Genomic DNA, 57,367 nt, shown 5'->3' with positions numbered 1-57,367 from the left:
CAGCTCGGGTGGCCGTTCAGCGAGATCGGCCGGAGACCCCGTGAGCACGAGCAACTGGGGTGCGTCATCGCGGGCCAGTGACAGAGCCTGATCGCGCGTGGCCGCGCCGCGGACAACGTGCCCGGCGTCGGTCAGGGACCGCACGAGGGCGTCCCGCACGGACGTCTCGCTTTCGAGGACCAGGATTGAGAGCGGCTGTGCGGTCATGCGTGGCACCCGTAGTTGACCCATGCGGGATGGGGTGAAACGACGCGGGGTGAAACGCCGAGCACCCGAGCGCCGCCCTGGGATTGGGCAGCGTCGGGTGCTCGGTAGCGGTCAAAAACCGCGAGCAGCTCAGCGCCGCTTCGCGCCCTTTTTGGCCGGTGCCTTCGCCGCCTTCTTGGCGGGCTTGGCGGCCTTCTTGGGTGCGGCCTTCTTCACCGCCTTCTTTGGAGCCGGCTTGGCGGCCTTCGAGGCCTTCTTCGCCGGAGCCTTGGCCGGCGCCTTGGCGCCCTTTTTGGCCGGGGCCTTAGTTGCCTTGGCGGGTGCTGCCTTCTTCACTGTCTTCTTGGACGCGGGCTTCGCCGGCGCCTTGGCCACCTTCTTGGCCGGGGCCTTGGCGGCCTTCTTGGCGGGCGCCTTCGCCGGAGCCTTGGCGGGAGCCTTCGCCACCTTCTTCGCGGCTTTGGCGGGAGCCTTGGCCGGAGCCTTCGCAGGCGCCTTGGCCGGGGCTTTCTCCGCCTTCTTGGCCGGAGCCGCCGGCGCTTCGGCCTTGGGGGCCGGTGCAGCCTTCGGCGCCTTGGGAGCCTTCGGCGTCTTGGCCGGCTTTTCGGCCTTCACCGGTTCCGCAGCGGGTGCTTCATCGTCGACGTCCTCGACCTCAGCGACTTCCGTTGCCGGGGCCGGTGTTTCGACGACCGGTGCCGGCTTCGGAGCCTTGGGCTTCGGAGCGGGCTTGGGCGCGCCGGGATTCTTGGGCGGGCGGCCAGGTCCGCGACGGACGATGGGGGCGCCGAACAGGTCGTCCTCCTCGTCGTCATCATCCATGGTGCCGTCGTCGTCGAAGCCATCGCTGTCCTCGTCGTCGTCGTCATCCTCGTCGTCATCGGCATCGTCCCACAGGGAATCGCCGCGGTCGGAGGGGAGGCCGTATCCGTCCTCCTCGTCGTCCTCATCGTACGACGAGCGACCATAGCCCCCCAGATCATCCATATCGTCGTCGATCAGCTGGAGCTTCTCCAACTCGTCGCCCTGCGACATGACCGCCTCCTCTCCATCGGAAAAGTTCTGACTGCGCGCGTACCGACAGTGCGCCGGCACACGATGCCAGGATCTCCGCCTGGCATGGGAACGTGCGCGAGCTCTCGCATGCGCACGCGCCATAGCTCCTAGTACATAGAGATTCAGCGGGAGTCAAGACGGAGCGCGATTTGAACCGCGTTCCGGCACCGATTCGTTATCGATGTCAGTCGACGCGGGGGATGGTGGGCACTTCACCGCGCTCGACGACGGCGCAGAGGGCTTCGCACACCCGCGGCTCGAGCAGGCTGCCAACCTGGGAGTTCAGATAGGCCAGCGTGTCCCGCGCCGACATGGGATCGCGATAGGCACGCTTGGACGTCAGGGCGTCGAAGGCGTCGGCCGCCGTCAGGATGCGGCCTCCCACGGTGATGTCGGTGCCCGATCGGCCGTGCGGGTAGCCGCCACCGCTCCAGCGCTCGTGATGGTCACGGATGTAGTGCAGGGCGTCGCCGAGGTGGTGGAGAGGACTCAGAATCTCGAGCCCGATCTGCACATGGTCCTTCACATGCGAGAACTCGTCGTCGGTCAGGCGTCCCGGCTTGTTGAGGACCTCCTCGCGAATGCCGATCTTGCCCACGTCGTGCAGACGGCCGGCGAGGTGGATCTGCTCCACGATGCCCGAGGCCAGTCCCAGTTCGTTGGCAATGGCGGCGCCCAGATCGGCCACCCGCTGCGAATGGCCACGGAGATAGAGGTCCTTGGCCTCCATCGCGTTGATCAGCGTTTCGGCGATGCTCACCGTGAGCGCCCGGAGCGCCTCCTTTTCCTGCTCCAGCTGGAAGGTGCGCAGGGCGACTTCCTCGCGGATCAGGCGGTCGATCGCGTGCCGCTCCATGGCCCGCATGCGGCGCATGGAGGCCCGTTCGACCGCAGCCTGCAGGTCGGGGAGCTCGACTGGCTTGGTGAGGTAGTCGAAGGCGCCGTTGGAGAGCGCGTCGGTGGCGCTCTGCGCATCGTTGACGGCCGTGAGCATGATGATCCCGAGGTCGGGATCGTGCGCGAGGGCCTGTGGCACGACCTCGAGGCCGCTCACGCCGGGCATGCGCAGGTCACACAGCATCAGCGAGAAGCGCTGCTCCGAGAGGATGGACAGTGCCGCCGTGCCCGAATCGGCCATCTCCACGTCGTAGCCGCGCGTGCGAAGGAAACGGCTCAGCGCGAGTCGAATGGTGGACTCGTCGTCGACGACGAGGATGCGCCGTAACGAGTCGTCCACCTGAGCCGCTCCGGCGGCTTCAATGGCACGTACGGGATCGACGGAAGGAGAGATGTCCATGACGACCAAGACCAGTATTCAAGCCGATAGCGCTGGCAATACGATGGTAACCGTTGTCCCGACGTCGGGCTCCGACTCCACGGTGATTGTGCCTCCATGCGCACGAACAATGCCGTAGCTGACACTGAGGCCGAGGCCGGTGCCGACACCATTGGGCTTGGTCGTGAAGAACGGTTCGAAGATGCGTCGCCGCACCTCCTCCGGCATCCCCTTCCCCGAATCGGTCGCCGAGATGGAGACCGTCTCGCCATGCCCCTTGGTGGCCAACGTCAACACGCGACGCGGACGATCCCGCATGGCGTACTCGGCATTGCCGATGATGTTGAGCAGCACCTGCTGCAGCTTCTGTGCATCTCCACTGACGCGCGGGGCTGACGGATCGAACTCGAGTTGCACGTCGATGCCACCGCTGCGCAGCGGGTATGCACGCAATCGTACGACCTGACCGAGTGCATCGTTGATGTCGACCGGCCCCGCTTCACGTTCGGTGTTGCGTGCGAAGAGCAGCAGGTCGTGAATGACGCCCTTGGCGCGGTCGGTTTCCTTCTTGATGAGCGACACCGATTCGTGCTGATCGTCGGTGAGCTGTTCTTCGAGCAACAGTTGCGCAAACGCCGAGATACCGGTGAGCGGGTTGTTGATCTCGTGGGCCACACCGGCCACGAGTTCACCCACGGCCACCATTTTTTCGGTGTGCCGCATCTGCTCCTCGAGTTGGCGCTCCTGACTCACATTGCGCACGCTCAGCACGCGACCCAGCAGCTCGCCATCCTGCGAGGTGAGTGGGCTGATCGCCACGACGGCCGGGAACTCGCTGCCATCGCGACGCCGGTGGACGTCGTGGGGCGCGCGGTGGCGTTGTTCGATGACTCCGGCGCCGCCATTCGTCGTGGCGTCTTCCTCTGGCGCGCGCCGGGCGCCCTCCGACACCACAAGCTCCTCGAACCGCATGTCCATCAACTCGTTCTGCGACCACCCGTATTCGCGGGCCGCTGCAGGATTGGCGTAGCGCACACCGACCCGATCGAGAATGAAGATCGGGTGGTTGATGGTCGTGAGCGCCGTGGCCAGCAGCTGTTCGCGGTCACGGGCGAGGCGTTCTTCCTCGTCGAGCAGCAGCGCGTCGAGCGCCAGGGCGAGCGACGCGGACAGACGTTCGAGGGTAATGCGATGGTGCCGGGAAAGCGGCGCGCTGCGGTGTGCGCTGGCGATGAGCACACCCAGTGTGCGGTTGCGCGCGATGAGTGGCAGTACGAACGCCCATTCATCGGCGAGCCCGGCCTGCAGACTTGCCGGCGCGAGCGGCGTGAGGTCGGTGCACTCGACCGCATTGCCATTCGGCGAGAGCTCCAGCAGCCCCATCAGGCTGGCCGGTCGATGACCGCGCAGTGCGTCGAGGGTGCCACTGGCCGCCACGTACTCGATCAGGCCATCGCGTCCGCGTGCGACGCCGATCGCCTTACCGATGGATGGAACGAAGCGGTCGAGTACGTGCAGCAGTTCGGACGCGCCTTCGTCGAGCTGCCGTGCGTGCAGGGCCACGCGGGCCACTTCGGCGGCGCCTTCGGCACGCTGGCGCTGCAGGTCCTGCAGCGTGAACAGGCGCGCGGTTTCCACGGCGGTGCCCGCGTGGCGGGCGAGGATGGCGATCAGCTCGAAGTCGTGGCTGTCGAAGGCTTGATGGGGTGGCGAGAGCAGGCGGATGACGCCAGCGGTGCGGTTGCCGTCGCGCACCGGGGCGCACAGCTCGGTGGTGCCGACCACCACTTCCACACCGTCCTGCAGGTGCGAGGCCAGTCGGGCGACGCCCGCCCGTGCCGTGGCTTCGACGAGAGCGACATCGGCGAGCGGCGCGAAGTCGGCGCTGGTCATCTGCCCATGTTCGAGGCTGACCACGCGCTCGAGTGAATCGAGGCGGCGGATGAACACCTCGCAGCGGGCGGCCGGCACCACCATCTCCACCGCTTCGGCGATGCCGCCCGGCAGTGTGTCCTCGCGCGAGAGCTGGGTCAGGCGCTGCTGGGCGCGGGCGAGTGCGGTGAGGCGTTGGGCACGCTGCTCGAGTTCGTCCCGGGTATCCGCATTGCGGAGCGCGAGGGCGCACTGCATGGCGATGCCGGTGAGCAGCGACCGGGTGGGTTCATCGAAGGTGCGCTGCTCGAGATAGCGCAGAGACAACAGCCCCTTCACCCGTCCTTCGAGCACGAGAGGCAGCAACGCAGTGGCGTGGACGTCGCTTTCCAGCATGCGCTGGGCGAGCACTCGCCCCCCACGCGCGTGCGCCTCGAGATCCTCGATGAAGTGCGGCTCGAGTTGCTGTACCGCCTCGCCGAGGAAGCTGTCCCAGAAGTTGCTGCCCATGCGTCCAGGGGACGTGACGACGACGCCCCACTGATGCTCGAGGCGGCCGCGCCGCATGTCGACATCGACGCCGTACAGCGCGAAGCCGTCGGCGTGCAGATGTGTGGCGGCAATGCTCTCCAGCGCGACGTACAGCGACGGGCGGGTCGTGGCGCTGGCAAATGCCTCGGCGACACGGGCGAGCACACTGCTGCCATTGCCGCCGCCATGCGCCGCGGGTGCAGTCTCGTCGGGGCGCATCACGGCGTCAGGCTCGAGCAGAGCGTGCTACTTGCGACGGGCCTCTTCGACCGCGCGGTCAATCTCGCCGCGATGCATCTGGTAGTCCGGCCGCTCGCTGGCGAGCTGGACCTGCAGGGCGTCGAGCAGGCGCTTGTCGAAACCGGCAGCTGCCTTGGTGTCATTGTCCATGCGCGCGCCGCGCGCGGCGAGCAGAAGCCCGAGGAGATCGTCCGGACTCGCCTTCAGGATGGTGTCGGCCTGCGCACGGGTCACGGCGGCGTTGCCAGTGACTTCCGCGATACGACCGTGGTGATAGCGCTCGTCTGCGGTGGGGGATTCGAGCATTTCGTGCGACGCCATGGCCATCGGGGCGAAGAACGCCACCGAGTCGACCTTGCCGTCCTGCACGTACGTCATCATGCGCTGGTACAGCCGGTTGGCCCGTTCACTCGGCGAGAGATCGCCGATGTTGGGGGCCGGACCGGCGCCCGCACCACCCATGGCCGGTCCGTCGACGGCCTGCGTGGGGAGGGAATTGGACGAACCGTCGATTCCCGACCCCTTCGCCGCACCGAAGTTCCGGCCGGCGAACATGGCGACGAGGGCGAGCAGGGCCACGAAGGCCACGCCCCATGGCAGGACGGACGCGGCCGAACCGGGGGCTGCACCACCCGATGCGGCGTTGCCCGGCCGGGTGGGGCCTGCGCCCTCACCGGCAGGAGTGCCACAGCGGTGGCAGAACTTGGCGCCGGCGGAAAGTGCGGCACCACAAGCGGCACAGAAGCCGCCCGAATTGGCTGGAGTCTTGGAAGCAGTCATGCGGCCTCTAAGGTACTACAATACGTCATGGCCACGCCAAGTCGCTCACTGCTTCCTGCCAATCTCGACGGCGCCACCGCGATCGATATTCTCGAGCTCGCGGAAGCGCACCAGGTGCGTTTCCTCCGCCTGCAGTTCACGGACATCCTCGGCGTCATCAAGAATGTCGAGATCCCGAGCTCGCAATTCAGGAAAGCGATGAAGGGTGACATCATGTTCGACGGCTCGAGCATCGCCGGCTTCGTGCGGGTGGAAGAGTCGGACATGCTGCTCGCCCCCGACCTGAGCACTTTCCAGATCTTCCCGTGGGGCGATCCCGCGTCGCGAGTGGGGCGCCTGATTTGCGACATCACGATGCCCGATGGCACGCCGTTCGTGGGCGACCCGCGCGGTGCGCTCAAGCGACAGCTGGCCGCGGCGGCCGAGCAGGGCTTTGTGATGAATGCCGGCATGGAGGCGGAGTTTTTCCTCTTCAAGTCGGCCGACGACGGACGCCCGGGCACGACAACCCACGATGTGGGTGGCTATTTCGATCTGGCGCCGATGGATCTGGGCGAGGATGCGCGGCGGGCGATCGTGGATGCGCTGGAGTTGATGGGCTTCGAGGTGGAAGCCGCTCATCATGAGGTGGCGCATGGTCAGCATGAAATCGATTTCCGGTATGCCGACGCCCTGCGCACGGCGGACAACATCGCAACGTTCCGCTTTGTCGTGAAGCAGGTGGCGCGGCAGTTCGGGTTGTTCGCGTCGTTCATGCCCAAGCCGGTGTTTGGACAGAATGGGAGCGGCATGCACGCGCACCAAAGCCTGTTCAAGGGCGGACAGAATGCGTTCTGGGACCCATCGCGCGAATGGTCGCTGAGCCTGACGGCGCTGCACTACATCGGTGGGCTGTTGCGCCATGCGCGCGCCATGTGTGCGGTGACCAACCCCATCGTCAACAGTTACAAGCGGTTGGTTCCCGGGTTTGAAGCGCCCGTGAACGTGGCCTGGAGCATGCGCAATCGCTCGCCGATGATCCGTGTGCCGGAGCGTCGTGGTTCTGGCACCCGCATCGAACTGCGCACTCCGGACCCGAGCGCCAATCCCTATCTCGCCCTGACCGTGATGCTGGCGGCGGGTCTCGATGGACTGCGCACCGAAGCCGATTGGCGTGAGCCGGTGAACACGAACATCTGGGAGATGTCGCACCGCGAACGTCGTCGCCTGCGGGTGGACGACTTGCCGCAGTCGCTCAACGAAGCCTGCGACGAGCTCGAGAAGGATGAGGTGATCTGCAACGCATTGGGCGATCACATCACCCAGCAGTTCCTCGCCGCCAAGCGAGCAGAATGGAACGAGTACAACCAGCAAGTCACGGCCTGGGAACAGGCGCGCTACCTGGCGCGGTACTAGGACGCACGTCGTCAGCGACTCACCGGCGCTTCACTTTCGGGCACACACCGCGGCACGCGGCTTGCTCGTACATTTCTTCCATGATCGATCGACTGCAGGCGGGGCCGTTCGCCGACGGCACGCACAACGTACGGGTGGCGCCGGATGCGGTGCTGTCGCAGAAGTATCCCTTCGTGCTTCCGCCGCTCGGCTTCGCCAACAATGCCGTGGAGCCCGCGGTGGATGCCCAGACCATGGGCATTCATCACGATCGGCATCATGCGACCTATGTCACCAATCTCAACACGGCGCTGCAGTCGCAGACGGCATTGCACAGCCTGACGTTGGGCGAGTTGCTGATGGGACTACGTCGCTGGCCGGCGGCAGTACAGGTGGCCATTCGCAACAATGGTGGTGGTCACGCCAACCACGCGCTGTTCTGGAAGTTGCTCTCGCCGGGCGATGCGGCATCACAGGTGCCGTCGGGCCGGCTGGCCGAGATGATCACGCGCGACTTCGAAACCGTGGAAGCCTGCAAGGCGGCGCTCAAGGCCGCGGCGGTGAGTCAGTTCGGGAGTGGCTGGGCGTGGCTCGTGAAGACGGCCACGAGCCGACTCGCCGTGCGCGCGCTGCCCAATCAGGATTCGCCGCTGCTCGAAGGCGAACTGCCCATCATTGGCATCGATGTGTGGGAGCACGCCTACTACCTCAAGTACCAGAACCGCCGGCCCGACTATGTGGATGCGGTGCTGGCGCGCATCAACTGGGAAGTTGCCGGCAATCAGGTGGTCTGACACGATCGCCGAACGGCGCGCCATCACCGCCCTGAACGGGCTGGTGTGACGCGCCGCAGCGTGCGGACCTACGGCTGCGTGTGCGTCGTCTACTGCCGCGTCAGTCCCAATTGCAGTGTCGACGCCGAGCCACTGAGGCGGTAGGCGACCTGCTGGCCGTGTGTGCCTTTGGGCGCGAAGGTGTGCCGCAGACTACCGGTGCGCGTGGACTCCAGCACCGCCGTCGCATCGAGAAAATTCCAGGTGGCCTGACCGCGATCGTATTCCACGGTGCGTCCCACTTCACGATACTCGGCACGTCCATTGATGTACTCGCGTTCGATGCCGACGAACTGCAGCACGACCTCATAGCCGTCTTCGAGGTGCACGAAGCCGGATTCGAGGCGCGTGAGCAGTTCCACCACGCGTCCGTTGCCGAGCTCGATGCGATCCACTTCGACGACGGTCGGCAATGCGCGTCCATCCACGGTCGTCACGGCATAGCGGGTTCCGCCCACGACGCTGCTGACATTCACCCGCATCGTGGCCACCAATGCCCCCAGTCGCGCCGAAACGGCTACGTTCCCCGGTGCAATCGCGGTGAGCTGTCCGGCAGGCGACACACGCAGTACCGCGGCATCCGCCGATGTCCATTCGAGTGGCCGATCCGCCAGCACGCGCCCGTCTGCATCGCGCAGCGTGGCTACAATGCGTCGCGTGCTGCCGAGGGAGAGTTCCATGCTTGTGGCGGAGAACGTGATGGACGCCACCGGTGACTCGATGGGCGCCGGATGTTCTGGTGCGGAGGGTGCATCGCTGCTGCATGCGCCGAGCAGCAGGGCGCCGGCGGCCATGCCGGCGTTGATCAGGCGGGACAGTGGGAATGACATTGTCGGATCTCTCTATGTGAAAGTCGCGGCGGCGATCGCGCGCTGAAACAAGCGCGCCGTGTTGTGCGTGGTGTGTCTGGCCGCGTGAGCACACTACCTGCACGCGCGGCCGGCTGTCACTTCACGCATCGCCATTGTTGAAGATCGCGATGAAGTGGCGGCTTTGATGATTGCGGGTCTGTGCGTCTTGGCATGTCCAAGTGCTGCTTGTCCCAACTGACATCTCATGTGCTGCGTCGTGTGACGCGCGCAAACCACGGCGGGTACGGCCGTCCGCATTCATCAATGTTGATGATATCGGATCGTGTGCCTGATGAACGAGACGCGTCATGAAGCGTCTCGCAGTCCCGGCGGTGCGCGCAGTCGCGCACGGCGATTATCCCTGACCTCCACGGAGTGATTTTTCATGCGTGCTTCGGCTCGTCCCCGGCCCGCGCTGCTGCGCTCGGCCTTGGCTATGGCAATGGTTGCCATGGCAGCCTGCGGTGGTGATGACAACCCCACCGGCAATCCCACGGAAGTAGTGGCAAGCGTTGCCATTACACCCACCACCGCCTCGGTGGTGGTGGGCGCCACCACCACGCTGACCGCCGTGGCGCGGGACGCGCAGAACAACACGCTGACCGGTCGTACCATCACCTACGCGTCGTCGGCGGCCACCATCGCCACCGTGAGTGCCACTGGTGTCGTGACCGGTGTGGCGGCTGGCAGTGCCACCATCACCGCCACCAGCGAAGGCAAGAACGCCACCGCCGAGATCACGGTCACGCCGGTGCCGGTGGCCAGCATCAGCATCACGCCCACGTCCGACACGCTGGTGGCCGGAGATACGGCCACATTCGTAGCCGCGGTACGCGACGCACAGAACAACGTGCTCACGGGCCGCCTGATCAACTTCACGTCGTCAGCCACGAACATCGCCACGGTGAGCGCCAATGGTCTCGTCACCGCGGTGGCGGCGGGCACGGCGCGTATCATGGCGGCCAGCGAAGGCCGTACGGTGGAAGCGACGATTCTCGTCACCCCGCGCGTCATTCCAGTGGCCACCGTGACGGTGGCGCGGCTGGTGGACACGCTGCTGGTGGGCGATTCGGTCACGTTCACCGCCACGGCGCGCGATGCGCAGAACAACGTGCTCACGGGCCGTACGTTCACCTGGACGTCGGCCACGGGCACGGTTGCCACGATCAGCAACAGTGGCCTCGTGCGCGGCATCGCGGCCGGCACGTCTGTCATTTCGGCGACGAGCGAAGGCAAGACCGGCACGGCCACCGTGGTGGTGCGTCCGCGCGTGCAGCCCGTTGCGGTGACCATCGATGTACCGCTGGATACGATCGAAGCCTATGAAGTGCGCCAGCTGCAGGGGGCGGTGCGCGATTCGGCCGGTCGTGTACTGTCAGGCTTTCCGATCACGTGGACCAGTTCCAATGCGGCGGTGGCCACGATCGACAGCACGGGTCGTATCACGGGTGTGGACCGCGGCACGGTGACGATCACGGCGCGTCATGCGGCGTTGTCGGCGACCGTCACGCGTGTGGTGGTCATCAAGTACCGCTCGCTCGCGCTGGGCACAGCGCATGCCTGCGACCTGGCCAGTGGTGGTATCGCGTGGTGCTGGGGCATGAATGGCAATGATGCGCGTCTTGGTGACACGCAGACGGGCGATGAAGCCCATCGCACCTCGCCGGTGCGCGTGCCGGGCAACCATCGCTACACGCAGCTCGTGTCGTTCTCGCGCTTCACCTGCGGCCTGCGCACCGATGGCGTGGCACTGTGCTGGGGCAACAACGGCTGGGGCACGCTTGGTGGTGGCACGACCGCGGCCTTCTCGGCCAATCCGGTGGAAATCGGCGGCGGTATCAAGTTCACGCAGCTGTCGGCAGGCATCGACCACGCCTGCGGTACCGCCAACACGTCGGTGAGCCCGACCGTGTGCTGGGGTCACAATGACTGGGGCCAGTTCGGCATCGGCAACACGTCGAGCCCGAACGGACCGGTGGCCGCCGGTACGGCCGGCACGAACCCGCAGTTCACCAGCATCTACGCCGGTGGTTCGTTCAGCTGCGCGATTGCGGTGAGCAACGCCGCCTATTGCTGGGGTGCGAACGGCCTTGGACAGAATGGTGATGGCAATGCGCTGACGTACGGCAACACGTACCGCACGTCGCCGATCATCGTGACGGGCGGACACAGCTTCCGTTCGCTGTCGCTCGGCAACCAGTACGCCTGCGGTCTCACGGTGAACAGCGAGGCCTACTGCTGGGGCAGCAACAACGGCAAGCTGGGCGATGGTGGATTCACCGATACGTCTGTGCCTCGCGCGGTTGCCGGAGGTCATCGTTTCTCGCAGATCTCCGCCGGCTACAACCACTCCTGCGGTCTGACGACCCTCGAGCAGATCTATTGCTGGGGTGGCAACGGCAACGGTCAGCTGGGCAACGCCGCTACGAGCGCCACGTCACCGGTGCTTGCAATCAATGGTGTGAAGGCGGCCGAAGTGCAGGTGTCCGGCATCGGCACGGGTTCGTCCAACTTCACCTGCGCCGTGTCGAAGGATCGCCTGACGACGTGGTGCTGGGGCCGCAATGACCTCGGTCAGCTGGGCAACGGTCAGCGCAACACGGCCGCCACGGTGAACACGGCGGCAACGATGGTGGTGGGCCAGCGTCCGGCTGACGTGTCGACGCAGCGCGCCATCCGCGCCAAGTGATGCAGGGCCTGGTGCAGTCGCGGCGGGGCGCGGCTGCACCAGGGTTGTTCAGCCGCCTCAGGAGATGGACGTGCCGCCCGGTGGTGTGGTGCGGCGCGCGCTGTAGACGGCGCTGAGGAGTTCCTGCGCCGAGAATGGTTTGTCCATGACGACGGTGGCCGCAGAGGACAACAACTCTGACGGCCATCCGTCGCGTGTGAACCCCGAAATCAGCACAATGGGCAGATCGGGATTGATCGCGCGGAGCGCCAGCGCGACAGCATCCCCTCGCACATGCGGCATGTCGTAATCGGTGATGAGTACATCGATGGGATGTGTCAGCGCGGCATTCGTTTCTATGGCTTCCTGTCCATTCTCCACCGCGGTGACGTGAAATCCGGCACGCGTGAGGACACGCTCGAGCAGGTTGCGCACCTCCGGCTGGTCTTCCGCCACCAGCACGTGTGCCGGTTCTTCTGGCGACACGGTGGCAATGACGGGTGGCGCAGTTTCGTCCGATGGTCCGCTGGCTTCGGGGAACCAGATCGTGATGGTTGTGCCATCGCCCGGCGCCGAACGCACGTGCAGATGACCACCGTGGTATTGCACCGTGCCGTACACCATGGCGAGACCAAGTCCCGTGCCCTGGCCGACGCCCTTGGTGGTGAAGAACGGCTCGAAGATGCGTCGACGCACATCGGGCGTCATGCCATGCCCGGTATCACTGACCGTGAGCCGCACCCACGAACCAGACGGTGGATGGTCGGGAGATTCCTGCCGCAGCGTATCGGCGTCGTCGAGGGAGATGGTGAGCAGGCCACCATCGGGCATCGCGTCGCGCGAGTTGACCGCGAGATTCATGATGGCCTGCTCGATACGACCAGCGTCGACGCGCACCTGCTTGTGACTTGATGTACGCACGTCGAGCGTGACCGAGGCCGGCATCACACGCACCAGCAGCGCGGCAGCGCCTTGCACGATGGTATCCAGTCGCTGCGGCGCGTTGCTGAGCGGCGCGCGACGTGAGAAGTCGAGCAGTTGCCGTGTGAGCGAACCCGAACGACTGGCGGACGACTTGATGGTGGCCAGTTCGGCCCGTGCGGGATGCCCTTCCGGCAGTTCATCGAGCGCAAGATCCGCGCTGCCGACGATGGCGGTGAGCAGGTTGTTGAAGTCGTGCGCCACGCCGCCTGCCAATCGCCCAAGCGACTCCATGCGCTCGGCATGCCGCATGCGATCCTGACGGACCTCCAGTTGCGATGACATGGTGTCGAACGATTCAGCGAGCTGACCGATCTCGCCGGTGGTGCTGGCGACGCCCGTGCGCGCCGACAGATCACCTGCACCAAGGCGACGCGTTGCCGCGAGGATGGCGTTCACGTCGCGCAGCACCAACGCCTCGGCGCCGAACCAGGCAATGACCAGTGCCACAGCACCGGCCACGAACAGAAAGATGAGACGCACCCGCGCGCGCTGAGTGGGCGCTGCAAACGCGACATCAGGCGACATCGCCAGCGCAAGTCGCATGTATGTGCCTTGCACGCTGGTGAGCTGCTGATAAGCGAGCAGTCGCAGGACACCGTTCGGGTTGTCGCGGATGATGACGCCGCTTTCGAGTGACCCGACGCGACCGTCCTGCACGATCAGTGCATTCAGGCCGGGAATGCGCGTCCCCACGATATCAGGCAGTGGTGGCACGCCAGCATACGCAAATCCCGTGGAATCGACGATCGAGAGTTGCGCTCCTTTGGGCAGCTCGGGATTGATACCGAGCCGTGCCAGCCAGCCGATGCGAATGCCGATCGACAATACGCCGGCGAACGTGCCGGTGGAGTCACGAAGCGCGATGGAGAGCGGCATCGCCACTTCGTGTTCCGACGTGGCGGGCAGATACATGCCCAGCACAGCCGAGTCGACGGCGAGTATGCGGCGTGCGACAGGTCCATCGCCAACGAGATCGGTCCCGCCCGGAGGTACCGGTCCACCACAGTCGACTTCTCCGCGTGCGTTCACGCGCGTCGGCAAGATGGCAGACGGCGCGAACCGCGAGAGTCGCAGGAGTGCGGCTTCGCATTCGGCACGCGTGCCGTTGATGATTTCGGGGACCTGCGACCAGGTGCCGATGATGCGGCGACCAGACAGCAACTGCTGGTCGTTCTCGTGCGACGCGGCCGTGAGCATCTGTGTGAGATGCGTGCGCACGGCATCGAAGGCTTCTTCCCGATCGCGACTGATGGTCCACAGCGTCAGTCCAACCGCCGGCAGATACGCGGCAGTCACCAGCAGCAGCAGGCGGGTCCGAAGACTCGAGAGCGACAATGCCAAAGCCGTGTCGGGGGAACGGTGAATGTAGATTGATGAGCCCGCGGTGACAGGCAATCATCACGCACGGGCTGCGCCACTGGCTTCCAACGGTGGCTTCCACAATAACCGCATTCGGTCTCTTCGGAAGAGTTCGCCCATGATGTCGTGGCTTCGACGCTGGTTCGGCGCGCCGCCTTCGCTTCGCCTGCACGGCATTGCGGTGGATCTTCGCAACTCCCGCCCTGATATCGCTGATGCCGATGTACTGGCTCGACTCGACGAGGCCTTGGGGTTGATCGCGCAGTATCAGCCGCAGCGATTTCGGCATCTGGTACGCGATGTGCGAGTCATTCGTGTGGAGCGTTTCCCTACACGTGGTGCATTCCTTCCTGCTGAGAGAGTTGTGCTCACCGAGCTCACCTTTCTGGCTCGCCGCGACATTTCAGCGGCCCCGGTGGCGTCGAGCATTCTGCACGAGGGAGTTCACGCGCGCGTGCACGCGTTCAGCACGGATGTACTGGGCGGGAGGGGTGACGACGACGCGATGGCCCGTGAAGAGCGACTGTGTCGGCGCGCCGAATTGGCCTTTGGGCGTAGTCTCCCCTCGGAACTCGGCGCGCCCGTGATCGAGCGAGCGGCCGCGTCACTGGCCCTGGCCGATGACGAGGTCGCGCCCACGATCGACTGGCGTGAAGCGCGAGCCCGCCAGGATGAAGTGGATCGCGGCGGCGCTGGCTGAAGCGCCGCCGCTGGTTGTTACGAGGCCAACTGCTTGCGTGATACGTCGTCGACTTGCGAGAGGAACCAGACCCAGCCGAAGGGATAGTCGCTGATGTCGGCGGTGCGATCGAAGCCGGTGTGCACGAAGGTGAGACGCGTGGCTGCGTCCCCTTCATCGGTGAGCACGAAGGAGATGGTCTGGCCGTTCACTGAGGCATCGCCACGCCAATCGGGCCAGTCGAGTGTGAGGCGCTCGTTCTCGATGTACTCGATGATGCGCGTGGGGCCACCGCTCACCGTGCGTCCGTCGATTTCATAACTCCAGCCAAACGCGTACGCGCCACCCTGGCGCGGATCGATTGCCGCGTTGGTGGATCCACACCACTGATTCACCAATTCCGGCTCGATGAGCGTGCGGAACACCGTGGCACGCGGTGCGTTGATGACCATCACCTTGCGCACCTCGGGTGACGAATCGGTGAAATCCGGCAATACGATGCCATCGGCCTCGCCACTCAGGTGCGCCATGAGATTGCCCACCACGAACCGCCAGTGATCGTCGATCAGCTCGCGCTGACGCGGCACATCGAGTGGGGCACTCACAGCATGACGTAGTCGCAACGTGGTGGCACCGTCCTTCTTGCCGGGGCCGAGGGTGAGATGCACCTCGGTGAGCACGCCGTGCAGGGTCCAGCTGAACGCGAGTTCCTCTCCGGCGTTCCATGAGAGGATGCGCTGGGTGGCACTCGATGCGTTTGGTGTGTCCAGCGAGTGTCGGCCCCAGAAACGGAATGGCTCGCCCACAGCATTGCCGACATCCACCTGCTCGGCGAACCAATGACGCAGCGCGTCTGCGGTGGTGAGGGCGCGGAAGATGGCGTCGGGCGTGGCGTCGAGCTGCCAGGTGTACTCGTGCTGCCAGGCGGCGGTGGGTGCAGCGGTCATGGCGTCTCCGATCGGGCCGTGGCTTCCGCCACGCGCTTGAGGTCGTGGAGGCGGGCCGTCCAGAAGACGCGATAGTGGGTGATCCACTGGTCGACTTCGCGGAGCGGGGCGGGATCGAGCGAGTAGCGGCGGGACTGGGCCTCTCGGCGTTCCCGGACGAGCCCGGCTTCCCGCAGTACCCGGAGGTGCCGCGAGATGGCGGGTCGGCTCACCGGAAACAGGTCGGCAATCTCGCCGGCCGATCGTTCCGTGTGCCGGATCGCGTCGAGGATGGCGCGACGGGTGGGATCCGCGATGGCGTGGTAGACCGCGGCGTCGGAAGATTGCGTAACCATGTGGTTACATAAGTTGATTCCGACGCCGATAGCAAGCCCAAGATCCCCGCCCGGCGAGCAGGACCGATCAGGCCGGGGTCAGGTCTTCGTGCAGTCCAGCATCCAGGACACGCCGAACCGATCCACGACCACCCCGAACAGGGTGCCCCATGGAGAGTCGAACAGCGGCTGGATGACGGTGCCGTCAACGCTCAGTCGTTCGAAACCACGCCGGATCTGGGCGGCATCGTCGAAGCGCACGGCAATGCTGACGGCGCCTCCGGCCGTTGGGGCGTCGGCCGGGCCGTCGCTGAGCATGATGCGCGCAGCGCCCAGCTGTAGCTCGGCGTGCATGACGCGCTCCCGCATGGCTTCAGGGCAGCTGCCGTCTACATCGCCAAAGCGATTGAGGGCAATCACTTCCGCGCCGAGCGCATCGTGATAGAACGCGAGCGCGTCGTCGGTGCGGCCGCCAAGGATGAGATACGGATTGATGGACTGAATGGCCATGGAAGGACTCCGAGGGGGTGGGGAGCGCGCGATCAGCGCGCGTTGTCAGGGATTGGACTCCGGGCTGGTGCCAAATTCATCGGTGAAGCGATGGCCCATCCGTGATTGCACCATCAGTTATCGCATTCCGGCAGACAATCGACAAAGCGCCCCTTGTCCCCGCTGGAAATCGGCAGCTCGTCCCGATTGTCGGCTCTCGACCCCCATCGATTGCCCAGCCCACCGCGTAAGCATTAGCGTAGATGATTCCAACGTTGTGCGCTGCGGCGTCTGTCCTAACCAGCGATCATGTCGATTTCAGCCAATCGTTTCTCCCTGTCGGCGGCGATCTGCGCGGCCGTACTCGCGCTGGGTGCCTGCGCGAGCGCCCGCCCCGCCGGGGTCTCCAATGACCCGCGCTTTCAGATGGGTGACGCGGGCGCCATCGCGCGTGCGCGCGCCGACAGCCTCCGATATCCGTATACGAAGGCGGACATCGACTTCATGAGCGGCATGATTCACCATCATGCCCAGGCCATCACGATCTCCCGGTGGGCGCCGACGCACGGCGCGACCGCGTCCGTGCAGCGTCTGACGGCGCGCATCATCAATGCGCAGACGGACGAGATCATGATCATGCAGACGTGGCTCAAGGACCGCCTGCAGCCGATTCCTGTGGTGGATTCGCTTGGTCAGGTGACGATGCAAGGCGGCATGGCGGGCATGTCCCATGACGCGCACGCCGGACATGGCGGTGGCACCAACGCCCATGGCCAGATGGAAATGCCCGGCATGCTCACGGCAGCCCAGCTTGCCGAACTCGATGCATCACGCGGCGCCGACTTCGATCGGCTGTTCCTGACGTTCATGATCCAGCACCACCGTGGTGCGGTGACCATGGTGAAGTCGCTCTTTACGGCACCAGGTGCCGGTCAGGATGAGACGATCTTCAAGTTCGCCAACGACGTCGAAGTCGATCAGGGCACCGAGATCAAGCGCATGATGTCGATGATGCTCGACATGGGTTTTGTCCCGCCCTCGGAGTAACCGCAGTAGCAGCGTCGCCGGTAGCTCGCTGGTTCATCAGGTGTTGTCGTCTTCCACATTCACCCCACGGTTCATGTTTCCGTTCTCCTCCCGCGCCGCCATGGCGGGCGCCGCGCTCGTCGCGCTGACGGCCTGCGCCAAGGCCAAGCCGAACACGGGGGCCTCGCCGGCCACCGATCCGCGCAACAACCTGAAGGCCGGCCTGCTCGACGCCGCCGAGTACACCTCGAACATGAAGGTCCTGGCGAAGGCGGTGTCGCCGAAGGGTTTCCTCGGCATCACCAACTCCGACCTTGCGTTCACGGGCAACTACGTCATTCAGGGCAACTACAACGGCCCGGTGGTGTGGGACATCAGCAATCCGTCCAGCCCGCAGCTGGTCGTGGCCTACGAGTGCCCGGCGTCGCAGAACGACGTGTCGGTGTACAAGAACCTGATGTTCATGTCGGCCGAAGCGCAGAACGGCCGCATCGACTGCAAGCCCGGTGGCGTGTCGCAGCCGGTGAGCAAGGAGCGCATGCGTGGCGTGCGCATCTTCGACATCAGCAACATCCGTGAGCCGAAGCTCGTCGCCAACGTGCAGACGTGCCGCGGTTCGCACACGCACACGGTGCTCGAAGACCCGAAGGACAAGGAAAACCTCTACATCTACGTCTCCGGTTCGTCGGGCATCCGCTCGCCGGGTGAGCTGGAAGGCTGCGCGGACGCGACGAGCTCCGATCCGAATTCCTCGCGCCTGCGTATCGAGATCATCAAGGTGCCGCTCGCCAACCCGGCTCAGGCCGCAGTGGTTGGCCGTGCGAACATCTTCGCCGGTCTGTCCGACAACCCGCGTCACGGTCTCTCCGACGCGGACAAGGAAGCGGCGGCCAAGCAGTTGGCCGACGCGCGCACGCGTGGCGGTTTCATCGCGAAGAACCCGCAGTCGGGTCTCGATCAGATCGTGCCGCCGCAGATCGTGCGGCCGATGCTCGACAGCATTGCCAAGGCGCGCGGCGCGACCACGCCGAACGCGGCCGACACGGCCGCCGCACGTCCGCTGGTGCAGAACGCGCTGAACCGCATGTTCGCCAACGCGGCGGGTGCCGGCGCTGGCACGGGCGCGATCAGCGAGCGCTCGCAGTGTCACGATATCACGGTGTACCCGTCGCTCGGCCTGGCCGGTGGCGCGTGTGAAGGCCATGGCCTGCTGCTCGATATCAGCAACCCGGTCGCGCCGGTGCGTCTCGACGCCGTGGCCGACTCGAACTTCGCTTACTGGCACTCGGCCACGTTCAACAACGATGGCACGGCCATGCTGTTCAGCGACGAGTGGGGCGGTGGCAGCTCGCCGAAGTGCCGCGCCGGTGACAAGGCCGAGTGGGGCGCCAACGCGATCTTCAAGATCGTGAACAAGAAGCTGGTGTTCCAGAGCTACTACAAGATCCCGACCTACCAGACTTCGAACGAAAACTGCGTCGCGCACAATGGCTCGCTGATCCCGATCCCGGGTCGCGACGTGATGGTGCAGGCCTGGTATCAGGGCGGCATCTCGGTGTTCGACTGGACCGATCCCACGAAGCCGAAGGAAATTGCGTCGTTCGACCGTGGCCCGGTGGACAGCACGCGCATGGTGTCGGGCGGTTCGTGGTCGGTGTACTGGTACAACGGCAGCATCGTGAGCTCGGAAATCGCGCGTGGTATGGACGTCGTGGACCTGGTGCCGAGCCAGTACATTTCGCAGAACGAGATCGATGCCGCGAAGACGGTGAAGTGGGACCAGCTAAACGCACAGGGCCAGCCGAAGATCGTGTGGCCGCCCAGCTTCTCGCTGGCCAAGGCCTTCACCGATCAGCTCGAGCGCAAGGGTTGCTCGGCCAGCACGGTGAGCGCGTTGCGTTCGCAGATCTCCGCTGCGGAAAAGGCCAATGGCGCGGCGCGCAATGACGCGCTGAACAAGGCCGTGACCGACGCGGAAGGCGCGCGTGGTTGCGACGGCGCCAAGGTCGACATGCTGAAGAAGTCGCTGCAGGATCTGCGCGCGCTGGCGATGTAATCACTGCACGCACCGCTGTACTGCGGTGAACACGGGCGACGTCTCCTCTGAGGCGTCGCCCGTTGTGCATTCAGGGCGTTTGTGGTTCCACGCGAATCTCGCCCAGTATGGCCACGTCGGGATCGGCGTCCAATGTCACGGGAGTTCCAATGAGATGGAGCGGCATCCGCAATATCTGCGTCGACGTGGCCTGCAGGTTGAGCGTCACGCGTTGCGTGGCGCCGGTTGCATCACGCAGTTGCAGCACCAGTGGCAGGGCAAATGGCGCGAATCGCGCACCTTGCGACACGGTGGCTTCGAGCGTGCGCGAGGTGCTGTCGTAGCGCCACTTGACGGTGAGTTCCGCGAAGCCCGGGCGGTGCAGCCACTGTGTGAAGAACGGCTCGAGCGAGCGGCCGGCGTGTCGTTCGAGAATGTGTTGCAACTCGCGCGTGGTGGCCGTGCCGTGGCGGAAGCGCCGCTGATATTCACGAACACCGGCAAAGAACACCGAGTCACCGAGCGCGCCGTGGAGCATCCGCAAAACGAAACCGCCCTTCTGGTAGCTGTTGCTGTTGAGCAATCGCATTGGCGACGTGGCACCCACGGTGTCCACCACCGGTCGTTCGGCGGAGATCTTCGACGCGAGTACCGTCGAGCGCATGTTGCGCAGTTCCGCGTGATACGCGCTGTCGCTGCGGGCAGCGCGCAGGTAAAGCGCGGTCCAGTACGTGGCGAAACCCTCGGACAGCCACACGTCCTCCCAGCGTCGCGGTGAGACAGCATTGCCGAACCATTGATGCGCGGTTTCGTGCGCGATGAGCCCGATGCCCATGCTGTGCCGGCGGAACGCATTGTCGGCGTAGAAGATGACCGTGGCGTTCTCCATGCCGCCAAAGCGCGTGGACGACTGCACGTGGGCCAGCCGCTCAAATGGGAAGCTGGTGGCGGTTTTCGCGAACTCCTGCACGACGCGCCCGGCCTCGGTGAACGGGCCGGGCACGTAACTCGTTTCTTCGGGGAACGTCCACACGGACTGCGGAACGCAGGCGCCATCGATGCCGCTCCCGCAGGCAGTCGGACCGAGTGCTGTCTCCTGCATGCGCGCCGCACCGATCACCATGAGGTAGGTGGGGATGGGCTGACGCATGGTGAATTGCCAGGCGGAGTAGCCCTGCCGTGACGACAGGGAGGCGTGGGCAGTTTGCGTGCCATTGGCCACGACAGCGAGCGAAGACGGTGCGATGACCGTCCACTTCACGGTGGCTTTGTCGCTGGGATGGTCGACGGTGGGCAGCCAATGGCGGGCGCGATCGGGCCAATTGTCTCCGAAGGCGCGCCATCCCCGTTCGGCGGCGGGCGGCTTGTCGCTTTCGGTGATGATGAGTCCATCGTCAGGTGTGCCATGCCATCGCACGGTCACGGTCAAGTGGGTGCCATCGGCGCCGGTGAGCGGGATGTGCACCCGTTCGGCGTCACGCCGAAAAGGGCGGGAGCGAGTACCCACCAGGACCGAGTCGACGAGCATGGCGGCTTTGAGATCGAGTCGCAGCGTGTCGACGGTCCGGCGGCGATTGACGGTGAGCGTGGCCGTGCCCTGAAACTCCCGTCCGCTTTCTGGGAGCGTGATCCCGAAATCGTAGTGCGCGACGTCCACGCCCGGATGGTACGGAAAGAGCGAATCCGGAGCGATCAGCGGGGCGGTGGGCGCGGATCTTGGCGTTGTCGGCCGAATGGTGGTCTGACTGGCCTGCGCCTGAGCCGATGCCGGGGCGAAGGCAGTGAAGGCGATGGCGACGCCAGCGAATCCGGTGGCGCAGAGGGCAGCAAGGGCGAGCCTGCTGAGCCTGTTGGTGGGGACAGCGAATGGTACGCGCATGGCACCAACGTACCGCCGGCGAAAAAAGATGGTCAATCAATCATTGTCATCATTGGGTGCGTCGGCCCGCGATTGAGTGCGGGCAGACCGCGAAATTCATGCTTCAGGCGCTCTCGCCAATCATCGGACGGACGGGCTGCTTCGTTTTCCCGGCGCGCTGGGTACATTGGCGAGACCATGGCAACGTCATGAGCCAACCGTCCCTGTACGAGTCCCAGTTCCTGGAACTCTTGCCGACGATCGATCGGATCGCCGGCTCGCTGGCGCGTGCCAGACGGCTGACGGGAGCAGACGCAGACGATTTTGTCTCGGTCGTGCGGGCGCGGTTCGTGGAAACGGACTACGCTGCCCTGCGGCAGCATCGTGGCGAAGCGTCAGTGGGGACGTACCTGACGGTGGTGATCACCCGTTGGCTGCAGGACCAGATCGTGGCCCGGGACGGACGCTGGCGCCCGACGGCGGCGGCGGTTCGTGCGGGACCGGTGGCGATCCTGATGGAGCGATTGATCACCCGCATGGGTTCGTCAGTGGACGAAGCGGTCGCACAGCTGATGACCGAAGGCGGACATGGCTATTCAGAGCGAGAGCTGCGCGCGCTGGCTCGTCAGCTTCCCCCACGCCCGCCAATGCGACCCAGGCTGGTGTCGGAGCTGGATGCGCGGGATGTGCACAGCGGGGCCCGCGAGCTGGCCGATTCGGGACTGACCTCGCAGGATAACCTGTCGGCAGAGGAACGGTTCAGTTCGGCCCTCAAGGATGCGCTCGCTGCGCTCGAGGAGGAAGATCGCATGCTGGTGACGATGCGATTCCTCGATGGTCATACCGTCGCACAGATCGCCCGCGCGCTGCGCATTGAGCAAAAACCGCTGTATCGCCGACTGGACCGGCTCATGGTGACACTCCGTCGCACACTGGAGGCCGACGGTATAACGGCCGAGGACGCGGGCGAACTGCTTTCTCGCGCGGATCAGTGATCTTTTCAGGAACAGCGGAGGGAAACTTTTCCCGGCCGTCCGTCAGCATGTGTGGAAGCCAATGAAGCACGTCGCGTGTCCTACGAGGAGCCTGGGTGAGCGAAGGGTCTGATGCTCGAATGATGTCCGATGCGGAGCAGGTGGCAGCGCTGATCGACGGGCGGTTGTCGCCCGCAGCGCGCACCGCACTGCTGGCTCGACTGTCGCAGGATCCGGAATGGCGTGATGTGCTGGTCATGGCCGCGGAGCAGGTGGATCAGGTACCTGATGCCACGACGGCTTCGCGACCGCTACATGACGAAGACGCCACCATGTTGCCATTTGCGCCGAGGGTGCAGCGGTGGCGCTGGACCATGGCCGCGGCGGCCGTGATGCTCGGCGTGGCCGGTTTGTCGTACTGGACCCATTCGCAGATGTCCATCGCCACACCGCCGGTGCTCACGCTGGCGATGGTGGAGCCGCCTGCTGCGATGGGTGTCTCCGGCGGATCGTTGAGTGTCTCTCCGGCACTCGCCCGGTGGACGCGAGTGCGTGCGGCCACGAATGAACTGCCATCTCGCGCGGTGGCGGTGCGACTCGGAGCGTTGGCATCTGCTACCCTGCAGGCGTCGCGAGCCGGTGATGCGACGAACGAGCGCATCTACCGCGAAGACATGAAAGCGTTGCTCGGGCAGTTACCGGGCAGCAGTCCGTTTGCCGCGGCGCTGGATTCCACCCAGAATGCCCAGTCGCTCTTCGAACTCTTCCAGCAGGTGCGCGCGCTGGTCGACGGCCGCGCGTTCGACGCCGGTGCGATGCTGGCGTTGGCGCATGTGCGCATCGACATCGCGTCCGATCGCCTGACCGCCCTCCTCGCTACCGACTCGGCATCAGATACCGAAGTGGCGCGTCATCTCGCACGGCTGCACGAGACGGGTGCTCTGAACGGTCCGGCTCCCAGCTCTGCCACCGTCGCGACGCTCGACTCCCTGCTGGCGCGACTCGGCCACTGACCCATTGCAACAAAAAAAGCCGCCCGGATCCTCGAAGATCCGGGCGGCTTTTTTGCTATGCGTCAGACTCAGATGTCGCCGTCGACGAACGCACCGGCACAGAGGGAGTCTTCCGAATAACCCAGAGTGTGTACCTCACCAAGCGTGATCTGGTGCGGCGCCACGGTGCGCGGCATGAACTGCGGCACCGGGGTGGGAGCCGGGGAATCCGGACGGTGCGTCAACAGGTAGTTGGCCGCGAAGTCATCGTCCGAGCGGCTTTCCGTCGGCTTCTGCCCCATGCGATCGGCCAGCGACAACACCTGAATGACCAACGTGATCGCGCCATTGCGCGTGGCGTCGCCACGCAGCGTGATCGACTCCTGCTCACTGCCATCGCGCAGAGTGCGGGAAATGCTCACGGTGTCGCTGACGAGCGGTGCACTCCAGGCCTCGCGATAGGTGAGCAACATGTCCATCTCCGTGCCACAGCACGCAGGACCCACCAACGGATAGGCGCCTGGCGACAGCGTGCCCGGCGTGAACTGCACCACGCCGTTCACGGCTTCGGGGCACTCCACAAACGGTGCTTTGCGCGTGACCGGCGAGCCGGCTTCGGGACGCAATCCGATCAGAAATGACTGGGCCACCGTCGACTTGGGCTGGGCGTGTGTGGCCTTCCGGAGATCGAGGCTCCAGTTGCGCAGATCCCAATACACAGGCTTGCCGTCTTCGGTGTAGGCGCCGTCGATGTACAGGGAAGGGTCGTGCGGGGCGATCCACCGCCCTTCGGGGGTCTTGGCATGCTCTGCAACCGGGAACATCAGTTCCCAGTGGGATCCACGGTTCATCCAGACTCCGAGTCCCTGGTGGAACACGGTCATGACGCTCATGTCGTTACTCTCCTCGTACCAGTAGCTGAAAGGCGGACCACACGAATGGTGTGTTGCGTGCCGGATCCGGGTCACGCCGCATCTCGAGTTGTGCGCGTCGCAGCGCTGCCGCGGGAGGCAGGCCGGCGCGCAGGGCCTCATGCAACCGTTGCATCAGCAGCGCGGTGGCATCGTCATCAACCGGCCAGCCGGCGGCGATGACATTGCCCACACCAGCGCGATGCAACACACCGGCCAATGACTCAAGGCCACTGGTTGGCGTAACACTTGCAACACGGGTGTCGCACGCGGCCAGGATGATCAACTCCACGCCGGTCAGTTGATACTGGCTCAGTACACTGGCGCGCAGCAGCGAATCGCCCGTAGGGGTGGGGATACGCAGTGCCGATTGTTCGGGGATCACGTCATCGATGATGGCGTGACCGGCGAAGTGCACGATGCGGGTGCCCTGCATCGCCTGCTGCAGATTCGCTCCAGCCGCGGTGGACACCACACGTCCGCTCTGACCCCATGTCCTGCTGACGGCGTCGATTTCGCGCACTGCCCCGGGTAGGCGTGCCGCACCGGCCCGAGGTGCCGCATCGATGATGAGCGTCGTGGGCATGGCGGAGCGACGAACCATTGGCACGGACTCGCGTGGGGTATGGCCAGTTGGTGCAATGGCCATCGCGAAGTCTTCCAAGAGATACCGCCCGTCATTTCCCTGCCGGGCCGAACGCAGCGCGGGCCAAGGCACTCTCGTGGCCACTCCCTGCACATCGAGTAGCAGTGTCGCGCCGGTGTCGGGTGCTGCCCCCGCCTGAGAAGCCGAACGCCATGGCGCCACCAACGCATCATGCATGGCGGACAACGCGACTGGATCGGTGCGGTCGATGAGCGCCAGTAACTCGGATGTGCGAGCCGGAGCCACCTGGACGCGCAGGGCGTTCGCTCCGGCACCCGCTGATGACGCGCGCGTAAACAGCAACACGGAGTCGCCGAGCTGTCGCACTCCGAGCCACAGACTCGCCGGCAATGGGCGTGCATAGCGCGTCGAATCGGCAAGGGCGAGTCCGCTCAACACCGCGAGGGCGGCTGACGAACGTCCCTGTTTGAGCAGTGCGCGCGCCAGATACTCACGGCTCTCGCGCACCATGGTCAGCAGTCGTCCTTCCGCGAACACGGTGATATCCCGCGGACCGCGCGCCCGATACTCGACCAGTGCGCTGTCCAGCTCGACCACCGCACCGACTGTGTCGCCGGCCAACAGGCGGGCACGCGCGTGCAGCTGCCGAATCTGCGTCAGTCGGTTGGCGTTGGAGACCACGCGTTCGAGCGCGAGCGCCGAATCGAGGGAGCGGGCGATGTCACCAGGTGACCGCGTGTCACGCAGAAAGGCGATCTCTGCTCTGCGCAGGCGCAGGTGATTGAGAAACTCGCGTTGCGTCGCCTGGGGAACCGTCTTCATCACGTCGGCGAAGTGGTCAACTGCGGCTGCCGCGATCTCAATCGCTCCCTTTCTCTTGCTCGGTGGTGCGAAGGCCACTCGCAGCGTGGCTTCCTGGGCTCGGCGATTGGCCTGTTCGAGTCGCGACACTGTCCGTTGCAGGTATTCCGCCAACGACTCCGACTCTTCGCTCATGGCCGCCGCAGCGTTCGTCAGGCGATTGAACTCCACGCTGCGCTGCAATTGTCCATATGCACTCAGGGTACGTCCCGTGATCGGCTGCACCGATGCTCGGCGTGCACTTCTCAGTCCGGCCAGGACCGCGGTGCGTTTGTCTCCCAGGGTGTTCTCGGCCCCGACACGCATCGCCGGCACGGCAACGGCGCACTCTTCATCGCGCGTTTCGAGACACTCCTGCTCCAACGCGATGAACACATCGCGCGCCGCGGCATGCTCCCGAGTGGTGAGCTTTACGAGTGCGTCCAGCCACGCGACGCGTCGTTGCACCCATGGGTATTCCACCGTCGCAAATCGTGGAGCTTCCTCATCCAGAATGCGTCGGGCGTCAGCCGGCGCCCCACGCTGCACCGCCAGCAAGGGTTTGAGATACCAGGTCCAGGCCGGAAACGCCCTGGCAAATGCGTTTGCTGATTGCACCCGCACCAATGCTGAGTCGACCTTCGTGTAGTCGCCTTGATAGAAGGCGATCCAGTAGTCGGCGTACGCGATGAACGCCTCGGCAAGCTCACGACGGGCGGTGGCGTCCTTCGTGTTTTGCAGCACAACCAACACCGCACGTGGAGAATGGTGCCGATCGGGATCGCGGCTGTTCTGCGCGATCGTGTCCAGTTCCGCGAGAGCACGAGTCGTACCGGCAGAATCACCGGCCAGGTGGGCGCGCCCCCAATCCGGCCCCACCGTACGCCACACATACTCGCGCGTGAAATCGAACCAACGCCCGCTGCGTGCATTCGCTTTTGCATTTTGTGCGAAGGCGTTTTCGCCGAGATCGACATGGGGCCTGGTCTTGCCACTCAGGCGCTCGTACCGCGCCCATGCCGATTCTTGCGCGCGATGCAATCCGATCCATGTCGATGCCAGCGCGCTGTTCCATGCCGCGGGCGCCGAGGAGGGGTCGAGGATCAACGCTTGTTCGGCCGCGTCGAGCGCGGTGAGCAGGTCCAGTCCGTCTCCACCGCGCTGGTAGCGCAGCAGCAGCGCGGCGGCGAGGTCAGAGTGCATGGCGGCTGTGGCACCCGCTTCCCCGGATGCCTCGCGCAATGCAGTGATCGCTCGTGCCAGCACGGTGTCGTTCCGTGTGCCATACCACAGGTCAATAAGCGCGCGGGTGTGTGCGACATCGCGCGCCACGTCGACGGAGTCCGCGCTCCGGGCCGCTGCCGTCTGTTCGTTCAGCGAGACGGCGATGGCGGTGAGTCGCCGAGTGGCGATGGAATCATCGGTGCGCGCCGACGCGCCGCAGTCGTTCTGGGTGCCGAGGGCGGTATCGGCAAACACGAGCTGGCGGCACTCCATACCGCCGCCGGTGGACAAGGCCACCGGCACACCCCACGACAATCCCTCGAGGCCGCGCTGCGGCGCGTCACCACGACATGCGGAGAGGGCGCATAGCGCGCCGAGCAAAAGGAAGAGAGATCGCATTCCCTTTGAGTATGCGCAGCTCCTCTCGAGGCCGCCACAGGGCGGCTCGTAACACGTGACGGGACCGTCGGATACGGCGTTACGCGCTCAGAACGTCCAAGGTATCAGCTGCACCTTCCGGGTGACCAGAATTCGGGAATCCCGTCCGCCGATGAACCCGACCTTGGCATTGCCCCAAGCCACATAGCCGCCCAGGCGCGACCGCCCCCGAAATGGCGATTCGAGTGCTCCGTCCCCCTCACCGGCCACCAGTGCGCCGACGGTGACATGGCCCGGGCGCAGCACGCCTCCCTCCTGGCCACCCCAGCCTGGCCGCCAGATGTAGACCCGCAGGCCCGCCTCGGCCACACTCACGGCGTCACTGCGCGTGCCCTTCCGTGGCATGCTGATCCAAGTAGGCACGTACGCGGCAGAGAGTTCGAGACGCGATGGCGATTCATCGGGGCGCGGGCCGAAGACTGGCAGCCACTGCGCGGCGTAGTTGAGCCCCACCTCCGCGATGTTCCGGGTGGGTGCGTCGGGGCCGTATTTGCGTTCGAAGCGACGCAGTCGTTCAAGGCTTTCGGCCAGCGACTGCTGACGACGCGCCGAATTGAACGCGTCCACCGGCACGAACAGTTCGCGCGTACGGGTGGCGCCCACCGCACCGGCCAAGGGTCGCCGCACTGACTGCTCGGCCAGCGCCGCGAGGGTGTCGATGGCCGCCGCTTCGGCCGCGGTGAGCGCTCGTACCCGACGTCGCGCGACATCGGAGAAGCGAGCCCGTTCGGCGACCAATGCCTGCAGCGGTTGGGCGGCGATCTCGGGGCGCGTGAGGCGCGACGAGACGTCCTGCACCTTGGCGTGGAGCAGCGGCAGGTTGAGCAACGAATCGGCCGTCGCCAGTGCACGTACCAGAGAGTCGATGGTTTGCCGCGCGAAGCGGGTGGCCAGGGCAGCTCGGGCGCTGGAGTCTGCCGGCGGCTGGGCACCGAGCGGCGCAGTGCTGGCCATGAATGCAACGGCGGTGATGGCCAGCATGCCGCGTGCGGCAGGTGAAGCGGTGGGGCCCCGTTTCATGTCAGCCACTCACGAAGCTTCTCGGCGTGGCGGTCCACGTAGCCTTCCCAGCTGTGCGGATTGCTCATGCCATACAACGGCGGGGCATCGGGCCGGCGAGAGGCGAGGAAGGTGTCCAGCAACGCGGCCGGGGAATCGATGCCAAGCAACTGCTGATCATCGACGAGGGCCGCGAACTGCCCATTCACGTTCATGTAGCCCCAGTCCGCGCGGCGGCGAAAGAAATGCCCACCCACGGGATCGAGTGAACCGGTGATGGAGATCCAGCGGTTCACCGAGTTGGTGACGCCGCCGAGCATGAGCGGCTCGTTGGGAATGGACAACGCATCACCTTTCACGGAGTACAGCCAGCGGCGGTTTGGCACGAGCGGTCCCATGCGATCGGCCACGGTGCGAATGAGCTGCACCGGCGACGCCATGAAGATCACGTTCTCGAAGACTACGCCTTCGGAGCCCGGGCGCAGCGCGTGCGTGCCCATCACGGCGGCATGATGCAGCGCTTCGTAGGTGTGGAAGCAGCCGAGCGAGTGGCAGATGATGGAGATCTTGCGGTCGAGCGGATCGATATTGGACGCTTCGGCATCGAGCAGCATGCGCTTGACCTGCGCGAGAAATGCATCGCGTACGGCCGCACGCGCTTCGGCCACGAGCACGGGCCACAGCACATCGCCGATGACTTCGGCCATGGTCTCGCCGATCTCGGGATCGTTGATGGACGTGGAGAGCGTGTCGACTGCCTGCTGCAGCAGTGATCCCACCTGCAGCTTGTTCTTCACCCAGTCGTTGATCTGGTCATACCACAGTTGGTAGATGACCGTGTCGTGCGCGGCGGGGCCGAGTGCGGCCTTCACGCGATCGAGCAGCTCCTTGTAGTCACCCGGCGCGGCGTTGCCGATGCCGTGCACGAGGAGGATGGCGCGGTTGCTCGTCCACTCTTGGCTCTGCGGATTCCACGGCATCGAACGATTCGAAAGGGCGGGTCTGGAAGGACGGGGAACTCATGATGATAAATTCCCCGCATGACAGATGGCGGAGATATGACGGACTGGACGGCGGAGTCGCCGTGCATCAAGGTGTGCCGACTGGATCTCGACGATCGATGCTACGGCTGCGGTCGCTCGCGTGACGAGATTGCTCGCTGGTCGGGCATGACGCTGGACGAGCGCCGCGTGGTCAACCGGCGCGTCGGTTTTCGAGGGCACAAGCGCGATTGGTAGTTGAGTCTGCTTGCGCTGCTTTGATGGTGTTCGGGAATTGGTCGAAGGCTGCGACTGAGCGGCCGATACGGTAGCCGGTTGCACACACGGCTGCTGAACGAACGGACCGATAAGTGTGACGCACGTCGCATGTCGATGTGACGGGTACAGGCGAACATGAGGTAGGGCGAGAGACGGACCTCCCACCCCGACCAGATCCCGCCATGGCCAAATTGCTCTCTCGCAGCGCGCTCATGGGAGCGTTGCTGCTCGCAGCCTGTAGCGAAGGCACCGGACCAGGAGATGCCGGCACGCCGGCTGATTCATTGACCGCGCTACCGCGTGCCCTGACCGCGGTGGAGCAGGAAGGCATTCAGGCCAACAACCGTTTCGCACTGCACCTGCTGCGCACGACGGCATCCACGCGCACGGGCAACGTACTGTTGTCGCCGCTGAGTGTGTCGTTTGCACTGGGCATGACGATGAACGGGGCCAGCGGCGAGACGCTGTCCGAGATGAACCGGACGCTGGGCTGGGGTACGCGCACGCGCGCTGAGACCAATGCGGCGTATCGCGATTTGCGCACGATGCTGCCCTCGCTCGACAAGTCCACGACCATTCGCATCGCCAATGGACTGTGGGTGCGTCGTCCGATGGTGATCGATACGGGCTTTCTGCGCGAGGCGCGCACGTTCTTCGATGCACCGGCGCAGTCGTTGGCCACGCCACAGATCATGTACGATTCGGTGAATGTGTGGGGCAACCGTCATACCGACGGCATGATTCCGCGCGTGCTGCAGGATGAGCCGCCCGCTGATCTGGCGATGCTGCTGGCGAATGCGGTGTACTTCTCCGGCACCTGGCGTGACAAGTTCGATCCGGCCAAGACCGCATCCATGCCGTTCATGCTCTCATCGGGGGCGCAGATCTCGCATCCGATGATGCAGCGCGAGGGTGGATTCAGCGCCTTCCAGAATCAGAATCTGATGGCGGCCGAAATGTTGTATGGCAACGGCGCCTACAGCATGGTGGTGGTGGCACCGGCGACCGGAACGGCCACAGCATTGGCGGCGCGCCTCGATTCGGCGGAGTATGCCACGATCGTGCGCGGGCTCCGTCAGGCGGACAATCGCTCCATGATCTTCCTGCCGCGCTTCAAAGTGCAAGGAATTCTGGAGCTTGCGCCCGATCTCCAGAACATGGGCATGCCCCGCGCCTTTACTGCCGCCGCCGAGTTTCCGCGGCTCGTCAATGAACCGACGAAGCTGAAGTTCGTGCGGCATGCTGTGGCGCTCGAAGTAGACGAGCGTGGATCACGTGCAGCGGCCGTGACCGTCGTGGGCGCAGTCGTGGTCTCGATGCCACCCAGCTACCAGTTCAACCGGCCGTTCGTGTTCTTCATCCGCGAACGCCTGAGCGGCACGATCCTTTTTGCCGGTGTGGTGAACGACCCCCGTCAATGAGCGGTGCGGGGGGCAGGACCCGCGACTTGGCGGTGCTGCATGCCGAGAGGTGGCGGGAGCAGGCCGGCGCGAGTGCGCCGTGAAGCGGAGCGCGCAGTCACAATGCACAATCACGATGACAGCCTGACCGGATTCGGTCGGGCTGCTGTCGTTTGTGACAGGACGTTACGTGGGTGAGTATCTGAAATACCTGCCCGAATGGAGAAACCCGGCGCGCCGTTGATCGTAAGGAAGGCGCGGAGGGCTCCACAGGGGAGACTTCCTGAAGTCATAGATTCGAAAAAGTGCAATCATGTCGTATACCACACGTTCCTCAATGCGCTCGACAGAGCTCCCGGTGATGAGGCCCATGATGCGGCCTCTGCCGACGTCCACACGCGAGATGGCGGCCCGTACGGGTACGCGTCTCACTGCCTCGCCGATGCAGTTGGCGAAGCAGAACGCGCGGCGTCGTCGCCGTCAGCGGGTGCTCACCATGTCGATTGCGCTCCTTGTTGTCATTGTCGCATCACTGGTTGGGGCGCATCCGCTGCACGCGGCCCTGCGCTGAGTTTGGATGTTGTCGAAGCGGTGAACTGAACGATCCACTGATAGCAGTGAGTGAAATACCTGAGGGCCCGACACGGGAATCCGTGCCGGGCCCTCGTTGTGTGTGCGCCGAACCGATCAGGCGGCGGGCATCACGAAATCGGGATTCATGAAGAACACTTCCCAGTGGTGACCTTCGGGATCGTAGAAGCTCCACCCGTACATGAAGCCCATATCCTGAGCGGGCATGGCCGGGCTTCCGCCGTTCGCCAGCGCCGTCTGCACCATGCGATCCACCTCCTCCCGGCTCTCACAGGACAACGCGAGCAGCACCTGGGTGTGGGTTTGCGGGTCGCCCAGCGGCCGCGTCGTGAAGGTCTTGAAGTACTCCTCCTTGAGCAGCATCACCGAGGTCGTCTCGTTGATGATCAGTGCAGCCGCGTTGTCGTCAGTGAACTGCGGGTTGTAGCTGAACCCCAGCGCGGTGAAGAACGCCTTGGTGCGCGGCAGGTCGCGCACGGGCAGGTTGGGGAAGACCATGCGGGCGAAGGCCATGGGTCACGCTCTCCGGAAATGGGATCGGTGGGATTTGACGAAGCTCAGTGAGAACCAGCGGACTGCACGAGCGCCTGCACACGACGGTCGCGCAGGTAGAGCGCGCCCCAGAGGAGCACGGCCACGTAGATAGGGAACAGCACGTGGCTGAACAGCGGATTGCCTACCCGCACATGGGTGGCGATGGCGCCGCCGAGGTAGCCCGTCCATAGCACGGCGCCAATGGGCGCGGTCCGGGGCACGAGGTAGATCAGCAGCAGCACCATTTCCAGTGCGCCCAGTGAGGTGAGCACGCCGGCGGGATAGCCCAGCTGCACCGTGGCGTCCGCCGCCTCGGGCGAGGCAATGAGCTTGTAGATGCCGTCAAAGGCGAGAAACAGGACCACGATGCCCTGCATGATCCGCGCGCCCCAGAGGCGAAGGGGAGCAAGGGGACGGGCCGGCGTGGCGTGGGAGGCGAAGGACATGCAAGGCTCCAAAGTGAAGGACACCCCTTTGACTCCACCTCCCGCCAAAAATCATCGGTGCCGCTGAATCCGATGTGAAATGGTCAGCCGTGACATGGTCAATCCAGGCGCATCGGCAGGCCGAACCGTGGAAACAGCGTCTCCACGTCCAGGAAGTAGGTCAGGCCCTTGATGCGGTCGCCGTCGAGCTCGAGCACGATCAGCGCCCAGGGCGTGGCGCCCCCGTCCCGATACTGCGCAAAGGCCGGCGCCCCTGACGCCCAGGTGGGCACCAGTTTCGAGCCGCGGCACCCCGCACCCGGCCCCAGCATCCAGCTGCTGATGTCGGCGTGGCCTTCCAGCCACAGATCGAAGGGTGGCATGCAGAGTGTGGCGTCTTCGCGCAGCAGCGTGGTGAGGCGCGGCACATCATACGCCGTGAACGCATCCGTGAACTGATCGACGAGCTGTCGCTGTTCTGCACTCAATGCCTGCGTGGCGGCCGCGCTGCCACTCGAGAGTGCCACGATGCGATCGAGCTGCTCCGCGGCGCGCCGTTCGGCCAACGTGGCACGCGCGCGCTGCAGGGCGCTGTTCACCGCGGCGGTGGACATGTCGAGCGATTCGGCCACTTCGGCGGCCGACCAGTTGAGTACCTGCGTGAGCAACAGTGCTGCGCGCTGACGTGGTGGCAGGTGCTGCAACGCGGCGACAAACGCCAGTCGAATGCTTTCCCGCATCACGGCGTCTTCGTGCGGGTCGCTGTCGGCCGGCATGCTGGCCAGATCAGGAATGGGCTCCAGCCAGTGAGTGCGGGGCTGCTTGCGCAGCTCCGATGTGAGACTGCCGCGCGGCCCTTCGTCGGTGGGCATGACGCGCGGAGCGCGGTCGGCCAGCGCATCAAGGCACACGTTGGTCGCGATGCGATGCAGCCAGGTGGGCACCGCCGAACGACCGTCGAAACGTTCCCGGGCTTTCCACGCCCGCAGCATGGTTTCCTGCACCGCGTCCTCGGCATCGGTGATGGAGCCAAGCATACGGTAGCAGTGACCCGTGAGGGTGGAGCGGTAGATGTCGAAGTCGTTCATGGTGCACTGATACTCGGATGTTGCCCGCATGGTGTCCAGCGGCGGCTACGGGCGAGTGCCGAGTGGTGGGCAGATCGCTATCATACCGTGACCACTTACCCGACTTCGCCAGAACTTGGACAACGTCACTCACGCGCTGGCCGGCATGTTGCTGGCCGATGCCACCATCTCCCTGGTGACGAAGCGCACGCGTACCACGGTGCCCGACCGATTCCGTCGGGCCGCTGTGGTGCTGGGCATTACGGCCGCCGAGCTGCCCGACATCGATGTGCTGTACGCCGGCTCGCCGCTGCGCATGGGCCCGTTGGGATATCTGCTGCACCACCGTGGGCACACCCACACGATTCTGTGGGCACTGATCGGGGCGGTGCTCATCTGGATGGCCGCGCGCTGGTGGTATCGTCGTTCCCCAGATCCGGGCGAACAGCAGTGGTTCGCCACGCACGGCGCCACACCGTTGTTGGTGCTCGCCATGGTGGGCACGCTGTCGCACATCCTGCTGGATTTTACCAACAGCTACGGTGTGCATCCGTTCTGGCCGCTGGACGATCATTGGTACTACGGCGACGCGGTATTCATCGTCGAGCCATGGCTCTGGGTGGCGGCCATTCCGGCGCTGCTCTGGCGTCCGCGGGCGATGGCGGGCCGTCTCATTCTCGCGCTGTTGCTGGTGATCATTCTTGCGGCCGCATGGCGTATCGGCGAAGTGGCGCGGCCCGTGGCAATGGCGCTCACCGTGTTCGCCGTGCTGTGGGTGCTCGCGCAACGCATGTTCAGCAACAATGTGCGCACGGCCACAGGTGTGGCAGCCTGGGCCACCGTGACGCTCGTGTTCTTTGCGGCATCACGCTCCGCCGAGGCATCGATCGCCGAGCGCGTGCTCAACACCAAGGCACCGACGATGACCGGAGCTGCGGTGGCTGGTACTCTCAAGGATGTGGTGCTCACGCCATCGGCCGGTGACCCGACTTGTTGGTCGGCGATGGCGGTGAGTACGGACGGGCAGTTCTATCGCCTGACCACTGCCGTCGTTGCACCGTTTCCGTCGGCTCGCACGGTGGAAGATTGTCAGCGGGCCTATCCGGCGGCACGCCTGCAGGGGGACCCGCTGGAGGTACTCCGGGCGTCCACCACACTCGTGCCCTTTGACTCGAGTGCTGCGGTGCGCTGGCGCCGCACCTGGGCGGTGCCGCGCTCGGAGATGGTCGCGTTGGCCGACGAGCGCTGCGAGTTTGTTGGGGCACTGCGCTTCATGCGCACGCCGGTGTGGGCCGAGGATGCCAACGGCACGCTCACGATTTCCGATGCGCGCTACGGCGTGGGCAACGGGTTTGCGACTGTGACCCTCCCCGGCTGGCCGCATGATTGTACACTGACGCGTGCGTGGATTCCGCCCTGGGATCCGCCGCGCAGCGACATGCTGTTTGCCGACTGATTCCCTTCCTGCTGGACCACGCACTCGAACCATCGGAGCACACGATGTACGGACTGATCGGCAGGATGTTGTCGGTGGACGGCCAGCGCGACGCGTTGATCGACCTGATGCTCGAGGGCACCGGCGACATGCCCGGGTGCGTGAGCTATGTGGTCGCGCGCGACCCCAAGGATCCCAACGGCATCTGGATCACCGAGGTGTGGGACACACAGGAGCAGCATCTGGCATCGCTCAAGCTGCCCGCGGTGCAGGCCACGATTGCCAAGGCCCGCCCCATCATTGCGGGATTTGCCGAGCGGTTCGAGACCGAGCCCGTGCTCCGCTGAATACCTGCGATGCACAAAGCCCCCGCCGCACTGCACCACATGCAGGCGACGGGGGCTTTGTCATGTCACTTCGTGTGCTACTGCTTGCGGCACACCGGTCCGGGCACGGCCTGTCGATCGACCGGAATGCTCATCACGGTGAATTGCTGGATGCGGGCCGGCTCTGTGGGGGCGAGTGTGATGCCCACCTGTAGCGCGCCATTGGCACAGCGCATCTTCCAGACACCGCGCAACGCGTTCTCCACCCACATCGCGCCCTCCGGCTGGCAGTTGCCCCCGGCCGCATTCACCAAGCGTGCAATCTCGGCGGCGCGGCGTGGTGCGGATTCATCGCGAAACAGGTTCATCGCCGCCACGCTGTCGGCGAGCGGCTGCTCCCAACGCTGCACGAGACGGATGGCCTTGGCGTGCATGTCGGCCAGTACCGGTGACGGCTGCACGGCTCGCGGAACGAGACTTCCCGCCTCCGCCAGCACCTCCAGCGCCTGGTCGATGGGCGGTCCCCACCCCGTGTACGTGAGATTGCCAAGCGCCACGATGCCGACGCCATGCTCAGGGAGCCAGCGCATCTGGGAGCCAAAGCCCGGCAGGCCACCGGAGTGCGCGACGATGTGATTGAACAGGCAGTTCTGCGTGATGCGGAGACCGAATCCGTAGCCACCGGTGGACAGGTTGATGTTGCCGCCCTGCAGGACCGCGCTGCTGCCGGCAAAACGCCACGACTGCTGCATCTCCCGCAGCGACGAACGCTTGAGTACCGGTGACTCCGCGCCATCGCGCGCCGGCCACGCGCTCAGCATAAGGCCCACCCATCGGCTCAGGTCTGCGCTGGAGGTGAGCATGCCGCCCATCGCGCCAAAGGACCCGTCGGGAAGCGGCGCTTCTTCCAGCCACTGGCCATCCTGCAGGCGATACCCGTGTGCGAGGCGCGCGGCAGGCACATCGCGGGACTGCATGGTGGTGGACGTCATGCCCAGCGGACGCAGCACCTTGTCGCGAATGTAGGTGGCGTACGGCTGTCCGGACACGTTCTGCACGATGCGTCCGAGAATGGCAAATCCGTAGTTGGAATACTCGTACGCCACGCCCGGCACGTTCGAGAGCGGAATGCCCTGTCGGATCATCTGTCCGAGCTCGGCATCGGTGCGGTCGAGCTGCTGATCGCCCCAGGGATTGTCTTCGGGAAAACCCGCCGAGTGCGACATCAGGTGACGCACCGTGATGCGCGGGGCATCGGTGGTCGGATACTTGAGGGTGCGCAACTCCGGCACGTACTTCTCGGCTGGGTCATCCAGCGACAGTTTGCCGGCGTCGCGCAGCTGCAGGATGGCCACAGCCGTGAAGCTCTTCGTCATGGACGCGATGCGAAACACCGTGCTGGTGTCGACGGCGGCACGCGAAGGCACCTCGCGCAACCCCATCGCTGCGACGTGTTGCAGACGACCGTCGACCACGATGCCGTACGCGATGCCCGGGACACGATTGCGGTCCATGAACGCCCGCATGAGGCTGTCGATGCGTGGCACCGCGCGCTGGATGCGGGCAAGGCGCTCAGGGTCGGCGAAGCGCGCCGGCGGGGCCACGCTCGATTGCGCGGACGCGCCGGCAGGCAACAGGAGCAGCGTACACGTCGTTGCGGCGGCACGGACGCGAGCGCGCAGTCGGGAGGCGGAGGTTGGTCGCATCACCTGATCTGCCACCGACGCGCGCCGCCGTCAATGAAAATGCGCATCGCAAGATTCGGAGCGCGCGGCCATTGGGGCACGCATTGGTTTCGGTCATGATCGCGGCCACATTTCTCCTGACTGCCAACGCCATGACATCTTCCCGCCGTTCGTCCCCGCCTGCCGTTCGTCCGGCCGCGCCGTCACCTGATGTTGCGGCGCGCATGCACAGGGTCGCCGAGCACATCGCGGCACACGCCGATGCGCCGTTGCCGCTGGCAGCACTCGCGCGCGAGGCCGGGATGAGCGCGACGCATCTGCAGCGCACGTTCACGCAGGTGATCGGCGTCAGTCCCAAGGCGTATCAGTCGGCGCAGCGTCTCGAACGCTTCAAGCGGCGACTGCGCGACGGAGAAGCCGTGCTCGATGCCACGTTCGGTGCCGGCTACGGCAGCACCAGTCGCGTCTACGAACAGGTCACCGGCGGACTTGGCATGACGCCCTCGGCGTACCGCAGCGGCGGTGCAGGCGAGATCATCACCTACGCCGTGCGCGAGACCGGACTGGGGCTGCTGCTCATGGCGGCCACGGCACGGGGCGTATGTCTTGTGGAGTTCGGCGAGAGCGAAGCCGCGCTGGTGGAACGCTTGGGAGCGGAGTTTCCGCAGGCCACACTCGAGCCGGCTGGTGAGGCGGCCCGCGCGCCGCTGGACGCCTGGATGGCGGCGCTCGATGCGCACATGGTGGAAGGCGCTCCCCGGCCCGAGCTACCGCTGGATGTGCGGGGTACCGCGTTTCAGGTCAAGGTGTGGCGTTTTCTCATGCACCTGAAGCCCGGCGAGGTGGTGAGCTATACCGAACTTGCCGCCGGTATCGGTCATCCGCGCGCGGTGCGGGCCGTGGGCACGGCCTGTGGCGCCAATCGCATCGCGGTGCTCATTCCTTGTCATCGCGCGCTGCGTGGCGATGGCTCGCTGGGCGGCTATCGCTGGGGGCTCGATCGCAAGCGGGTCCTGCTCGATCGCGAGCGGCGGGCCCGCTGACGGGTAAATTGTTGTCAGGAACCACGGGTGCCGCGTGCCGGCACAATCTGTTGAGGGAGAACCCGAAATGATGACGATGGGATCGATGATGTCGTGGAAGCAGGTGACGCGCGGTGTGGCACTGCTGGGCGTGGTGGGGGCTTTGGTCGCAGTACCCGCCCGGGTCGAAGCGCAGCCATCGCTGGTGATTCTGGTACGTCATGGCGAAAAGCAGCCCACACCCGCCAACGATCCCTCGCTCAGCGAAGCCGGTGTGGCGCGCGCCGAGGCCCTCGAGAAGGCACTGACCGGCGTCACGCCGGGCACCATCGTGGTGTCGGCCACCAAGCGCACGGCCGAAACGGCTGCCGTGGTTGCCAAGCGCACGGGCGTGACGCCCACCGTCATTGCGCTCACCGGCGCGCATGTGAAAAACGTCGCGGACGCGGTCATGAAGACCAGCGGCGTGGTGCTCGTGGTGGGACACAGCAACACCGTCCCGGCCATCGTCACTGCACTCGGTGGAGCCAAGCTGCCCGACCTGTGCGACTCGAGCTATGCGACGATGTTCGTCGTGCAGCCCGCGCGTGATGGACGCCCGACGCAGGTGCTCACCTCATCGTATGGCGCTCCGGACGCTCCTGGCGCCACGACCTGTGCCGCGATGCCGGCGCGCTGACCGGCGCGCGTCGTGTCGGCCGTCCGGGGTGATCATTTCTCCACTGTATCCGCGGGGTACGCGACGTTTCGTCCGCGTTACCCCGCGTCGTTGTTCCGGGCACTCGCCAATGCCGCGCCAGCGCACCGTCTCGCGTGGGACTGCGGTTGCGGGTCCGGGCAGGCAAGTGTGGCGTTGGCCGAATGGTTCGAACAGGTGCACGGCACAGATGTGAGCGCGGCTCAGGTGCAGAACGCCGAGCCGCACCCGCGCGTGACGTACCACGTCGCACCGGCGCAGGACAGCGGGCTCGCGACTGGCAGCGCGGCGCTCATCACGGTGGCGCAGGCCCTGCATTGGTTCGATGTGGACGCGTTCCACGAGGAAGCTACGCGCGTGCTCATGCCGGGCGGCGTGATCGCCGAATGGTCGTATGCGCTGATGACCACGCCCGACCACCCCGCGGTGGGTGACGTGGTGAACGCCCTCGATGCCGAGATGCAGGGTTGGTGGCCGCCCGAACGCCGGCATGTGGACAATCACTACGCCGAATTGGCGTTTCCTTTCACGGCCATCGATATCGGCGCGCACGAGATGTACGCTGACTGGTCTCGGGATCAGCTGTTGGGTTTTCTGGGGACCTGGTCGGCGATCACCCGCTGCCGCGCGGCCCGCAAGACCGACCCGCTGATTGCCTGTGCGGCCGCGTTGGCGGCGGCCTGGCCGGAGACACCCACGGTGCGCATTGTCTGGCCGCTGACCATACGCGTGGGGCGGGTCGCGCACCGGTAAGGCCGGCATGGTAACTTGGAGCGATGATCTCCCTCGGCATCGTCACCATCTCCGACCGCGCCAGCACGGGCGTGTACGAGGACAAGTCCGGCCCTGCCATCCGCGATGTGTACACACGCTGGATTGCGACGCCGTGGCAGGAGGTCTACCGGCTGGTGCCCGATGAACAGCCCGCCATCGAGGCCGCGTTGCGCGAGTTGGCCGACGGGGTGCGCTGTCCACTCATCGTCACCACCGGCGGCACAGGCCCCGCCCCCCGTGACGTGACACCCGAAGCGACGATGGCGGTGTGTGATCGCCTGCTCCCGGGTTTCGGCGAGCAGATGCGCGCCGTGTCGGTGAAAACGGTGCCCACGGCCATTCTGTCACGACAGGTCGCCGGATCGCGTGGTGCGTCGCTGATCATCAATTTGCCGGGCAAGCCGGTGGCCATCGAAGAGTGCCTGCGCGCTGTCTGGCCGGCGGTACCGTACTGCGTGGAACTGTTGGGTGGGCCGCGCCTCGCTTTCACCGACGACGCACCCCGTCATCACCGTCCGACGTCCTCGTGATGCGGGCCGACTGCGCGACTTGTTGTCACTCTCACCGCTGCGTCCCATGAGTCTTTCCCCTGCGTTGCTCGAGATTCTCGTGTGTCCCAAGAGCAAGGCACCGCTCGAGTATCACGTCGGCCCGCCGGAAGTGCTGGTGTGCCGTGAAAGCCAGTTGGTGTACCGCGTCGAAGACGGTGTGCCCGTGATGCTGATCGAAGAAGCCGAGCCGCTGGACGAAACACGCTATCCGCGTAAGGGCTGATAACGCGCATGTCTGAATCTCCTCGACCCGGCACGCCGCAGAACGCGGAGTGGCAGGGTGCCACGCAGGTGGTGCGTGCCGGACTGCCCGATGTCGTGCCGGGCACGCCGTATCTCCCGGGGCCGGTGTTTGCGGCGCCCTATCACGCGCCCGGTGATCCCACGCAGTCGCCGTTCACGTACGGGCGGTTCGACAATCCGACGTGGAAGGGATACGAGTCCGCGTTGGCGTCGCTCGAAGGTGGCCCGTGTGTGCTGTTTCCGAGTGGCATGGCCGCGACGGCTGCGGTATTGGCCACGCTGGTGCCGCCTGGTGGCACGGTGCTGATGGCCGCGGAGTGCTACTACACCACGCGTGTAATGGCCACACAGCCATTTGCCGGTGGATGGTTTGCGTCGCAGGGCATGCAGGTGCTGCAGGCGCCCACCGCCAACGATGGCATTCTGCGCGCGCTCGAAGCGCGCAACGAGCCGCTGGCCATGGTGTGGCTGGAGTCGCCCACCAATCCCCAACTCGATGTGTGCGATATCGCCGCCATTGCGGCGCGCGCGCACGCGTTGGGCGCCATCGTGGTGGTGGACAACACCACCGTCACGCCGCTGCTGCAGCAGCCGCTCGCACTTGGCGCCGACGTGTGCGTGGTGTCGGACACCAAGGCGATGACGGGACATGGCGACATCGTACTCGGACATGTGGCCGTGCGGGATGCCGCCCATGTCGACGCGCTGCGGATGTGGCGGACGCGCATGGGCGTGATCCCCGGGCCGATGGAAGCGTGGCTGGCCCATCGTTCGCTGGGCACGCTGCACGTGCGACTCATGCAGCAGTGTCGCTCGGCGCAGGTGGTGGCGGAGTTTCTCGCCGAACGGGCGCGCAATGGCGTGGGTGTGACAGGGGTGCGCTATCCAGGGCTGCAGGACGACCCGTCACATGCTCTCGCGGCACGCCAGATGTCGCACTTCGGTTGTGTGATCAGCTTCGAGCTGCCCAGTGCCGAAGCCGTGACGCGGTTCTTTGCGGCCTCCGAGCTCATTTACGAAGCCACCAGTTTTGGCGGCTTGCACACCAGCGCTGAACGGCGTGCGCGGTGGGGTGGTGATGCGGTGAGCGAAGGATTCATCCGGCTCAGTGTGGGCCTCGAAGATGTGAACGATCTCGTGCGCGATCTCGCGCGGGCACTCGATGCGATCTGACCGATCCGAACGCGAAGCAAGCAGCGCCATCGACCGTCGCCGTTTCATGGCGGCGGCAGGATTGACCACACTGGCTGCGGTGACGGGTGTGGCCTGTGCTGGTGATGCACCGCCGTCTCAGGGCACAGCGGGCACCACGCCCAATGCGAGTGGCGACGGTCAGCCTTCGTTTGCGCACAACGAAGCCACGATCTCGTCGCTGCAGGAGCAAATGCAGCGTGGCACGCTCACGTCCAAGGCGCTCACCGAGGCGTATCTCGCGCGCATCGCCGCGGTCGATGCATCGGGACCGACATTGCGCAGCGTGCTCGAGACCAACCCCGATGCGCTCGCGATCGCCGAGGAGCGGGACGTCGAGCGCAAGGCCGGAAAAGTGCGCGGCCCGCTGCATGGGATTCCGGTGTTGGTGAAGGACAATCTCGACACCGCCGATCGCATGCAGACCACCGCGGGCTCGCTGGCTCTCGTGGGCAAGCCGGCGCAGCGCGATGCGCATGTGGTGACCAGGCTGCGCGAAGCCGGCGCGGTGATCATCGGCAAGACCAACCTGAGCGAGTGGGCCAACTTCCGCTCCACGCGTTCGTCGAGTGGTTGGAGCGGACGCGGTGGGCAGGTGAAGCACCCCTATGCGCTCGATCGCAATCCGTGTGGCTCGAGCTCCGGGACCGGAACGGCCATCGCGGCCAACCTGGCCACCGTGGGCATCGGCACCGAGACCGACGGGTCCATCATCTGTCCCAGCTCCATCTGCGGACTCGTGGGCCTCAAGCCCACCGTGGGTCTCGTCAGTCGCACCGGTATCATCCCCATCTCGGCCACGCAGGACACCGCCGGCCCGATGACACGCACCGTGTCCGATGCGGCAGCGCTGCTGCAGGCCATCGTCGGAACCGATGCACAGGATGCCGCGACCAGCGCCGCGCCGGCCACCGCGCCTGACTACACGGCCGCACTCGTGAAAGGCGCACTCAAGGGCGCACGCATCGGTGTGGGCCGCAATCTCGCCGGCTTCAATGGCGCCGCCGATGCGGCTTTCAACAAGGCCATCGACACGCTGCGCGCCGCCGGCGCCATCATCGTGGACCCGGCGAACGTGGCCACGGTGGGCAAGTACGATGACGCCGAACTGCAGGTGCTGCTGTACGAGTTCAAGGACGGCTTGAATCGCTACCTCGCCTCACGTGGCGACACGGTGGCGCACAAGACACTCTCGGCGCTCATCGCGTACAACCGCGAACACGCCGACAAGGAAATGCCGTGGTTCGCGCAGGAGCTGTTCGAGCAGGCCGAGGCCAAGGGCACGCTGGACGATGCGGCCTATCGGAGCGCGCTCGAGTTGTGCCGGCGCTTCGCACGTGAGCAGGGACTCGATGCGCTGTTCCGCGAGCACCAGCTCGATGCCCTCGTGGCGCCGTCCAATGGACCGTCGTGGGTGACCGATCATGTGAACGGCGACAAGTACAGCGGTGGTAACTCGTCGGTGGCCGCCGTGTCGGGCTATCCCTCGCTCACGGTACCCATGGGATACGTACACGAGCTGCCACTGGGCATCAGCTTCATCGGTCTCGCCTGGAGCGAGGCGAAGCTGCTGGGTTATGGGTATGACTTCGAACAACAGACTGCGGCACGACGGGCGCCGAAGTTCCTGAGGACGGTGGAATGAGTGAGGGGACAACGAGCGGACGTCCGCCGGTGGCGGCGCTGTTCACGCTGGTGATGGCGCTGGTGATCGGATTTGTGGCATGGCGCATGTTCAGTGCGGCGGCCGATGTGGGTGTGCAGCGTCTCGCCCGCATCGACACGGTGCGCGCCTGGTGCCAGGGTTTTTATGCGCAAGCGCAGACGCGCAATGACACCATGCGGGTGGACCGCGCGGCGTTGCCGGATACCATCGATCCCAAGTCCAGCAGTGCGATCGATCGCTGCGGTGATCTGCGCAGCGAAGATCCCGGCACGCCACCACCCAATCCACGGGAGATGAACGGTCAGGAAATGCCACGAGGGCTCCGTTGATGATGACGACCCGCGCGGGCTCACGCTGGAAGCGTGTGGGGCTGGGTGTGCTGGTGTTCGCCGCCGCGGCCCTGGTGATCTTTCATCTGGTGGTGCCGCGCGTCGTCGACAGTCAGATGAATACGGTGGTGAGCACCACGCTGCCGCCCGTGTCACCACAGGCCGCCGCCTTGCACCGGACGCTGTTCGTGGCCGATCTGCACGCCGACGAATTGTTGTGGGGCCGTGACTTGCTCGAGCGGGTGAAGCGTGGACATGTGGACTTGCCGCGCCTGCAGGAAGCCCACGTGGCGCTGCAGGTGTTCAGTGCGGTGACGAAGACCCCGCGCGGCATGAACTACGACCAGAACACGGGCGAGACGGACAACATCACGCTGCTTGCCATGGCGCAGCGGTGGCCGAGCGAAACGCGCACCAGCCTGCGGGCGCGGGCGCTGTATCAGGCGGAGCGGTTGCAGGATGCCGTGCTGCGATCGCAGGGACAGCTCACGCTGATCACGTCGCGTGATTCACTGGCGGCGTTTGCCGATCGACGCCGTGGTGACCCCGCTCAGGTTGGGGCGTTGCTTGCCATCGAAGGCTTGCACGCTCTCGACGGAAAGCTCGAAAGCGTCGACGTGCTCTTCGGCGCGGGCTATCGCATGATGGGTCTGGTCCACTTTTTCGACAATGAAGTGGCCGGCAGTGCGCACGGCGTCACGCACGGTGGCCTGACGCCACTGGGACGTCAGGTGGTGCAGCGCATGGAAGCACTCGGCATCATCGTCGATCTGGCGCATTCCTCGCAGCAGACGATCAGCGAAGTGCTGGCCATGGCGACGCGCCCGGTGGTGGTGTCGCACACCGGCGTGGCGGCCACCTGCGCCGGTCCGCGCAACCTGACCGATGACCAATTGCGGGCCATCGCCGCCAATGGTGGCCTGATAGGAATCGGCTACTGGGACGGGGCCGTATGCGAGCCGACATTGGAGAACATCGTGAAAGCAATCCAGCACGCGGTGTCGGTGATGGGCGTACAGCACGTGGCGCTGGGCTCGGATTTCGACGGGGCGACTCGTACACCCTTCGATACACGCGGTGTTCTGGTTATCACCGATGGGCTGCTCAAGGCGGGGATGACGCCCGATCAGGTGGCCCGCGTGATGGGACGAAACACCCTGGAGTTTCTGTTTCGGGGCCTGCCGGCCGCGCAATAGCACGCCTTGCGCCCCAGACGGGAGCAGGCAAGTTGACTGTTGTGCTCGTCATTCGTCATTCGGATGAGCGAATTCTGCTGTCGCGCCACATGCCGCACCTGTCCGATCCCTCCGCATGACCCTGCCCACGACGCCGAACGAACCGATTGCGATCGGGAAGTACCAGATCCTCGACCTGGCCGGTGAAGGAGCCATGGGCGCGGTGTATCGCGCGCGCGATACCGTGCTCAATCGACTGGTCGCGATCAAGGTCATGAATGCGACGATCGCGCGGGATCAGAGCCTGCGCGATCGCTTTCTGCGCGAGGCGCAGTCGGCCGGTTCGCTGCAGCACCCGAACGTGGTCACCATCTACGATTTCGGCGAACTCGATGGCCACCTGTTCATCGCCATGGAGTACGTCGAGGGCAAGGACCTCGAGACGCTGTTGGCCGAGCCGCATGGCCTGACGCTGCAGGCGCGGCTCGAAATCATGATCGATGTGCTGGCGGGTTTGGCGTATGCGCACCAGCACGGCATTGTGCACCGCGATCTCAAGCCGGCGAACATTCGGGTCACGCCGGAGCCGCGCGGCAAGTTGATGGACTTTGGCGTCGCGCATCTCGAGTCCCAGAAGATGACGCAGACCGGTGTCATGATCGGCACGCCGAACTACATGGCGCCGGAATACATCTCCGGTAAGCCGGTGACGGCATCGAGCGACATCTTCTCGATGGGCGCCGTACTCTACGAAGTGCTGACGGGCCAGAAGCCGTTCCTGGGTGATACGCTGCATGCGCTGCTGTTCAGCGTTGTGCAAAACGATCCCGCTCCACCGAGCGAGATCAAGTCAGGATTGCCGCGCGCGCTCGATGCTGTGGTGATGAAGGCGATGGCCAAGGATCCCGCGGCGCGTTATGAGTCGGCCATCGAGATGGCGCAGGCGCTCACGGCGGTACGTGCGTCGTTGAGCGGTGCGCCGTACAACGATTCACTGGCGCTCAGTCAGACGTTGGCGCACAAGGTGGCGGCGAAGGGTGCTGATGTGGCGCGTGAAGCGGCTGCGCGTGAGGCCGCGTCTGCCGCACGCAATCGCACACTGCCACCTCCCGCCACCGCACCAGCGTCAGCGCCGGCCAACAAGACCGGTCGCCTGCTCGTGTCAGGCATCGCGGCCGTGGGCGTGCTCGCCGTGGCAGGTTTTGCATTCATGCGAAGCTCAGGTGGCGCGGCAGAAGCCGAGGCTGACGCGGTCATCGCGCAGGCCGACGCGCCCTCGACGGGTGCGAATGCCAACGCCACTCCGAATGCTGCCTCCAGCGCCACGACCGGTGCATCCGATGCGGCAGTGAGCGCATCGAACGGTGCGCCGACCAGCGGCACATCATCGAATGGTGCGGTTGCATCGCCCGTGTCCGAGCCTCCACGTTCGAACACGGCGACTGCGTCAGCGACCCAAGGCCGTGCGCCGGTCACGCCTCCGCAGACACAAGCGCGGGCCGGGGTCAACACGACGCCATCGTCTTCCGGCAGTGCACCGGGATCTGCTGGCGCCGCGCCGTCGACGAATGCCCCCGCTGTGCAGCCGGCACCCGTTCAGCAGGCACCCAGCACGCCTGCGGTGGTGGAGCCGACGGTCACCGCACCGCCCACCAGCGCGCCTGTCGCAGCTCCCGTCGTCGAAGCACGCTCGTCGCAGAACGAGCTGCGGGACCTCATCGCGAGATATGCGCGGGCCATCTCGTCACGCGACATCAACTCGGTGCGCGCCGCCTACCCCGGCATCTCGCGCGATCAGCAGCAAGGCTTCGAACGTTTCTTCTCGTCCACGAAGTCGCTCACCGCGTCACTCATCCTGGGCGGGCTCGAAGTGCATGACCGCACCGCCGACGGCCGTGTGACCGGCACCTACGAGTTCATCGGTGGCAGCGGCCGCAAGGAAGTGCAAATGGTCTCCTTCCGCGCCCAGTTCGAGCGCGATGGCGACAACTGGCGCCTGACCAGCGTGCGCTGAAGGAAAACGTCGACGCCGCACAAAATCGCAGCACACACATATGGAAAAAGCAGGACGATCCCAAAGCGCGCACCACTCTCGCGCCACCGGAATCGTCCTGCTTTTTTCCCTCCCATCATGCCGTTATCGCGCCCGCAGGGCGCCCGTCAGACCTCTGATCTCTCAACCGGTATGATCAGAAGGAGTACTCGAGCCCCATCGTCCAGAGCTGATTGGCACGCATGCCACCGCGGTTCAGCGGCAGCAGCGCATTCGTCACGACGATCACGTTGCGCGAGGCCAGGAACTTGAAGCCGAATGACCCGTTGATCAGGTCGTCGCGAATGTCCGGAATCGACGTCGGGTTCACGCTGCGACGATAGGGTGAATCGAAGAAGATCGGCTGCGGCAACACCAGCTTGCTCGCGCCCACCTGGAACTCGCTCACGATATCCACCGCCAGCGTGACCTTGGGGCCCAGCAGGTGATCGAAACCCGCCGTAGCCAGCACCGAGTGGTTCTGCGTCTCGTCCGCGCGATACAGGAAGCCGGCGTTCACGTGCGGAGAGAAGTCACCGAAGCGCGATGACATGATGGCCTGGCTGCGTAGCGCAAAGCGACCCTGACCCAGCAGGTCTTCCACGTCTCCCGTGGGAAAACGGGCGTCAGCCAGAAACGCGATGGCCGTATTCTGCGACTGAAAGGCATTCACCTTGAGACGCGCCGCCACGTCGCCGATGCCGAACGTATTGCCCTTGGTCGTCTTCGTGGCTTGCAGCACCGGATCGGTGGGCGTGCCCGAGAAGAAGTGGGCCGCCGATGTGCCACCGAATGGACTGATCTGCGCGAAGCTCGTGCCGGTGAATGACGTCTGCTGCAGCGGGACCACCACGCCAAAGTCGATGCGGTCGGTGATGCCGAACGTCGTGTAGAACGACGTCACGTCCACCGCGATGTTGAGGTCGAGATTGAAGCTCATCGACTCGTTCTCCAGCACCGGCACGCCATACTTGCTGCAATCCTGCCCGCCCTGTTCGGCGTCGCAGCCGTCGTAGTCCACGTTTTCGTGCGTGAACACGAGACCCACGTCGGACAGCGGTCGTCCGCGCAGCGTCGAGAACTTGAACGTGCTGCGGTTCACGCCGGTCAGCACTCGGCCGCGGCCCAGCGTCTGACCGCGTTCGGCGAAGATCGGGCCGGCCGAGGTCGCCGTGCTTACCGGCACGCCACCTTCAAAGCGGAACGTCTCACCGCTCGTGGTGGCGCCGATCGGCACATTGGACACCGACGCCGCCAGCGCGCTGCTGATGAAGCCGATGATGGAACCGTTCTCCGCCTGCGACGACGGAATGAAGTGCGTGCCGTGCGCGCGCACGCTGGCCGGATTGGACGACGTGGCAGAACCGGCCAGGAACAGCGGCTCTTCGCCATCACCGAAGATGAAGAGCTGCGAGATGCGGTCGCGCAGGCGCTGCGCGTGCGCAGTGGCCGGAAGCGCAGCGATCGTCATGGCCGAAGCCAGGGCGATGGTCAGCGCAGACGTGTTTCGCGGAAGGAGCCTGGGGCGGCGCATGGAGGGTGCGTGGAGGGCAGTGGAGGATCGGATTTCAGAACGCGTATTCGACACCCAGCGTCCAGGTGTAGGGCGCACGCATACCGCCTGAATTGAGCGGCACCATGGCATTCGTGACCAGCATGAGACCGCGCGTCGGCGCGAACTTGAGGCCCACCGATCCGTTGATCAGGTCATCACGGATGTCGGGAATGGACGTCGGGTTCACGATGCGACGGAAGGGCGCGTCGAAGGTGACAGGGCCAGGCAATTCCAGCAAGTCTCCGCCGACCTGAAATTCACTCACCAGGTCGAGTGCAAGAGTCACCTTGGGGCCCAGCAGGTGATCGAATCCCGCCGTGGCCATCACCGCATGATTGCGCGCCTCCCCAGCCCGATAGAGAAATCCGGTGTTGAGGTGCGGCGAGAAGGCGCCGAATCGCGACGAGATGATGGCCTGGCTGCGCAGGACGAAGTGGCCGAGTCCAAGCAGATCGTCCACGTCACCGGTGGGGAAGCGGGCGTCGGCGATGAGGGCCACGGCGCTGTTCTCGGTGGAGAACGCGTTCACCTTGAGGCGGGCGGCCATGTCACCCACGCCAAAGGCCCGTCCGCGCGACATGCTCGTCGCCTGCAGCACGGGGTTGGTCGGCGTGCCCGCGAAGTAGTGTGTGGCCGGTCCGTTGCCGTGAATCTCGATCTGCGCGGCATTGGTGCCCTGAAAGGACACCTGCTGCATGGGGATGACGATGCCGAAGTCGACCCGATTGGTGAGCCCGATGGTCGTGTAGAACGTGGTGACGTCCACCGCGAGATCGAGGTCGAGCGAAAAGCGCGTCAGGTCGTTCTCGTAGCCCGGCACACCGTACTGCGTGCAATCCTTGCCACCCTGCTCAGCGTCGCAGCCCGGGTAGTCGACGTTTTCGTGCAGGAATGCCAGTCCGATGTCGGACATCGGCTTGCCGCGCAGCGACGTGAATCGGAAGCTGCTGCGATTGAGTCCGGCGAGCATGCGACCACGCCCCAGCGTCTGCCCGCGCTCGGCGAAGATGGGGCCGGCCGACGTGGCGGTGCTGACGGGGATGCCCCCTTCGAAGCGAAATGTCTCGCCGCTGGTGGTGGCGCCAATGGGGATATTGGCCACGGCATTGGCCATCGTGCTGCCGAGAAAACCGATCGCGGCGGCGCCGGAGAGGTCGGGTGCGGTGATGATGTGCGAGCCATGCTGGTGCACGCCGCCCGGCGAGGAAGAGGCCGAGGGATCGCCGAACATGAAGAGTTGGGCAATGCGATCACGCAGTCGCTGCGCCTCCGCGCCCGATGGCGTGGCGACGACGACAACGGCAAGGCACATCAGCAACACATAACGGCGCATTGGTCCGGGCGGTGAGAGGCACATCGACCACCGATGTGCCTCCGCGCGCGCGGAACAACTGGCCGGTGGATGCAGACTTACGGGTTCGTAAGAAGGTCGAGTGAGGCGGCCGTGAGGTAACGCAATCCGATCGCCAATGACGCCTCATCAATCTGGAAGCGCGGGTGATGATGTGGATACATGATCCCCGCGGCTTCATTTCGCGCTCCGACAAAGGCGAATACGCCCGGTGCACGCTGCTGATAGGCCGAGAAATCCTCACCGCCCATCGACGGACGCATGTCGACGAGCGTGTCCATGCCGAAGGTGTCCTCAACGACAGTGGCAAGGCGCGCCGTGAGAGCCGGATCGTTCACCACCGGACGGTAGCCCAGCTCGTAACCGAATTCATATGTGGCGCCAAACGCCGATGTGATACCGGCAATGATGCGTTCCATCTGCGCGGGAATCCCGGCCCGCAGCGCTGCGTCGAAGGTGCGCACCGTGCCCGCGAGATAGGCCGAACCCGGGATGACATTGAAAGCCGTGCCGGCGATGAACTGCGTGACCGACAGGACCACGGGATCGAGCGGGTCGACGGTGCGCGATACCACCTGCTGCAACGCCGTCACGAGCTGCGCGCCGATGGCGATGGGATCGACCGTTTCGTGCGGTGCTGCGGCGTGACCACCACGTCCGACGATGGTGCACTGGAAGGTGTCTGGCGCGGCCATGGCGGGCCCGGAGATGAGCCCGATGCGACCCACCGGCATTGGTGACCAGAGATGCAGTCCGATCACCTGCTGCACGCCGTTCATCACCCCCTGCTGCACCAATTCTTCGGCGCCGCCCGGTGAGAGTTCCTCGGCATGCTGGAAGATGAAACGCACCGTGCCGTGCAGCGCCTGTCGGTGGCGAGCCAGCAGCGTGGCGAGCGCGAGGACGATGGCGGTGTGCCCGTCGTGGCCGCAGGCATGCATGACACCTTCGGCGCGCGACCGATATTCGACCTCGTTCTGCTCCAGGATGGGCAGCGCATCGATGTCAGCGCGCACCGCGATGGTGGGGCCGGTGAGCTGGCCTCGCAGTTCGGCCAGCACGCTGGTGCGCGTCGGACGGGATACCGAGAGCCCCTCGATTGCCGACAGCACATCGAAGATGGTCTGTGACGTGCGCACCTCCTCGAACGCGACTTCCGGATGCATGTGCAGGTGTCGACGCCAGGTCACCACCTGGGGCATGAGGGCGTCGATTTCGTCCTGCAGGAACTCCTGACGGAGGGGCAGATGGTGGGCGGCGGCCTCAGTCGTGCCGGGGTGACTGGCGTCGATTGGGGTGACGTGACTCGTCATCGGGTCCTCCGGGAAATCGCGACGGATGTAACCGTGGCGCGGTCGGGCGCGTAAGATCCTGTATGGCTCTCCTGCAAGCTACCACGACGCCGGCCGCACCACCGGCACCCCAGCCGCCCTCGGCCGTTACGGTGGGCGGGGCCACGATCCAGTTGGACAACCGGCCGCTGACTGCCGCTGACGCAGCCGCGTTGAAGGCGCGTCGGTCCGAGCTGTCCAATCAGCTCAATTCGGCTCAGGGACGGCGCGAGGACATGGTGAAGGAGCTGCGCACCAGTCCGGAGGGCATTGCCCGCACGGGCGTCGAACAGCGCCTCGCGGTGCTCGACGAGCGCATTGTACAGATCGAAAAGGATATCGCGGCCAATGGCCGTGAACTCGCCCGGGCGCCGCTTTCGCGTGCCGAGACGCAGGAGCCGCCACGCATCGGAGGTTTTCTGACATCAGGCCAGGTCACCGGCATCTCCATCGTGTTCACCGTCACGGTGCTGATGCCCATCGCAATGGCGTATGCGCGTTCTATCATGCGTCGCGCCAGTCAGCCAAAGCCGGCACCGCAGGTGCTCGAAAGCGCCGCCCGCCTCGAGCGCATGGAGCAGGCCATCGACACCATCGCGGTCGAAGTGGAGCGCATCTCCGAAGGCCAGCGCTTTGTCACGCAACTGATGGCCCCCAGGCCGCAGCAGGACTCGGTGCTGGTCGGCGAACGGCACGAGGTGCCGCGCTAAGGGAACAGCGGGGGGAACACGGATTGCACAGATTCCAATAAGAAAAGCACAGATACCGCATGACGAAGATGCACGGGATTCCGTGATATCACCGCCGCTGTATCTGTGCTTTTGTTCTTTCAATCTGCGTGATCTGTGTTCGTCCCGCTGTACCAGCAGCTCAAGCCGGCAAGTCGTCCACACTGCGATCCGCCAGCAGTGACGCGCGGCCGAGCACCTGATTCATGGGAGGCTTGAGCACATTGCCGCAGAGTCGATCATAGTTGAGTCGAAACAGCTCGACAGCTGCGGGTACATCGTGTTCGCTGCGAATGCGAAAACTGATCCACCCCGAATGCGGCAGCGTGTGATGTGCCGATGCGCGACCAGCGGCCACGAGATCGCGGCGCATGCGCACCGATACGAGAAGGTCGGCCACGTTGCCGACATGCACATGACCGATCTCGCGTTTGCCAACGCGATACTCGACACCACCGAAGCGGTGGGGCAGGACCTCCACGCCATCCCACTGACGCACGATCTCGGTGACGGTTGCACCGTAGTCAGTCGTTGCCACGCTCTCCTCCAGACACTCGCGGATGGAGAGAGCATGAAGCGCGTTGGCGACGTTCGCAAGCCAGAACACGCGCAACGTTACCTGTGTCGTGATCCATCACACGCGGCGACGTCCGCAAACGACAACACCCCGCGCCGACACGAAGTCGACGCGGGGTGTTGGGTGAGCCTGACAAGTATGCAGCGCCCGGATCAGACCGGGAAGAGCATCTCGCGATAACGCGGCAACGGCCAGAACTCATCCGCAATGGAGAGTTCGAGCGCATCACTCGTCTCACGCACTTCCTCCATCGTCTCGCAGCCGGTGCTCGTGAGGTACACGGCCTGCGCGTCGAGGTCGTCGTGCATCGCTTCCGCCTTGGCGATCACCTTGGCCAGTTCGGCCCGCTTCTTCTGCGCGGCCGCTGCCAGCTTGGAGGTCGCGTTCGCCGCGTCGACGATGGGCTGCATATTGATACCAGCGGTCGCACCCTGACCCGCCGCGCCAGCGAGCTGCGCGATGTACGCGTACGCCGCCGGCAACACCTGCGTGTCGATCATCTGCTGCAACGTGTGCAGCTCGATGAGGATGTCCTTCACGTAGCGCTCGAGGCGCACATGGTAGCGGCTTTCGAGTTCGACGTCCGTGAGGATGCCCGTGCTCTTGAACAGTTCCTTGGCGGAGTCGGTCTTGAGCTGCGCCATCGCCTCGGGGGTGCGGCGCAGATTGAGCAGACCACGGCTCTTGGCTTCCACCACCCATTCGTCGGAGTAGTTGTTGCCTTCGAAGCGCACCGCGGTGGTTTCCTTGAACGCCTTGCGCACGACCTTGAGTACGGCGTCGTCCGTGCTCTTGGCCGTCTTGATTTCCTTCGCCAGTGCTTCCGTCAGCTCGATGACCGCTTCAGCCACACCGGCCTGCAGCAGCATGACGGGGAACGCGATGCTCTGCGAACCACCCACCGCGCGGAACTCGAACTTCGCGCCCGTGAAGGCAAACGGCGACGTGCGGTTGCGGTCGGTGTTGTCCTGCTCCACTTCCGGCAGCTTCGCCACGCCCAGCTTCAGCATCGCCTGCTCGGCGTTCGTCGGCGACGTCTTGCCACCGGCGATGTCTTCGATGACCTGCGTGAGGCCCTTGCCCAGGAACGCCGAGATGATGGCCGGCGGTGCTTCGTTGGCACCGAGACGGTGCTCGTTGCCCGATGTGGCAATGCCCGCGCGCAGCAGACCGGCATGCTTGTGCACACCCTTCAGCACGGCCGCGAGGATGATCAGGAAGCGCAGGTTCTGGTGCGGCGTCTTGCCCGGCTTGAGCAGGTTCGTGCCGTCGAGGTTGTTGTCCGACGTGATCGCCAGCGACCAGTTGCAGTGCTTGCCCGATCCGTTGATGCCGGCAAACGGCTTCTCGTGCACGATGGCCTGCAACCCATGACGCAGTGCGACCTTGCGCAGCACGGCCATGGTCAGGTGGTTGTGATCGACGGCGATGTCGGAGTCTTCGAAGATCGGCGCCATTTCGAACTGCGACGGCGCGACTTCGTTGTGACGCGTGACGATGGGCACGCCGAGCTTGTAGAGCTCGTGCTCCACTTCGCTGATGCAAGCCTGCACGCGCTCAGGGATGCCACCGAAGTAGTGGTCCTCGAGCTGCTGGCCACGTGGCGGCGGCGCGCCGACGAGCGAGCGGTTGGCCATCACCAGGTCGGGGCGCAGCGCAAAGTGCGCGCGGTCGATGAGGAAGAACTCCTGCTCCACGCCGAGCGTGGTGTTCACGCGCAGCACGCCGGTGTCGCCCATGAGCTCGAGGAGCTTGATGGTCGCCGCGGAGAGTACGTCGGAGCTGCGGAGCAGCGGCGTCATCTCGTCGAGTGCTTCACCGTTGTAGCCGATGAAGACGGACGGGATGCAGAGGTACTTCACGCCACCCGTCTCGCTGATGAACACCGGCGATCCCGGATTCCACGCCGTGTAGCCGCGCGCTTCCCACGTCGCGCGCAGCCCGCCCGACGGGAACGACGAGGCGTCCGGTTCCGACTGAATGAGCTGCTCGCCGGTGAACGTCTCCATCGGCAGCTTGTTTTCGTCGAAGTTCAGGAACGCGTCATGCTTTTCCGCCGTGAGGCCCGTCTGCGGCTGGAACCAGTGCGTGAAGTGCGTGACACCACGCGACAGCGCCCACTCCTTGATGACCTGCGCGACAACCGGCGCGATTTCGGAGTCGAGCTTTTTGCCGAGGCGGATGGAGGCGGCGAGCTTCTTGTAGACGTCCTTCGGGAGCTTGGCGCGCATGTCGCGCAGCCCGAAGGTGTTCATCCCGAACCACACGCTGGTGGGCTGCTGCACACCGTTGGAGTCAGGGCGCGTGGTGATGCGAACCGGGCGATGCGTGACTTCGCGCATGGCTGCGCTGCGCGAACGATTGTTGGTCGACATGGGCGTAGGGCTGTGGTTCCGACGGCTGTAAATCCGGTGTCACCGGTTTCGTGCAATTCGGGAAGAAATATGGCGACATATGATCGTGAACCCAATTCCACCCGCGATAATTGACGACAATCTGTGCACAAATCGCACAAAGTCCGGTGCGCTCTCGGCAATGTGACGGGTTTTACGAACAAAAGCCGAATATAGCAGGTGAAATCCGGGCACTTTTGTCCGCTGTTGGCCCGGTCCTGCGCCACAAACGGATCAGGCGGCGTGCGGTACATCGCACCAACCGGCCTTGTCGCCCGAATCCCCGGTGGTAGTCTGAAGGCGTGTATCACACACTGCCCTGCCTCATGACCCGACTCGGCGTACTCACCACCGTCGCACTTGTCACCGTCGCCTGCGGAGGCGACACAAAGGCCGCCGACAGCACGGTCGCCGTCGCGCAGCTGCCGCCTGTGGCCAGGCCGCTCACGCCCAGCGACTCCGCCTGCCCCAAAGACGGTACCTGGAAGGGGTGCGCACTCGAGGACCGCATCAACAAGGCGGGCATTCCCATCAAGGTGCTCGACACGATTCGGGTGCCCTACTTCGCCGAACCCGGTGTGCGCTACCGCATCGGACGGGTGGCCACCATGGCAGCCTTCTACTTCCCCGACTCGGCCGCCGGGGCCAAGGCCACGGAAAAGCTGCATCGCATTCGCATGACGCCGCCCGACGACTCGATCGGTGCGTGGCCTGCGCCGCCGTTCGAAGGCGTGCGGTCGGCCAATCTCATTGCCGTGCTGTTCGACGTGAACGGCACGCAGGCGGAACGGGTGCGTCTCGCCATTACTGCCGGCGCGCCGCAGCCGGCCAGCGCAATGCCGCCGGTGCCGTCGGGTGCGCAGAAACTGCCCCCCGCACCGCCCGCTCGTTGACCAGTTACAGTTTGCGCAGGTGCCGGCGCGCTCTTGGCGCGGCCGCCATTGGTGTATTGGCTGTGGCGCCAGGGGAGCTTCGCGCACAGACCACCACGGACACACCCGCTGTTCCCGGGCCGGCCGCTTCGTCTGACAGTGCGGCCCCCGATCCGCACGCCACCCGCAATCGCTATCTGCTGATGGCAGCCGGCGCGGTCGGCGCGTCGACATTCAACCAGGCAACCGCCATGCCGGTGCAGTGGAAGCGCACCTGGTATGGATATGGCTCGCGCCTCGCCGATCAGGTGGGGTTTGCCGCTGTTGAGGAGTCGATGCGCCTAGGGCTCCTGGCGGCGATGCCATGGAAGGGCGTGGCGATGACCTGCCCCGGTGCGCGTCGGTCATCCGGGCACGGATTCTTTCGGCGCGTCGGCGCGGCAGGTACGTGCGGTGTGGTGAACACGCTCGTCGTGCGCAATGCCGACGGTGCACGTCGGCCCAACCTGCCGCTGATGGGCGCCATCGTCGGTGCGACGGCGCTCAGCCTCACGTGGCGTCCGGAGCGTGTCGATGCTGGCAAGGGCCAGATGTTCGTGGTCACGCGCGTCGGCTTCGTATCCGGCAGTACGGCGCTCAAGTCCGCCTACTCGGAGTTCACGGCCCGCTGAGGCACCGTGAACTCCGGCCACATACGATCAGCGGTAGACGATGCCGCCGTCGGTGAGGATGGCCTGTCCCGTGATGTAGTCTGAATCGGAACCCGCCAGGAAGGACACGAGCGACGCCACATCGTCCGGCGTCTGCGCGCGACCGAGTGCGATGCCTTCCACGTACTTCTTGTAGGTCTCGCCCTTCTTCGCACCGGTGAGGGCCGCGAAGCGTTCGTCGATCTCCACCCACATGTCGGTGCCGACGATGCCGGGGCAGTACGCGTTCACCGTGATGCCAGCGCTGGCGTACTCTTTCGCGGCGGCCTGTGTGAGACCACGCACGGCGAACTTGGTGGCCGAATACACGCCCAGCATCGCGAAGCCATCATGGCCGGCAATGGACGCTGCGTTGATGATCTTGCCCTTCTGTTTGCGCGCCTGGAACTTCGCTGCCGCCGCCTGGATGCCCCAGAGCACGCCGTCGACGTTGATGCGGAAAATGCGATCGACCTCTTCCGGCGTGACCTCGGAAATCGGGTTCACCTGCGCGATGCCGGCGTTGTTCACGATCACGTCGAAGCCGCCGAGTGCCTGTTCGGCCTTGTCGATGGCGGCGTAGACATCGTCGCGCTTGCTGATGTCGGCCGTGATGGTAACCGTCTTGCGGCCCAGGGCCTCGATTTCGGCGGCGACGCCCGCGAGGCGATCGGCTTTGAGGTCGACCAGCGCGATGTCGGCGCCGTCCTTGGCGAGACGCAGCGTGATGCCGCGGCCAATGCCCTGCGCCGCGCCGGTGACCAGAACCACCTTCCCTTCAATGGACATGTACAGCTCTCCTGTTGAGTGGGTATCTCAACACTAAGAGATATTGCATGTCGAAACAACCATTGGTAAACAAATCATCAACAGAGATTGCTGAACGTTGACACCTGCGCCCCATTGCATGGGTCCCCAGAGAACCTCCGGAGAGCAGCATGGATGAATCATCACAAGTGCTTGTGAATACGCCACTTGCCAGTCTGTCCGACATACAGATGGCGGCTCGGGCTTGCATGTCGCCGATGGCCTTCGAATACGTGAGCGGCGGCGCTGGCGACGAATGCACCCTGACCTGGAACGAGCAGGACTGGAACGCGGTGCG

Annotated in this window: 51 protein-coding genes (1 of these 51 cut by a window edge); 26 read left to right on the top strand and 25 right to left on the bottom strand. The window is 65.2% G+C overall.

Features of this window, described 5'->3' with window-relative positions:
• The 5 genes from VGE27_RS01650 to VGE27_RS01630 form a co-directional block, all read right to left on the bottom strand.
• Positions 1-207 carry the 5' portion of a sigma-54-dependent transcriptional regulator gene (locus tag VGE27_RS01650; protein WP_331047887.1) on the bottom strand. 1,038 nt of this gene lie to the left of the window's left edge, so the window shows 207 of its 1,245 coding nt (coding positions 1-207); it begins with the start codon at positions 205-207; its stop codon lies off the left edge, out of view.
• Between the two features lie 129 nt (positions 208-336).
• Positions 337-1,242, bottom strand: coding sequence for a hypothetical protein (locus VGE27_RS01645; protein WP_331047886.1), 906 nt, complete (start codon positions 1,240-1,242; stop codon positions 337-339).
• A gap of 205 nt (positions 1,243-1,447) precedes the next feature.
• Positions 1,448-2,560: an HD-GYP domain-containing protein gene (locus tag VGE27_RS01640; RefSeq protein WP_331047885.1), complete on the bottom strand. Its 1,113-nt coding sequence runs from the start codon at positions 2,558-2,560 to the stop codon at positions 1,448-1,450.
• A gap of 18 nt (positions 2,561-2,578) precedes the next feature.
• A complete protein-coding gene (locus tag VGE27_RS01635) occupies positions 2,579-5,161 on the bottom strand; it encodes an ATP-binding protein (RefSeq protein ID WP_331047915.1) in 2,583 nt (860 codons plus the stop codon).
• 27 nt (positions 5,162-5,188) lie between these two features.
• The gene (locus VGE27_RS01630; RefSeq protein WP_331047884.1) at positions 5,189-5,962 is read right to left on the bottom strand and encodes a zinc ribbon domain-containing protein; all 774 of its coding nucleotides are present in this window, start codon (positions 5,960-5,962) and stop codon (positions 5,189-5,191) included.
• Positions 5,963-5,989: 27 nt separating this feature from the next.
• Between VGE27_RS01630 and glnA the strand changes: the two genes are divergently transcribed.
• Entirely contained in the window at positions 5,990-7,357 is a 1,368-nt protein-coding gene (gene glnA, locus VGE27_RS01625) for a type I glutamate--ammonia ligase (protein ID WP_331047883.1), read from the top strand.
• 149 nt (positions 7,358-7,506) lie between these two features.
• Positions 7,507-8,130: a superoxide dismutase gene (locus VGE27_RS01620; protein WP_345787962.1), complete on the top strand. Its 624-nt coding sequence runs from the start codon at positions 7,507-7,509 to the stop codon at positions 8,128-8,130.
• An 89-nt stretch (positions 8,131-8,219) separates the two neighbouring features.
• Here the strand turns inward: VGE27_RS01620 and VGE27_RS01615 are convergent, their stop codons facing one another.
• Complete coding sequence (locus VGE27_RS01615) at positions 8,220-8,999, bottom strand: Ig-like domain-containing protein (protein WP_331047881.1); 780 nt, start codon at positions 8,997-8,999, stop codon at positions 8,220-8,222.
• Between the two features lie 406 nt (positions 9,000-9,405).
• Here VGE27_RS01615 and VGE27_RS01610 point away from each other — a divergent pair, with 406 nt between their 5' ends.
• Positions 9,406-11,709 carry an Ig-like domain-containing protein gene (locus tag VGE27_RS01610; RefSeq protein WP_331047880.1) on the top strand — a complete coding sequence of 768 codons (2,304 nt, stop codon included), beginning with the start codon at positions 9,406-9,408 and terminating at the stop codon, positions 11,707-11,709.
• A 57-nt stretch (positions 11,710-11,766) separates the two neighbouring features.
• On the opposite strand, the gene VGE27_RS01605 is transcribed toward VGE27_RS01610, so the two are convergent.
• Complete coding sequence (locus VGE27_RS01605; RefSeq protein ID WP_331047879.1) at positions 11,767-13,968, bottom strand: hybrid sensor histidine kinase/response regulator; 2,202 nt, start codon at positions 13,966-13,968, stop codon at positions 11,767-11,769.
• Between the two features lie 181 nt (positions 13,969-14,149).
• Between VGE27_RS01605 and VGE27_RS01600 the strand changes: the two genes are divergently transcribed.
• Positions 14,150-14,731, top strand: a complete 582-nt coding sequence (locus VGE27_RS01600; protein WP_331047878.1) for a hypothetical protein — start codon at positions 14,150-14,152, stop codon at positions 14,729-14,731.
• Between the two features lie 17 nt (positions 14,732-14,748).
• Here VGE27_RS01600 and VGE27_RS01595 read toward each other — a convergent pair whose 3' ends face one another.
• The 3 genes from VGE27_RS01595 to VGE27_RS01585 all read right to left on the bottom strand — a co-directional run bounded on the left by VGE27_RS01595 (position 14,749) and on the right by VGE27_RS01585 (position 16,481).
• Positions 14,749-15,657 (bottom strand): SRPBCC family protein, encoded by a 909-nt coding sequence (locus VGE27_RS01595; protein ID WP_331047877.1) that lies wholly within the window; start codon positions 15,655-15,657, stop codon positions 14,749-14,751.
• A complete protein-coding gene (locus tag VGE27_RS01590) occupies positions 15,654-15,992 on the bottom strand; it encodes a metalloregulator ArsR/SmtB family transcription factor (protein ID WP_331047876.1) in 339 nt (112 codons plus the stop codon). Before VGE27_RS01590 ends, VGE27_RS01595 begins: the two co-directional genes overlap by 4 nt.
• 78 nt (positions 15,993-16,070) lie before the next feature.
• Complete coding sequence (locus tag VGE27_RS01585; protein WP_331047875.1) at positions 16,071-16,481, bottom strand: VOC family protein; 411 nt, start codon at positions 16,479-16,481, stop codon at positions 16,071-16,073.
• A gap of 288 nt (positions 16,482-16,769) precedes the next feature.
• On the opposite strand from VGE27_RS01585, the gene VGE27_RS01580 reads away from it, so the two are divergent.
• Both VGE27_RS01580 and VGE27_RS01575 read left to right on the top strand, forming a co-directional pair.
• Positions 16,770-17,507 (top strand): DUF305 domain-containing protein, encoded by a 738-nt coding sequence (locus tag VGE27_RS01580; RefSeq protein ID WP_331047874.1) that lies wholly within the window; start codon positions 16,770-16,772, stop codon positions 17,505-17,507.
• 73 nt (positions 17,508-17,580) lie between these two features.
• A complete protein-coding gene (locus tag VGE27_RS01575) occupies positions 17,581-19,542 on the top strand; it encodes a hypothetical protein (protein ID WP_331047873.1) in 1,962 nt (653 codons plus the stop codon).
• A 70-nt stretch (positions 19,543-19,612) separates the two neighbouring features.
• Here VGE27_RS01575 and VGE27_RS01570 read toward each other — a convergent pair whose 3' ends face one another.
• Positions 19,613-21,400 carry a M1 family metallopeptidase gene (locus tag VGE27_RS01570; RefSeq protein WP_331047872.1) on the bottom strand — a complete coding sequence of 596 codons (1,788 nt, stop codon included), beginning with the start codon at positions 21,398-21,400 and terminating at the stop codon, positions 19,613-19,615.
• Positions 21,401-21,588: 188 nt separating this feature from the next.
• Between VGE27_RS01570 and VGE27_RS01565 the strand changes: the two genes are divergently transcribed.
• Both VGE27_RS01565 and VGE27_RS01560 read left to right on the top strand, forming a co-directional pair.
• Positions 21,589-22,374 (top strand): sigma-70 family RNA polymerase sigma factor, encoded by a 786-nt coding sequence (locus tag VGE27_RS01565; protein ID WP_331047871.1) that lies wholly within the window; start codon positions 21,589-21,591, stop codon positions 22,372-22,374.
• Positions 22,375-22,469: 95 nt separating this feature from the next.
• Positions 22,470-23,366 carry a hypothetical protein gene (locus VGE27_RS01560; protein WP_331047870.1) on the top strand — a complete coding sequence of 299 codons (897 nt, stop codon included), beginning with the start codon at positions 22,470-22,472 and terminating at the stop codon, positions 23,364-23,366.
• A 68-nt stretch (positions 23,367-23,434) separates the two neighbouring features.
• Here the strand turns inward: VGE27_RS01560 and VGE27_RS01555 are convergent, their stop codons facing one another.
• The 4 genes from VGE27_RS01555 to VGE27_RS01540 form a co-directional block, all read right to left on the bottom strand.
• On the bottom strand, positions 23,435-24,238 hold the full coding sequence (locus tag VGE27_RS01555; RefSeq protein WP_331047869.1) for a hypothetical protein: 804 nt from the start codon (positions 24,236-24,238) through the stop codon (positions 23,435-23,437).
• A 4-nt stretch (positions 24,239-24,242) separates the two neighbouring features.
• Entirely contained in the window at positions 24,243-27,326 is a 3,084-nt protein-coding gene (locus VGE27_RS01550; RefSeq protein WP_331047868.1) for a CHAT domain-containing protein, read from the bottom strand.
• Positions 27,327-27,413: 87 nt separating this feature from the next.
• Positions 27,414-28,385, bottom strand: coding sequence for a hypothetical protein (locus VGE27_RS01545; protein ID WP_331047867.1), 972 nt, complete (start codon positions 28,383-28,385; stop codon positions 27,414-27,416).
• On the bottom strand, positions 28,382-29,344 hold the full coding sequence (locus VGE27_RS01540) for a hypothetical protein (protein ID WP_331047866.1): 963 nt from the start codon (positions 29,342-29,344) through the stop codon (positions 28,382-28,384). The genes VGE27_RS01545 and VGE27_RS01540 overlap by 4 nt, the downstream gene beginning before the upstream one ends.
• Positions 29,345-29,404: 60 nt before the next feature.
• On the opposite strand from VGE27_RS01540, the gene VGE27_RS01535 reads away from it, so the two are divergent.
• The 3 genes from VGE27_RS01535 to VGE27_RS01525 all read left to right on the top strand — a co-directional run bounded on the left by VGE27_RS01535 (position 29,405) and on the right by VGE27_RS01525 (position 31,594).
• Positions 29,405-29,602 (top strand): DUF1289 domain-containing protein, encoded by a 198-nt coding sequence (locus VGE27_RS01535; protein WP_331047865.1) that lies wholly within the window; start codon positions 29,405-29,407, stop codon positions 29,600-29,602.
• 203 nt (positions 29,603-29,805) lie between these two features.
• A complete protein-coding gene (locus VGE27_RS01530; RefSeq protein ID WP_331047864.1) occupies positions 29,806-31,044 on the top strand; it encodes a serpin family protein in 1,239 nt (412 codons plus the stop codon).
• 349 nt (positions 31,045-31,393) lie between these two features.
• On the top strand, positions 31,394-31,594 hold the full coding sequence (locus tag VGE27_RS01525) for a hypothetical protein (RefSeq protein ID WP_331047863.1): 201 nt from the start codon (positions 31,394-31,396) through the stop codon (positions 31,592-31,594).
• A 116-nt stretch (positions 31,595-31,710) separates the two neighbouring features.
• Here the strand turns inward: VGE27_RS01525 and VGE27_RS01520 are convergent, their stop codons facing one another.
• The 3 genes from VGE27_RS01520 to VGE27_RS01510 all read right to left on the bottom strand — a co-directional run bounded on the left by VGE27_RS01520 (position 31,711) and on the right by VGE27_RS01510 (position 33,691).
• Positions 31,711-32,127 (bottom strand): VOC family protein, encoded by a 417-nt coding sequence (locus tag VGE27_RS01520; protein WP_331047862.1) that lies wholly within the window; start codon positions 32,125-32,127, stop codon positions 31,711-31,713.
• 44 nt (positions 32,128-32,171) lie between these two features.
• Positions 32,172-32,594: a DoxX family protein gene (locus VGE27_RS01515; RefSeq protein WP_331047861.1), complete on the bottom strand. Its 423-nt coding sequence runs from the start codon at positions 32,592-32,594 to the stop codon at positions 32,172-32,174.
• A 98-nt stretch (positions 32,595-32,692) separates the two neighbouring features.
• Positions 32,693-33,691 (bottom strand): sigma-70 family RNA polymerase sigma factor, encoded by a 999-nt coding sequence (locus VGE27_RS01510; protein WP_331047860.1) that lies wholly within the window; start codon positions 33,689-33,691, stop codon positions 32,693-32,695.
• A gap of 85 nt (positions 33,692-33,776) precedes the next feature.
• Between VGE27_RS01510 and VGE27_RS01505 the strand changes: the two genes are divergently transcribed.
• Both VGE27_RS01505 and VGE27_RS01500 read left to right on the top strand, forming a co-directional pair.
• Positions 33,777-35,096 (top strand): metal-dependent hydrolase, encoded by a 1,320-nt coding sequence (locus tag VGE27_RS01505; RefSeq protein WP_331047859.1) that lies wholly within the window; start codon positions 33,777-33,779, stop codon positions 35,094-35,096.
• A gap of 44 nt (positions 35,097-35,140) precedes the next feature.
• Positions 35,141-35,422 (top strand): putative quinol monooxygenase, encoded by a 282-nt coding sequence (locus VGE27_RS01500; protein ID WP_331047858.1) that lies wholly within the window; start codon positions 35,141-35,143, stop codon positions 35,420-35,422.
• Between the two features lie 77 nt (positions 35,423-35,499).
• On the opposite strand, the gene VGE27_RS01495 is transcribed toward VGE27_RS01500, so the two are convergent.
• Complete coding sequence (locus tag VGE27_RS01495; RefSeq protein ID WP_331047857.1) at positions 35,500-37,107, bottom strand: serine hydrolase domain-containing protein; 1,608 nt, start codon at positions 37,105-37,107, stop codon at positions 35,500-35,502.
• Positions 37,108-37,310: 203 nt separating this feature from the next.
• Here VGE27_RS01495 and VGE27_RS01490 point away from each other — a divergent pair, with 203 nt between their 5' ends.
• The 10 genes from VGE27_RS01490 to VGE27_RS01445 all read left to right on the top strand — a co-directional run bounded on the left by VGE27_RS01490 (position 37,311) and on the right by VGE27_RS01445 (position 46,748).
• Entirely contained in the window at positions 37,311-38,129 is an 819-nt protein-coding gene (locus tag VGE27_RS01490; protein ID WP_331047856.1) for a methylated-DNA--[protein]-cysteine S-methyltransferase, read from the top strand.
• A 67-nt stretch (positions 38,130-38,196) separates the two neighbouring features.
• The gene (locus VGE27_RS01485; protein ID WP_331047855.1) at positions 38,197-38,787 is read left to right on the top strand and encodes a histidine phosphatase family protein; all 591 of its coding nucleotides are present in this window, start codon (positions 38,197-38,199) and stop codon (positions 38,785-38,787) included.
• Between the two features lie 12 nt (positions 38,788-38,799).
• Entirely contained in the window at positions 38,800-39,558 is a 759-nt protein-coding gene (locus VGE27_RS01480) for a class I SAM-dependent methyltransferase (protein ID WP_331047854.1), read from the top strand.
• Positions 39,559-39,581: 23 nt separating this feature from the next.
• A complete protein-coding gene (gene mog / locus VGE27_RS01475) occupies positions 39,582-40,109 on the top strand; it encodes a molybdopterin adenylyltransferase (protein WP_331047853.1) in 528 nt (175 codons plus the stop codon).
• A 46-nt stretch (positions 40,110-40,155) separates the two neighbouring features.
• Positions 40,156-40,353, top strand: coding sequence for a Trm112 family protein (locus VGE27_RS01470; RefSeq protein WP_331047852.1), 198 nt, complete (start codon positions 40,156-40,158; stop codon positions 40,351-40,353).
• An 8-nt stretch (positions 40,354-40,361) separates the two neighbouring features.
• Positions 40,362-41,546: a cystathionine gamma-lyase gene (locus VGE27_RS01465; RefSeq protein WP_331047851.1), complete on the top strand. Its 1,185-nt coding sequence runs from the start codon at positions 40,362-40,364 to the stop codon at positions 41,544-41,546.
• Positions 41,536-43,209 (top strand): amidase, encoded by a 1,674-nt coding sequence (locus VGE27_RS01460; protein ID WP_331047850.1) that lies wholly within the window; start codon positions 41,536-41,538, stop codon positions 43,207-43,209. The genes VGE27_RS01465 and VGE27_RS01460 overlap by 11 nt, the downstream gene beginning before the upstream one ends.
• On the top strand, positions 43,206-43,559 hold the full coding sequence (locus VGE27_RS01455; protein ID WP_331047849.1) for a hypothetical protein: 354 nt from the start codon (positions 43,206-43,208) through the stop codon (positions 43,557-43,559). Before VGE27_RS01460 ends, VGE27_RS01455 begins: the two co-directional genes overlap by 4 nt.
• On the top strand, positions 43,559-44,755 hold the full coding sequence (locus tag VGE27_RS01450; RefSeq protein WP_331047848.1) for a dipeptidase: 1,197 nt from the start codon (positions 43,559-43,561) through the stop codon (positions 44,753-44,755). The genes VGE27_RS01455 and VGE27_RS01450 overlap by 1 nt, the downstream gene beginning before the upstream one ends.
• A 115-nt stretch (positions 44,756-44,870) precedes the next feature.
• A complete protein-coding gene (locus VGE27_RS01445) occupies positions 44,871-46,748 on the top strand; it encodes a serine/threonine-protein kinase (RefSeq protein WP_331047847.1) in 1,878 nt (625 codons plus the stop codon).
• A 175-nt stretch (positions 46,749-46,923) separates the two neighbouring features.
• On the opposite strand, the gene VGE27_RS01440 is transcribed toward VGE27_RS01445, so the two are convergent.
• From VGE27_RS01440 to VGE27_RS01430, 3 genes are all read right to left on the bottom strand, one after another.
• Entirely contained in the window at positions 46,924-48,300 is a 1,377-nt protein-coding gene (locus VGE27_RS01440) for a hypothetical protein (protein WP_331047846.1), read from the bottom strand.
• Positions 48,301-48,334: 34 nt separating this feature from the next.
• On the bottom strand, positions 48,335-49,633 hold the full coding sequence (locus VGE27_RS01435; RefSeq protein WP_331047845.1) for a transporter: 1,299 nt from the start codon (positions 49,631-49,633) through the stop codon (positions 48,335-48,337).
• 98 nt (positions 49,634-49,731) lie between these two features.
• Positions 49,732-50,874, bottom strand: a complete 1,143-nt coding sequence (locus tag VGE27_RS01430) for an amidohydrolase (protein ID WP_345787961.1) — start codon at positions 50,872-50,874, stop codon at positions 49,732-49,734.
• 173 nt (positions 50,875-51,047) lie between these two features.
• Between VGE27_RS01430 and VGE27_RS01425 the strand changes: the two genes are divergently transcribed.
• The gene (locus tag VGE27_RS01425; RefSeq protein ID WP_331047843.1) at positions 51,048-51,713 is read left to right on the top strand and encodes a hypothetical protein; all 666 of its coding nucleotides are present in this window, start codon (positions 51,048-51,050) and stop codon (positions 51,711-51,713) included.
• Positions 51,714-51,873: 160 nt separating this feature from the next.
• On the opposite strand, the gene VGE27_RS01420 is transcribed toward VGE27_RS01425, so the two are convergent.
• Positions 51,874-52,269 carry a luciferase family protein gene (locus VGE27_RS01420; protein ID WP_331047842.1) on the bottom strand — a complete coding sequence of 132 codons (396 nt, stop codon included), beginning with the start codon at positions 52,267-52,269 and terminating at the stop codon, positions 51,874-51,876.
• Positions 52,270-52,460: 191 nt separating this feature from the next.
• Entirely contained in the window at positions 52,461-54,683 is a 2,223-nt protein-coding gene (locus tag VGE27_RS01415) for a glutamine synthetase III (RefSeq protein ID WP_331047841.1), read from the bottom strand.
• A gap of 344 nt (positions 54,684-55,027) precedes the next feature.
• Between VGE27_RS01415 and VGE27_RS01410 the strand changes: the two genes are divergently transcribed.
• Positions 55,028-55,594 (top strand): hypothetical protein, encoded by a 567-nt coding sequence (locus VGE27_RS01410; protein ID WP_331047840.1) that lies wholly within the window; start codon positions 55,028-55,030, stop codon positions 55,592-55,594.
• A 62-nt stretch (positions 55,595-55,656) separates the two neighbouring features.
• Positions 55,657-56,244, top strand: coding sequence for a hypothetical protein (locus VGE27_RS01405; RefSeq protein WP_331047839.1), 588 nt, complete (start codon positions 55,657-55,659; stop codon positions 56,242-56,244).
• A 27-nt stretch (positions 56,245-56,271) separates the two neighbouring features.
• Here VGE27_RS01405 and VGE27_RS01400 read toward each other — a convergent pair whose 3' ends face one another.
• On the bottom strand, positions 56,272-57,051 hold the full coding sequence (locus tag VGE27_RS01400; RefSeq protein WP_331047838.1) for an acetoin reductase: 780 nt from the start codon (positions 57,049-57,051) through the stop codon (positions 56,272-56,274).
• Positions 57,052-57,367: the final 316 nt, after the last annotated feature.

This window comes from Gemmatimonas sp., from assembly GCF_036405635.1.
Taxonomy (GTDB): domain Bacteria; phylum Gemmatimonadota; class Gemmatimonadetes; order Gemmatimonadales; family Gemmatimonadaceae; genus Gemmatimonas.
Note: the sequence above shows the minus strand (reverse complement) of the source record. Positions and strands in the feature narration are given on the sequence as shown.

Bases quoted from the DNA above. Each gene is read 5' to 3' on its own strand.
- VGE27_RS01645 (WP_331047886.1), bottom strand. From the start codon at position 1,242: ATGTCGCAGGGCGACGAGTTGGAGAAGCTCCAGCTGATCGACGACGAT.
- VGE27_RS01640 (WP_331047885.1), bottom strand. From the start codon at position 2,560: ATGGACATCTCTCCTTCCGTCGATCCCGTACGTGCCATTGAAGCCGCC.
- VGE27_RS01635 (WP_331047915.1), bottom strand. From the start codon at position 5,161: ATGCGCCCCGACGAGACTGCACCCGCGGCGCATGGCGGCGGCAATGGC.
- VGE27_RS01630 (WP_331047884.1), bottom strand. From the start codon at position 5,962: ATGACTGCTTCCAAGACTCCAGCCAATTCGGGCGGCTTCTGTGCCGCT.
- glnA (WP_331047883.1), top strand. From the start codon at position 5,990: ATGGCCACGCCAAGTCGCTCACTGCTTCCTGCCAATCTCGACGGCGCC.
- VGE27_RS01615 (WP_331047881.1), bottom strand. From the start codon at position 8,999: ATGTCATTCCCACTGTCCCGCCTGATCAACGCCGGCATGGCCGCCGGC.
- VGE27_RS01610 (WP_331047880.1), top strand. From the start codon at position 9,406: ATGCGTGCTTCGGCTCGTCCCCGGCCCGCGCTGCTGCGCTCGGCCTTG.
- VGE27_RS01600 (WP_331047878.1), top strand. From the start codon at position 14,150: ATGATGTCGTGGCTTCGACGCTGGTTCGGCGCGCCGCCTTCGCTTCGC.
- VGE27_RS01595 (WP_331047877.1), bottom strand. From the start codon at position 15,657: ATGACCGCTGCACCCACCGCCGCCTGGCAGCACGAGTACACCTGGCAG.
- VGE27_RS01590 (WP_331047876.1), bottom strand. From the start codon at position 15,992: ATGGTTACGCAATCTTCCGACGCCGCGGTCTACCACGCCATCGCGGAT.
- VGE27_RS01585 (WP_331047875.1), bottom strand. From the start codon at position 16,481: ATGGCCATTCAGTCCATCAATCCGTATCTCATCCTTGGCGGCCGCACC.
- VGE27_RS01580 (WP_331047874.1), top strand. From the start codon at position 16,770: ATGTCGATTTCAGCCAATCGTTTCTCCCTGTCGGCGGCGATCTGCGCG.
- VGE27_RS01575 (WP_331047873.1), top strand. From the start codon at position 17,581: ATGTTTCCGTTCTCCTCCCGCGCCGCCATGGCGGGCGCCGCGCTCGTC.
- VGE27_RS01570 (WP_331047872.1), bottom strand. From the start codon at position 21,400: ATGCGCGTACCATTCGCTGTCCCCACCAACAGGCTCAGCAGGCTCGCC.
- VGE27_RS01565 (WP_331047871.1), top strand. From the start codon at position 21,589: ATGAGCCAACCGTCCCTGTACGAGTCCCAGTTCCTGGAACTCTTGCCG.
- VGE27_RS01555 (WP_331047869.1), bottom strand. From the start codon at position 24,238: ATGAGCGTCATGACCGTGTTCCACCAGGGACTCGGAGTCTGGATGAAC.
- VGE27_RS01550 (WP_331047868.1), bottom strand. From the start codon at position 27,326: ATGCGATCTCTCTTCCTTTTGCTCGGCGCGCTATGCGCCCTCTCCGCA.
- VGE27_RS01545 (WP_331047867.1), bottom strand. From the start codon at position 28,385: ATGAAACGGGGCCCCACCGCTTCACCTGCCGCACGCGGCATGCTGGCC.
- VGE27_RS01540 (WP_331047866.1), bottom strand. From the start codon at position 29,344: ATGCCGTGGAATCCGCAGAGCCAAGAGTGGACGAGCAACCGCGCCATC.
- VGE27_RS01535 (WP_331047865.1), top strand. From the start codon at position 29,405: ATGACAGATGGCGGAGATATGACGGACTGGACGGCGGAGTCGCCGTGC.
- VGE27_RS01530 (WP_331047864.1), top strand. From the start codon at position 29,806: ATGGCCAAATTGCTCTCTCGCAGCGCGCTCATGGGAGCGTTGCTGCTC.
- VGE27_RS01525 (WP_331047863.1), top strand. From the start codon at position 31,394: ATGATGCGGCCTCTGCCGACGTCCACACGCGAGATGGCGGCCCGTACG.
- VGE27_RS01520 (WP_331047862.1), bottom strand. From the start codon at position 32,127: ATGGCCTTCGCCCGCATGGTCTTCCCCAACCTGCCCGTGCGCGACCTG.
- VGE27_RS01515 (WP_331047861.1), bottom strand. From the start codon at position 32,594: ATGTCCTTCGCCTCCCACGCCACGCCGGCCCGTCCCCTTGCTCCCCTT.
- VGE27_RS01510 (WP_331047860.1), bottom strand. From the start codon at position 33,691: ATGCGGGCAACATCCGAGTATCAGTGCACCATGAACGACTTCGACATC.
- VGE27_RS01500 (WP_331047858.1), top strand. From the start codon at position 35,141: ATGTACGGACTGATCGGCAGGATGTTGTCGGTGGACGGCCAGCGCGAC.
- VGE27_RS01495 (WP_331047857.1), bottom strand. From the start codon at position 37,107: ATGCGACCAACCTCCGCCTCCCGACTGCGCGCTCGCGTCCGTGCCGCC.
- VGE27_RS01490 (WP_331047856.1), top strand. From the start codon at position 37,311: ATGCACAGGGTCGCCGAGCACATCGCGGCACACGCCGATGCGCCGTTG.
- VGE27_RS01485 (WP_331047855.1), top strand. From the start codon at position 38,197: ATGATGACGATGGGATCGATGATGTCGTGGAAGCAGGTGACGCGCGGT.
- mog (WP_331047853.1), top strand. From the start codon at position 39,582: ATGATCTCCCTCGGCATCGTCACCATCTCCGACCGCGCCAGCACGGGC.
- VGE27_RS01470 (WP_331047852.1), top strand. From the start codon at position 40,156: ATGAGTCTTTCCCCTGCGTTGCTCGAGATTCTCGTGTGTCCCAAGAGC.
- VGE27_RS01465 (WP_331047851.1), top strand. From the start codon at position 40,362: ATGTCTGAATCTCCTCGACCCGGCACGCCGCAGAACGCGGAGTGGCAG.
- VGE27_RS01460 (WP_331047850.1), top strand. From the start codon at position 41,536: ATGCGATCTGACCGATCCGAACGCGAAGCAAGCAGCGCCATCGACCGT.
- VGE27_RS01455 (WP_331047849.1), top strand. From the start codon at position 43,206: ATGAGTGAGGGGACAACGAGCGGACGTCCGCCGGTGGCGGCGCTGTTC.
- VGE27_RS01450 (WP_331047848.1), top strand. From the start codon at position 43,559: ATGATGACGACCCGCGCGGGCTCACGCTGGAAGCGTGTGGGGCTGGGT.
- VGE27_RS01445 (WP_331047847.1), top strand. From the start codon at position 44,871: ATGACCCTGCCCACGACGCCGAACGAACCGATTGCGATCGGGAAGTAC.
- VGE27_RS01440 (WP_331047846.1), bottom strand. From the start codon at position 48,300: ATGCGCCGCCCCAGGCTCCTTCCGCGAAACACGTCTGCGCTGACCATC.
- VGE27_RS01435 (WP_331047845.1), bottom strand. From the start codon at position 49,633: ATGTGCCTTGCCGTTGTCGTCGTCGCCACGCCATCGGGCGCGGAGGCG.
- VGE27_RS01430 (WP_345787961.1), bottom strand. From the start codon at position 50,874: ATGCCCCAGGTGGTGACCTGGCGTCGACACCTGCACATGCATCCGGAA.
- VGE27_RS01425 (WP_331047843.1), top strand. From the start codon at position 51,048: ATGGCTCTCCTGCAAGCTACCACGACGCCGGCCGCACCACCGGCACCC.
- VGE27_RS01415 (WP_331047841.1), bottom strand. From the start codon at position 54,683: ATGTCGACCAACAATCGTTCGCGCAGCGCAGCCATGCGCGAAGTCACG.
- VGE27_RS01410 (WP_331047840.1), top strand. From the start codon at position 55,028: ATGACCCGACTCGGCGTACTCACCACCGTCGCACTTGTCACCGTCGCC.
- VGE27_RS01400 (WP_331047838.1), bottom strand. From the start codon at position 57,051: ATGTCCATTGAAGGGAAGGTGGTTCTGGTCACCGGCGCGGCGCAGGGC.